The sequence below is a fragment of the Methanoculleus sp. UBA208 genome, assembly GCF_002498065.1.
Lineage (GTDB): Archaea > Halobacteriota > Methanomicrobia > Methanomicrobiales > Methanoculleaceae > Methanoculleus.
Map to the genome: position 1 here is coordinate 8,146 of NZ_DAFZ01000118.1, position 45,587 is coordinate 53,732.

53 protein-coding genes and 1 pseudogene are annotated in these 45,587 nt (G+C 61.9%); 41 read left to right on the top strand and 13 right to left on the bottom strand.

The features are described 5' to 3' along the window. Nucleotides 1–140: 140 nt before the first annotated feature. Genes BRA62_RS12080 through BRA62_RS12090 form a run of 3 tightly spaced genes read right to left on the bottom strand, consistent with a single transcriptional unit; the run spans nucleotide 141 to nucleotide 4,318 of the window. Nucleotides 141–2,870, bottom strand: a complete 2,730-nt coding sequence (locus tag BRA62_RS12080; protein WP_292366958.1) for a DEAD/DEAH box helicase — start codon at nucleotides 2,868–2,870, stop codon at nucleotides 141–143. Then, complete coding sequence (locus BRA62_RS12085) at nucleotides 2,818–3,552, bottom strand: metallophosphoesterase (RefSeq protein WP_292366960.1); 735 nt, start codon at nucleotides 3,550–3,552, stop codon at nucleotides 2,818–2,820. The genes BRA62_RS12080 and BRA62_RS12085 overlap by 53 nt, the downstream gene beginning before the upstream one ends. A gap of 7 nt (nucleotides 3,553–3,559) precedes the next feature. Continuing rightward, on the bottom strand, nucleotides 3,560–4,318 hold the full coding sequence (locus BRA62_RS12090; protein ID WP_292366962.1) for a hypothetical protein: 759 nt from the start codon (nucleotides 4,316–4,318) through the stop codon (nucleotides 3,560–3,562). A 202-nt stretch (nucleotides 4,319–4,520) separates the two neighbouring features. Here BRA62_RS12090 and BRA62_RS12095 point away from each other — a divergent pair, with 202 nt between their 5' ends. The 3 genes from BRA62_RS12095 (at nucleotide 4,521) to BRA62_RS12105 (ending at nucleotide 9,952) form a co-directional block, all read left to right on the top strand. Further along, nucleotides 4,521–5,684: an RNA-guided endonuclease InsQ/TnpB family protein gene (locus tag BRA62_RS12095; RefSeq protein ID WP_292366964.1), complete on the top strand. Its 1,164-nt coding sequence runs from the start codon at nucleotides 4,521–4,523 to the stop codon at nucleotides 5,682–5,684. 109 nt (nucleotides 5,685–5,793) lie between these two features. After that, the gene (locus BRA62_RS12100) at nucleotides 5,794–6,762 is read left to right on the top strand and encodes a replication factor C small subunit (RefSeq protein WP_292366966.1); all 969 of its coding nucleotides are present in this window, start codon (nucleotides 5,794–5,796) and stop codon (nucleotides 6,760–6,762) included. Nucleotides 6,763–6,772: 10 nt separating this feature from the next. Continuing rightward, nucleotides 6,773–9,952, top strand: a complete 3,180-nt coding sequence (locus BRA62_RS12105; protein WP_292366968.1) for an LAGLIDADG family homing endonuclease — start codon at nucleotides 6,773–6,775, stop codon at nucleotides 9,950–9,952. Nucleotides 9,953–10,044: 92 nt separating this feature from the next. Here the strand turns inward: BRA62_RS12105 and BRA62_RS12110 are convergent, their stop codons facing one another. After that, nucleotides 10,045–10,473, bottom strand: a complete 429-nt coding sequence (locus BRA62_RS12110) for a HEPN domain-containing protein (RefSeq protein ID WP_292366970.1) — start codon at nucleotides 10,471–10,473, stop codon at nucleotides 10,045–10,047. Continuing rightward, nucleotides 10,439–11,035 carry a nucleotidyltransferase domain-containing protein gene (locus BRA62_RS12115; RefSeq protein WP_292366972.1) on the bottom strand — a complete coding sequence of 199 codons (597 nt, stop codon included), beginning with the start codon at nucleotides 11,033–11,035 and terminating at the stop codon, nucleotides 10,439–10,441. Before BRA62_RS12115 ends, BRA62_RS12110 begins: the two co-directional genes overlap by 35 nt. A gap of 600 nt (nucleotides 11,036–11,635) precedes the next feature. Here BRA62_RS12115 and BRA62_RS12120 point away from each other — a divergent pair. The 17 genes from BRA62_RS12120 (at nucleotide 11,636) to BRA62_RS12200 (ending at nucleotide 24,182) form a co-directional block, all read left to right on the top strand. After that, nucleotides 11,636–12,169 carry a DUF4367 domain-containing protein gene (locus tag BRA62_RS12120; protein WP_292366973.1) on the top strand — a complete coding sequence of 178 codons (534 nt, stop codon included), beginning with the start codon at nucleotides 11,636–11,638 and terminating at the stop codon, nucleotides 12,167–12,169. 189 nt (nucleotides 12,170–12,358) lie between these two features. After that, on the top strand, nucleotides 12,359–13,021 hold the full coding sequence (locus BRA62_RS12125; protein ID WP_292366974.1) for a hypothetical protein: 663 nt from the start codon (nucleotides 12,359–12,361) through the stop codon (nucleotides 13,019–13,021). Between the two features lie 82 nt (nucleotides 13,022–13,103). Continuing rightward, nucleotides 13,104–13,436, top strand: coding sequence for a hypothetical protein (locus BRA62_RS12130; RefSeq protein ID WP_292366975.1), 333 nt, complete (start codon nucleotides 13,104–13,106; stop codon nucleotides 13,434–13,436). 198 nt (nucleotides 13,437–13,634) lie between these two features. Continuing rightward, nucleotides 13,635–13,850: a type II toxin-antitoxin system HicB family antitoxin gene (locus BRA62_RS12135; protein WP_292366976.1), complete on the top strand. Its 216-nt coding sequence runs from the start codon at nucleotides 13,635–13,637 to the stop codon at nucleotides 13,848–13,850. Further along, entirely contained in the window at nucleotides 13,851–14,087 is a 237-nt protein-coding gene (locus BRA62_RS12140) for a type II toxin-antitoxin system HicA family toxin (RefSeq protein WP_292366977.1), read from the top strand. It abuts the gene before it with no gap. Between the two features lie 70 nt (nucleotides 14,088–14,157). Next, nucleotides 14,158–14,511, top strand: coding sequence for a dihydroneopterin aldolase family protein (locus tag BRA62_RS12145; protein ID WP_292366978.1), 354 nt, complete (start codon nucleotides 14,158–14,160; stop codon nucleotides 14,509–14,511). After that, nucleotides 14,483–15,313: a TatD family hydrolase gene (locus BRA62_RS12150; protein ID WP_292366979.1), complete on the top strand. Its 831-nt coding sequence runs from the start codon at nucleotides 14,483–14,485 to the stop codon at nucleotides 15,311–15,313. The genes BRA62_RS12145 and BRA62_RS12150 overlap by 29 nt, the downstream gene beginning before the upstream one ends. A gap of 44 nt (nucleotides 15,314–15,357) precedes the next feature. Next, complete coding sequence (locus tag BRA62_RS12155) at nucleotides 15,358–15,651, top strand: DUF424 domain-containing protein (protein ID WP_292366980.1); 294 nt, start codon at nucleotides 15,358–15,360, stop codon at nucleotides 15,649–15,651. Nucleotides 15,652–15,654: 3 nt separating this feature from the next. Continuing rightward, the gene (locus BRA62_RS12160; protein WP_292366981.1) at nucleotides 15,655–16,698 is read left to right on the top strand and encodes a 60S ribosomal export protein NMD3; all 1,044 of its coding nucleotides are present in this window, start codon (nucleotides 15,655–15,657) and stop codon (nucleotides 16,696–16,698) included. 5 nt (nucleotides 16,699–16,703) lie between these two features. Then, nucleotides 16,704–17,573, top strand: a complete 870-nt coding sequence (locus BRA62_RS12165; protein WP_292366982.1) for a class I SAM-dependent methyltransferase — start codon at nucleotides 16,704–16,706, stop codon at nucleotides 17,571–17,573. Continuing rightward, on the top strand, nucleotides 17,570–18,700 hold the full coding sequence (coaBC, locus tag BRA62_RS12170) for a bifunctional phosphopantothenoylcysteine decarboxylase/phosphopantothenate--cysteine ligase CoaBC (RefSeq protein WP_292366984.1): 1,131 nt from the start codon (nucleotides 17,570–17,572) through the stop codon (nucleotides 18,698–18,700). Before BRA62_RS12165 ends, coaBC begins: the two co-directional genes overlap by 4 nt. Next, nucleotides 18,682–19,524: a pantoate kinase gene (locus BRA62_RS12175; protein WP_292366986.1), complete on the top strand. Its 843-nt coding sequence runs from the start codon at nucleotides 18,682–18,684 to the stop codon at nucleotides 19,522–19,524. The genes coaBC and BRA62_RS12175 overlap by 19 nt, the downstream gene beginning before the upstream one ends. Beyond that, nucleotides 19,521–20,252: a 4-phosphopantoate--beta-alanine ligase gene (locus BRA62_RS12180; protein ID WP_292366988.1), complete on the top strand. Its 732-nt coding sequence runs from the start codon at nucleotides 19,521–19,523 to the stop codon at nucleotides 20,250–20,252. The genes BRA62_RS12175 and BRA62_RS12180 overlap by 4 nt, the downstream gene beginning before the upstream one ends. Then, nucleotides 20,239–21,249: an AAA family ATPase gene (locus BRA62_RS12185; RefSeq protein WP_292366990.1), complete on the top strand. Its 1,011-nt coding sequence runs from the start codon at nucleotides 20,239–20,241 to the stop codon at nucleotides 21,247–21,249. The genes BRA62_RS12180 and BRA62_RS12185 overlap by 14 nt, the downstream gene beginning before the upstream one ends. Next, nucleotides 21,224–21,940 (top strand): class I SAM-dependent methyltransferase, encoded by a 717-nt coding sequence (locus BRA62_RS12190; RefSeq protein WP_292366992.1) that lies wholly within the window; start codon nucleotides 21,224–21,226, stop codon nucleotides 21,938–21,940. Before BRA62_RS12185 ends, BRA62_RS12190 begins: the two co-directional genes overlap by 26 nt. 129 nt (nucleotides 21,941–22,069) lie before the next feature. Continuing rightward, complete coding sequence (locus BRA62_RS12195; RefSeq protein ID WP_292366994.1) at nucleotides 22,070–22,615, top strand: winged helix-turn-helix domain-containing protein; 546 nt, start codon at nucleotides 22,070–22,072, stop codon at nucleotides 22,613–22,615. 235 nt (nucleotides 22,616–22,850) lie between these two features. After that, complete coding sequence (locus BRA62_RS12200) at nucleotides 22,851–24,182, top strand: hypothetical protein (protein ID WP_292366996.1); 1,332 nt, start codon at nucleotides 22,851–22,853, stop codon at nucleotides 24,180–24,182. A gap of 96 nt (nucleotides 24,183–24,278) precedes the next feature. On the opposite strand, the gene BRA62_RS12205 is transcribed toward BRA62_RS12200, so the two are convergent. Next, nucleotides 24,279–25,607: an AIR synthase-related protein gene (locus BRA62_RS12205; protein WP_292366998.1), complete on the bottom strand. Its 1,329-nt coding sequence runs from the start codon at nucleotides 25,605–25,607 to the stop codon at nucleotides 24,279–24,281. A gap of 86 nt (nucleotides 25,608–25,693) precedes the next feature. Between BRA62_RS12205 and thiD the strand changes: the two genes are divergently transcribed. The 8 genes from thiD (at nucleotide 25,694) to BRA62_RS12245 (ending at nucleotide 29,595) form a co-directional block, all read left to right on the top strand. Further along, the gene (thiD, locus tag BRA62_RS12210) at nucleotides 25,694–26,494 is read left to right on the top strand and encodes a bifunctional hydroxymethylpyrimidine kinase/phosphomethylpyrimidine kinase (RefSeq protein ID WP_292367000.1); all 801 of its coding nucleotides are present in this window, start codon (nucleotides 25,694–25,696) and stop codon (nucleotides 26,492–26,494) included. Between the two features lie 200 nt (nucleotides 26,495–26,694). Next, a complete protein-coding gene (locus tag BRA62_RS12215; protein ID WP_292367002.1) occupies nucleotides 26,695–27,126 on the top strand; it encodes an Lrp/AsnC family transcriptional regulator in 432 nt (143 codons plus the stop codon). Continuing rightward, on the top strand, nucleotides 27,123–27,410 hold the full coding sequence (locus BRA62_RS12220; RefSeq protein ID WP_292367004.1) for a hypothetical protein: 288 nt from the start codon (nucleotides 27,123–27,125) through the stop codon (nucleotides 27,408–27,410). Before BRA62_RS12215 ends, BRA62_RS12220 begins: the two co-directional genes overlap by 4 nt. 1 nt (nucleotide 27,411) lies before the next feature. Then, nucleotides 27,412–27,867 (top strand): hypothetical protein, encoded by a 456-nt coding sequence (locus BRA62_RS12225; RefSeq protein WP_292367006.1) that lies wholly within the window; start codon nucleotides 27,412–27,414, stop codon nucleotides 27,865–27,867. A gap of 126 nt (nucleotides 27,868–27,993) precedes the next feature. After that, complete coding sequence (locus BRA62_RS12230) at nucleotides 27,994–28,521, top strand: zinc ribbon domain-containing protein (protein WP_292367008.1); 528 nt, start codon at nucleotides 27,994–27,996, stop codon at nucleotides 28,519–28,521. Between the two features lie 79 nt (nucleotides 28,522–28,600). Then, nucleotides 28,601–28,891 carry a nucleotidyltransferase family protein gene (locus BRA62_RS12235; protein WP_292367010.1) on the top strand — a complete coding sequence of 97 codons (291 nt, stop codon included), beginning with the start codon at nucleotides 28,601–28,603 and terminating at the stop codon, nucleotides 28,889–28,891. Between the two features lie 75 nt (nucleotides 28,892–28,966). Continuing rightward, complete coding sequence (locus BRA62_RS12240; RefSeq protein WP_292367012.1) at nucleotides 28,967–29,269, top strand: nucleotidyltransferase family protein; 303 nt, start codon at nucleotides 28,967–28,969, stop codon at nucleotides 29,267–29,269. Then, nucleotides 29,266–29,595, top strand: a complete 330-nt coding sequence (locus BRA62_RS12245) for a DUF86 domain-containing protein (protein ID WP_292367015.1) — start codon at nucleotides 29,266–29,268, stop codon at nucleotides 29,593–29,595. The genes BRA62_RS12240 and BRA62_RS12245 overlap by 4 nt, the downstream gene beginning before the upstream one ends. Nucleotides 29,596–29,778: 183 nt before the next feature. On the opposite strand, the gene BRA62_RS12855 is transcribed toward BRA62_RS12245, so the two are convergent. The 3 genes from BRA62_RS12855 to BRA62_RS12255 form a co-directional block, all read right to left on the bottom strand. Continuing rightward, complete coding sequence (locus BRA62_RS12855) at nucleotides 29,779–30,021, bottom strand: type II toxin-antitoxin system HicA family toxin (RefSeq protein WP_394340000.1); 243 nt, start codon at nucleotides 30,019–30,021, stop codon at nucleotides 29,779–29,781. Further along, nucleotides 29,999–30,223, bottom strand: coding sequence for a type II toxin-antitoxin system HicB family antitoxin (locus tag BRA62_RS12250; protein ID WP_292367017.1), 225 nt, complete (start codon nucleotides 30,221–30,223; stop codon nucleotides 29,999–30,001). The genes BRA62_RS12855 and BRA62_RS12250 overlap by 23 nt, the downstream gene beginning before the upstream one ends. A 171-nt stretch (nucleotides 30,224–30,394) precedes the next feature. Further along, nucleotides 30,395–30,607, bottom strand: coding sequence for a hypothetical protein (locus tag BRA62_RS12255; RefSeq protein ID WP_292367019.1), 213 nt, complete (start codon nucleotides 30,605–30,607; stop codon nucleotides 30,395–30,397). A 621-nt stretch (nucleotides 30,608–31,228) separates the two neighbouring features. On the opposite strand from BRA62_RS12255, the gene BRA62_RS12260 reads away from it, so the two are divergent. From BRA62_RS12260 to BRA62_RS12290, 7 genes are all read left to right on the top strand, one after another. Further along, complete coding sequence (locus BRA62_RS12260) at nucleotides 31,229–31,732, top strand: type IV pilin N-terminal domain-containing protein (RefSeq protein ID WP_292367021.1); 504 nt, start codon at nucleotides 31,229–31,231, stop codon at nucleotides 31,730–31,732. Between the two features lie 234 nt (nucleotides 31,733–31,966). Beyond that, nucleotides 31,967–32,497 (top strand): hypothetical protein, encoded by a 531-nt coding sequence (locus BRA62_RS12265; protein WP_292367023.1) that lies wholly within the window; start codon nucleotides 31,967–31,969, stop codon nucleotides 32,495–32,497. 796 nt (nucleotides 32,498–33,293) lie between these two features. After that, on the top strand, nucleotides 33,294–33,929 hold the full coding sequence (locus tag BRA62_RS12270) for a hypothetical protein (protein WP_292367025.1): 636 nt from the start codon (nucleotides 33,294–33,296) through the stop codon (nucleotides 33,927–33,929). A gap of 64 nt (nucleotides 33,930–33,993) precedes the next feature. After that, the gene (locus tag BRA62_RS12275; protein ID WP_292367027.1) at nucleotides 33,994–34,266 is read left to right on the top strand and encodes a hypothetical protein; all 273 of its coding nucleotides are present in this window, start codon (nucleotides 33,994–33,996) and stop codon (nucleotides 34,264–34,266) included. After that, nucleotides 34,263–34,595 carry a hypothetical protein gene (locus tag BRA62_RS12280; protein ID WP_292367029.1) on the top strand — a complete coding sequence of 111 codons (333 nt, stop codon included), beginning with the start codon at nucleotides 34,263–34,265 and terminating at the stop codon, nucleotides 34,593–34,595. The genes BRA62_RS12275 and BRA62_RS12280 overlap by 4 nt, the downstream gene beginning before the upstream one ends. Before the next feature lie 125 nt (nucleotides 34,596–34,720). Further along, nucleotides 34,721–34,924 (top strand): hypothetical protein, encoded by a 204-nt coding sequence (locus BRA62_RS12285; RefSeq protein ID WP_292367031.1) that lies wholly within the window; start codon nucleotides 34,721–34,723, stop codon nucleotides 34,922–34,924. A gap of 147 nt (nucleotides 34,925–35,071) precedes the next feature. Continuing rightward, nucleotides 35,072–35,335 (top strand): hypothetical protein, encoded by a 264-nt coding sequence (locus BRA62_RS12290; RefSeq protein ID WP_292367033.1) that lies wholly within the window; start codon nucleotides 35,072–35,074, stop codon nucleotides 35,333–35,335. A 128-nt stretch (nucleotides 35,336–35,463) separates the two neighbouring features. Here BRA62_RS12290 and BRA62_RS12295 read toward each other — a convergent pair whose 3' ends face one another. After that, nucleotides 35,464–35,739: a hypothetical protein gene (locus BRA62_RS12295; RefSeq protein WP_292367035.1), complete on the bottom strand. Its 276-nt coding sequence runs from the start codon at nucleotides 35,737–35,739 to the stop codon at nucleotides 35,464–35,466. Nucleotides 35,740–35,875: 136 nt separating this feature from the next. On the opposite strand from BRA62_RS12295, the gene BRA62_RS12300 reads away from it, so the two are divergent. Continuing rightward, on the top strand, nucleotides 35,876–36,007 hold the full coding sequence (locus BRA62_RS12300) for a hypothetical protein (protein WP_292367037.1): 132 nt from the start codon (nucleotides 35,876–35,878) through the stop codon (nucleotides 36,005–36,007). Nucleotides 36,008–36,308: 301 nt separating this feature from the next. On the opposite strand, the gene BRA62_RS12305 is transcribed toward BRA62_RS12300, so the two are convergent. From BRA62_RS12305 to BRA62_RS12315, 3 genes are all read right to left on the bottom strand, one after another. Continuing rightward, a complete protein-coding gene (locus tag BRA62_RS12305) occupies nucleotides 36,309–36,638 on the bottom strand; it encodes a type II toxin-antitoxin system PemK/MazF family toxin (protein ID WP_292367039.1) in 330 nt (109 codons plus the stop codon). Next, on the bottom strand, nucleotides 36,635–36,826 hold the full coding sequence (locus tag BRA62_RS12310; RefSeq protein WP_292367041.1) for a hypothetical protein: 192 nt from the start codon (nucleotides 36,824–36,826) through the stop codon (nucleotides 36,635–36,637). Before BRA62_RS12310 ends, BRA62_RS12305 begins: the two co-directional genes overlap by 4 nt. A 1,049-nt stretch (nucleotides 36,827–37,875) precedes the next feature. After that, the gene (locus tag BRA62_RS12315; RefSeq protein WP_292367042.1) at nucleotides 37,876–38,250 is read right to left on the bottom strand and encodes a type IV pilin N-terminal domain-containing protein; all 375 of its coding nucleotides are present in this window, start codon (nucleotides 38,248–38,250) and stop codon (nucleotides 37,876–37,878) included. Nucleotides 38,251–39,116: 866 nt separating this feature from the next. Here BRA62_RS12315 and BRA62_RS12320 point away from each other — a divergent pair. The 5 genes and pseudogenes from BRA62_RS12320 to BRA62_RS12340 all read left to right on the top strand — a co-directional run bounded on the left by BRA62_RS12320 (nucleotide 39,117) and on the right by BRA62_RS12340 (nucleotide 45,276). Then, a complete protein-coding gene (locus BRA62_RS12320; protein ID WP_292367044.1) occupies nucleotides 39,117–39,356 on the top strand; it encodes a hypothetical protein in 240 nt (79 codons plus the stop codon). Then, on the top strand, nucleotides 39,353–39,616 hold the full coding sequence (locus BRA62_RS12325) for a type II toxin-antitoxin system RelE family toxin (RefSeq protein ID WP_292367046.1): 264 nt from the start codon (nucleotides 39,353–39,355) through the stop codon (nucleotides 39,614–39,616). Before BRA62_RS12320 ends, BRA62_RS12325 begins: the two co-directional genes overlap by 4 nt. A 156-nt stretch (nucleotides 39,617–39,772) precedes the next feature. Further along, nucleotides 39,773–40,018, top strand: a pseudogene (locus tag BRA62_RS12330) (flavodoxin family protein); the annotation flags it as partial. A 107-nt stretch (nucleotides 40,019–40,125) separates the two neighbouring features. Next, nucleotides 40,126–40,542: a hypothetical protein gene (locus BRA62_RS12335; protein ID WP_292367056.1), complete on the top strand. Its 417-nt coding sequence runs from the start codon at nucleotides 40,126–40,128 to the stop codon at nucleotides 40,540–40,542. Nucleotides 40,543–41,004: 462 nt separating this feature from the next. Beyond that, nucleotides 41,005–45,276 carry an Ig-like domain-containing protein gene (locus tag BRA62_RS12340; RefSeq protein WP_292367048.1) on the top strand — a complete coding sequence of 1,424 codons (4,272 nt, stop codon included), beginning with the start codon at nucleotides 41,005–41,007 and terminating at the stop codon, nucleotides 45,274–45,276. The last annotated feature ends 311 nt before the right edge of the window (nucleotides 45,277–45,587 follow it).

Below are 45,587 nucleotides of genomic sequence, written 5' to 3' on the forward strand. Positions count from 1 at the left end.
GGGGGGGGGGGGCGGGGGGGGGGGGGGGTGGGGGTTGTAGACATCAGCGTACGAGTGGAGGCAGGGGAGAGGGGAGCATCCCCCCCTGTCCTCTCGAAGAACTTTGTTCTTCTCAAGCTCCGTTCCTAGCGGAACGTCGCTTACCAATACCTATGCGTCTTCACGTAGTTCCGCTCGGCCTTCAAAATCTCCCGGTAGAAGGCGTCCCCTTCGGCCAGGGTCGCGAGGATCCGGGACGCCGCCTCCGGGCCGACGCCCTTTGCCGCGAGGGCGGTCACCGCCTTCTTCCCGCTCGAGAGGACGATGTTTGCGTTCCGGAGGAACCGGACCTCGATCGCCCGCTCCTCCTCGGACTTGTCCTTCTTCTTCACCGCCGGGATGAGCTGCTCGTCCCAGGGTTTCAGCGCCGCGATGAGCCGGGCGCTGCAGAGCGGGCATTGCGGCTTATCAGGGACCCGCTCGACAACCGTCCGGCTCTTCCACTTCCGGCAGTGCATGCAGAAGAGGACGACGTCCTCCTTCTCGAGGCGGCGCATCAGCGTCCCGATCACCGCCTGGTCGACCAACGGCGGCGGGATCATGTCCCGCGAGGACGAGAGCCCTTCGCTCCCGAGCGGGCTCAATCTCCCGACTGTGACGGCAAGTCGGCCGTCGCGAAGGCCTGAGAGGATCTCCTGCGCCGCGTCCACGTCCATGTAGTTGCTGAAGAGCTCGCGGTAGGCCTCGCCCGCGATGACGGTCTCGTTGAAGAGGTCGATGAGCCGGTGGATGCTGAACCGCTCGTAGTCGGCGTCCGCGTCGATGGCGCCGAACTTCTTGGCCACCTGTACGAGTTTCCACTTGAAGAGCGCCGTCCGCTTGAGGGCGAGTTTCAGGATCCCCGGGAGGTGTTCGGGTTCGAGCGCGGCAAGGGTCTCCTGCACCTCAAGCGTCCGGACGTTCTCGGGCAGGCGCAGGAGGAACCGGTAGGCACCGACCTCGATCCCGACGGTCGTCCCGTAGCGGGCCGAGAGGAGGACCGAGAGCGCCCTGGCCAGCGCCTCGTTCGCCTTGTGCCCGCCGCAGACGTTGCAGACCACGCCTTCGTCCGCGTTCTCGAGGGTGACGAGGCGGTCCGAGGGGACGGGGTAGTGCCCCTCGTCCATTCGCGCAATGAACCGCTCCGCGTAACAGACCGCTTCCGGGATATCGGAGTAGCGGGAGAACGCCCGGGTCCGCCGGAGCGCCCCGACCTCGCGGGCGACGGCGAACGGCACCGGGATCTGCTCGCCCTCCCACGACGGGACCTCTCCTTTCGCCCGGGTGGCCGGCTCGACAGTGATCCGCGCCCCCTCGATCTCGAGAACCCGCCAGAGCTGGCCCTTGGTGATGAAGACCGCGCCGGTGTGCATCCACCCGAGGACGAACGACTCGTCGAGCGTCCCGACCGTCCGGCGCGAGACCATGTCGAAGATCTCCATCTTCTTCTCGTCGTGGATCATCGAGAGGTTCTCGACGAGGTAGCGCCGCGCCCGGCCCGTCCGGATGAGGCGGGAGCCGTCGAGCCGGATCAGCCGGTGCTCCGCCATCTGGCGGCAGACGTCGTCGAGGAGCGGCCCGCACCCGGCAAAGACACTCGACCGCTCGATCATCTCCCGGACGCGGGAGACCTCGATCTCACCGTATTCGACCGCGATCGCCGCCACCTGGTTCGCGAGCACGTCGGCGGCACCGGCGGGCGGGACGATCCGCTCGCACTCGTTCGCCTTCGCCCGGCGGGCGATCACGACGGACTCAAGGAGGTCGTCAAACCCCGTCGCGAGAACGGTGCCGCGCGAGACGGCGTCGAGCCGGTGGCCGGCGCGGCCGACCCGCTGCACCAGGCGCGAGACCTGCCGGGGGGAGCCGAACTGGACGACGTGCTCGATGTGCCCGATATCGATACCGAGTTCCATCGACGACGTGGCAATCAGCGTCCGGACCTCGCCTTTCCTGAACCGCTCCTCGGCATCGACCCTGACGTCCCGTGAGAGCGAGCCGTGGTGAACCTCGACGTCCCCGCGGGGATAGAGGTGGTGCCCGAGCGCTTCGGCGGTCACCCGGGTGTTGACGAAGACGAGGGTGGAGCCGGGGGCATCGAGACACCTCCCGACGGCGCGCGCCTGAGCGCCGAAGTCTTCCCCGGCGAACCGGACGCCGATATCGAGGCTGCTTGCCACCGGCACTTCCACGAGCGAGAACGGACGGGGGCCGCAGAGGAACCGGCCGATATCGTCCGGGTTTCCGACGGTCGCCGAGAGGCCGATCCGCTGGAACCCTCCCGCGTATTCGGCCAGGCGCTCGAACGCCACCGCGAGCTGTGCTCCCCGCTTGCTGTCGGCGAGTTCGTGGATCTCGTCTATGACGACGTATTTCACGTTCTTCAGGTGCTCGCGGAGGCGCTTGCCCATGAAGAGCGCCTGCAGGGACTCGGGGGTGGTGATGAGCAGGTCGGGCGCGTTCAGCGCCTGTTTCCGCCGCTCGCTCTGCGGGGTGTCCCCGTGCCGGACGCCGACCGAGAGACCGAGTTCGCGGCACCACCACTCCATCCGCGCGAGGATATCCCGGTTCAGGGAACGGAGGGGCGTGATGTAGAGCGCCTTGAACCCTGCGCCGGCTGTCTCGAGGAGCCGGTCGAAGACCGGAAGCATCGCGCTCTCGGTCTTTCCCGTGCCGGTCGGCGCTACCAGGACCAGGTTCTCTCCCGCAAGAAGCCGCGGGATGGCCTGCTCCTGCGCCTCCGAGAACCCGGTGAACCCGCGCCTCCTGACGACCTCCCGCACCCGCGGGTCGAGGAGGTCAGGTGTCGTCTGCGGGGCAGAGCGTGGCCGGGGAGCCGACGTACGTGCCATCTGCGAGATACACCTCCGCGGAATTTTCGTCTATGCACCGGGAGAGGGGGCCGAGCCCGCTCGCCCGCAGCCGCCCGACGTCTATCCCGCCCGCGAACTCGTTGAAGGCCGGGACGAAGAGGAGCCGGGTGCGCTCCCCCGACGGCTCCTCGACCACCGAGTAGAGGTAGGCCGGTCGGGCGCGTGCGGCGCACCCGACGGTGTCCACAAGCGAGACGACCGGGTGGTGGTGGCCGATGACAACAAGGTGGCCGGGGAGCCCCGGGGCGGGGTGGGTGTGGCCGTGCAGGTAGCCGACGCCGTCGATGAGCGTGCCCTCGGCGGGCAGGAGCTCGCCGGGCTCGAGAAACCGCCCGATGCCCCCGTCGTGGTTTCCGGGGGCGACGGCGATCGGCACGCGGTCCCGGAACGACCGGAGGACGCCGGGAAGTTCCCGGTACTCCTGCCTGCTTGTCACCAGGACATTGTGCTTGACGTCCCCGAGGAGGAGGAGGAGGTCGGGCTGTGTCTCCTCGATGCAGGCGATCACCCGGTCGGTCCGGACGGCGCTCCGGCTCGCGATGTGGACGCCGTGACGTTCGAGGCCCGATTCAATGCCCATGTGCAGGTCGGCGACGACCAGCACCCGCCGGTCCTGCTCGACCAGGAGGGCCGGGCCGTTCTCGATGAAATGAAGGCGCATTATCGTGTCAGATCAGTTTAATCATACCAGATGAGGGCTGGTAACATTCCCCTGCGGCGAGGAGCTCTTCGAGCGCGGTGCGTGCTTCCCGGGCGGAGAGGCCCGATCGCACCCCGGCGGCGACGGCGTCTTCAAAGCCGATGCCCCGTGCTCCGCCCTCCCCCTCGAGGGCATCGAGGAGGAGGTCGCGGCCGGCGAGGGGCGCGATCTCGCCGACAGCGGTGTCCGGGCGGACAGTTGCAAGCGCTGTGCGCACCATCGCGGCCATCCCGCGGATACCCCCATCCGTGATCCCGTAGAGGCGGCGAGCGGCCGCGGCCCGTTCGTCCCTGCCGTCCTGGAGCGCTTCGAGCCGGTCCAGCGTCGCGCCTGCGGTCGAAAGCACCCAGAGGTCGCGGGCGGTGCGGTTCACCACGTTGATTGCTTCGGCCTCTACGTTCGCGCACGCTCGCTCTCCGGAGCCGGTCAGCGCCGCCCGGCCGGTGACGGCGACGAACGCGGGCGGTTCGATGTAGCCGAGCGTCTCGACCGCGTCCGGGCTTTGCCAGTCCGCCGAGACCTGGAACGCGCCGGTGGGGTCGGCAATCCGGGCCTGCACGATCTCGCCGCTCCCCCTGCGCTCGGTAAGGGCGCCTACAATGAAGAGGCGGCGGCACCAGGCGGCCCCCGGCGTCACCACGTACGAGCCGCCCCGGCCGTCGCCGGAGTCCGCCGTGTGCCGCGCGGCGGAGAAGTCCTGCGCAAATACCCGTTCTGCAGGTTCCATGAATCCGTCCGTTAGAGGAAGGGGGTGCGGATATGCCGAGGCGGGAGAACCTGCCGGATCTCCCGGCCCGGCATTTCCGTGAAACCCTGTACCTATCTTTTCGTCTTCAGCTGATTCCGCAAGGAGTTCCCGGTCTTCAGGCCGAGCGGGAATTGCGATTCACTGATCTAACTTTATACACTTTTGAGTGAAATAGATACCTGTGCTCACCACAAAGACCGTCATCCTCAAGATGGACTGTTCCGACCCCGATCTTCTCGACCGGACGGTACGGACCTACACCGAGGGGATGAACTACGTCTCTGCGATCGTGTACAACCTCGGGAAACCCAAGGGTTCTGCTGCCCTCCAGAAGATTGTCTATCCCGCTCTTCGGGGGCAGATCGGTCTCAAGTCCCAGATGTCCTGCAATGTCGTCCGGCAGGTCACGGGAACCTACCGGACACTCCAGGCACAGGTTCGGGCGAAAAAGACCGGGTGGAAGCAGATCACCTACGCCCCCACCTCCATGACCTTCTCCTTTGGGCGAGACTTCTCCCTTGATGGAGACAAGATCGGTCTTACGACCCTCGAAGGGAGAAAGAAGTACCGGTTCTTCCGGTACCCCCACATGGAGCGGTATCTCGACGGAACCTGGAAGTTTGGCGCGTCGAAACTGGTGAAACACAAGGACGGGACATACTACTTCCACCTCTGTTGCGAGAGGGAGACAGAGACCCGTGAGGTCGCGGAGTCTTCGACCTTTATGGGAGTGGATGTGGGGCAGAACTTCCTTGCGGTTGCCTCGACGACCGACAAAAAGTGTCGGTTCTTCTGTGGCGGGAAAGCCAAGGATCTCCGCAACATCTATTCTACTATGCGGAAACGGTTGCAGTCAAAGGGCACCCGGTCGGCAAAGAAAATGCTGAAGCACCTCTCCGGCCGGGAGAGACGGTTGATGACTGATATGAACCACCGCGTCTCGAAGGAGATCGTTTCTTTTGCTGTTCAGAACAGGGTCGATGTGATCGGGTTGGAGGATCTGTCCGGGATCAGGGATCGGCCAGATACCCCCAAGAAGCGGAGATACACCCATCATTCCTGGGCGTTCTTTGAACTTCAGTCCTTCATCGAGTATAAGGCGCGGGAGAAGGGTATATCGACGGTCTATGTCGATCCTGCCTATACCTCCCAGACCTGCCCTCGATGCAACCATATCAGCAAGAATAATCGGAATGGAAAGTCGTTTGTCTGCGAATGCTGCGGGCACTCCCTCCATGCCGATCTGATCGGTGCTCGGAACATCGAGTCCAGAGCACGCACCTACAGGTATACCTTGGAGGTGCAGGGGTGCAGTCAACCACCCGGACGAGAACTATCGACATGATAGAGTCTCAAGCCCCGCCCTTCAGGGCGGGGTAGTTGACCCCTCTAAAAAGGATCACCGGAACGGATGACGATCCTTTTACGATGGACGAGCACCAACACCTATGCAAATGGACGGCAACCACACCATCTGGATAGAGAAGTATCGGCCCAGAAGACTCGATGAGATGGTCGGACAGAAGGATATCGTGGTGCGCCTCCAGTCCTACGTGAAGACCGGCAACCTGCCGCATCTCCTCTTCACGGGCAGCGCGGGGATCGGAAAGACGACTGCCGCCGTGGCGCTCGCCCGGGAGTTCTTCGGCGACTCCTGGCAGACGAACTTTCGGGAGATGAACGCCTCCGACGAGCGGGGGATCGACGTCGTTAGAAACCAGATCAAGGAGTTCGCCCGGACGTCGCCGCTTGCCGGGGCGACGTTCAAGATCCTCTTCCTCGACGAGGCGGACGCGCTCACGACGGACGCGCAGGCGGCTCTCCGGCGGACGATGGAGACCTACGCCCGCACCTGCCGGTTCATCCTCTCGTGCAACTACTCCTCGAAGATCATCGACCCCATCCAGAGCCGGTGCGCCATCTACCGGTTCAGGCCGCTGGATAAGGAGGCGGTCGTCGAGGAGGTCCGGAGGATTGCCGCGGCCGAAGGGCTCACGGTCACGGAGGGTGCGCTCGACGCCATCGTCTACGTCGCCTCGGGGGACATGAGGAAGGCGATCAACGCCCTGCAGGGCGCCGCCATCCTCCGGACGGAGATCGACGAGGAGACGGTCTACGAGATCACCGCGACCGCCCGCCCGGAGGAGATTGACGAACTCCTTGACCTCTCGATCGCAGGGAGGTTTGACGAGGCGGAGCAGGCGCTCATCGAACTGACCCGCGGCCGGGGCATCGCCCCGAACGAGCTGATCAACCAGTGCTACCGGGCACTGGTCCAGCGCGATATCGACCGGACGCTCAAAGTGAGACTGATCGACGCCCTCGGCGAGACCGATTTCCGCCTTTCGGAAGGAGCAAGCAGCGATATCCAGATGGAGGCGCTGCTCGCACGGTTCGTCCTCGCCGCAGGGCAGCACCGCTGAGGATTCTGCCGTGACCGAAGAGATAACCGTCGAAGTCACCGACAACGTCGGTGAGTGGACGAAGTTCCTGAAGAAGCAGTACAAGCGCGAGCTCGCCGAGCTCTCCCGCGAGTACCCCCACAACCGGTCGCTCATCATCGATTACCGCAAGATCTTAAACAACAAGCTCGCGTTCGAGCTCCTGAGGAGCCCGGGAAAGGTCCTCGGGGATATCCGGGACGCGATCGTCCAGAACAAGCTCCTCAAACTGAAAGAAGGCCAGGACCCGGACCTGATCAACATCAGGTTCACGAACCTGCCGCAGAAGACCGACGTCCGGGCTATCCGGGCAGACCAGATCAACACCTTCGTCAGCATCGAGGGGATCCTCAGAAAGACGACCGAGGTGCGCCCCAGGATCGTCAGCGCGGTCTTCCGGTGCCGCACCTGCGGCAAAAACACCGACCCGGTTCCGCAGGGCTACGGGCGGTTCGACGAGCCCGATTTCTGCCCGAATTGTGAGAGGAAGACCCGTCTCGATCTCGTCATGAACCGGTGCCGGTTCGTCGACGCCCAGAAACTCCGGATCCAGGAGTCGCCCGAAGGCCTCCGGGGCGGCGAACAGCCCCAGACCCTCGATATCGACGTCACCGACGACCTCACCGGCATGGTCGCGCCGGGCGACCGGGTGGTGGTGAACGGCATCCTTCGGTCGGTGCAGAGGGTCAACTACGGCCAGAAGAGCACGCTCTTTGACATCTACCTCGAGTGCAACTCCATCGAGGTCGCCGAGAAGGAGTTCGAGGAGGTCTCGATCTCCGAGGAGGACGAGGCGAAGATCATGGCGCTCGCCCGCGACCCCATGGTCTACAAGAAGATCGCCCGGTCGATCGCGCCGACGATCTACGGTACCGACGACGTGAAGGAGGCGATCGCGCTCCAGCTCTTCGGCGGCATCGCGAAGGACATGCCGGACGGCTCCCGCCTCCGTGGCGACGTCCACGTCCTTCTGGTCGGCGACCCGGGTATCGCAAAGAGCCAGATATTGCGCTACGTCGTGAAACTCTCGCCCCGCGGGATCTACACGAGCGGCAAGTCGTCGACGTCCGCCGGGTTGACGGCGACGGCGGTCAAGGACGAGTTCGGCGACGGGCGCTGGACGCTCGAGGCCGGTGCGCTGGTCCTCGCGGATATGGGGATCGCCGCCGTCGATGAGATGGACAAGATGCAGAAAGAAGACCGGAGCGCGCTGCACGAGGCGATGGAGCAGCAGTGCTACGACGACGAGACCGAGGTCCTCACGGAGAGCGGGTGGAAGCTCTTCCGGGACGTCAACGCGGACGATCGTGTCGCGACACTCTCTCCCGAAGGCAGGCTCGAGTACGCATCCCCGTCCAATTTCGTGGCATCGGAGTATGACGGGGAGATGTACTACGTCAAATCGCGCCAGGTCGACCTCGCGGTCACGCCGAACCACTGGATGTACGTCAACCTGAACCGGCGTGCCGACGAGTGGGAAGGGTTCCGGCTCGTCCGCATGGACGAACTCCCCATCCACAAGCGGATGCGGTTCAAGAAGAACGCCGCATGGACGGGGGAGCGGCAGGAGACCTACGAGATTCCGCCCGTCGTCAAGTTCGCGAACCAGAACGCCGAAGGGAAACTCACCGAGCCCATCACGGTCGGGATGGACGACTGGCTTGAGTTCCTGGGCTACTTCCTCTCCGAGGGGTCCGTCCAGCGGCACTACCAGACGGGGGTTCCCTACCGCGTCATCATATCTCAGACGAACCCGGAGTCTGCCGAAACGATCCGGCGGTGCCTCGAACGACTGCCGTTCCGCTTCTCCTATGACGGCAAGAACTTCGCGATCAACGCAAAGCAGCTCGCGGAACACCTCGCGCCGTTCGGGAAATGCCACGAGAAGTACGTCCCAGACTACGCCAAACGCCTCTCCCCGGAGCAGATCGAGATACTCCTCGACGCGCTCATGCTCGGGGACGGCTACATCAACAAGAAGACCGGGGTCTCGATATATACCACCTCGTCGAGGAGACTGGCCGACGACGTCACCGAGCTCCTGCTGAAGAAGGGGTGGTCGGGGAACGTCCACCTCATGCGGGAGGCAGGGGCGGTCGCGCCCAACCCGCGAGGCGGGACCTCGACCGCGACCCACGACATCTACCAGGTGACGTTCATCCGCGACGGCCAGAACGAGCCGAACGTCAACTCGAACGGGCAACGGCAGATCGAGAAGCGGCCGTATAAGGGCACGGTCTACTGCCTCGAGGTCCAAAACCACATCCTCTACGTCCGGCGAAACGGCATCCCGGTCTGGTGCGGCAACTCGATCTCGGTCGCAAAAGCCGGCATCACCGCGACCCTGAAGTCCCGGTGCGCCCTCCTCGGCGCCGCGAACCCGAAACTCGGGCGGTTCGACCAGTTCGTCCCGATCGGCGAGCAGATCAATATGCCGCCCTCGCTCCTCTCCCGGTTCGACCTCATCTTCGTGATGACCGACCAGCCCGAGGTCGAGCGCGACGGGGCGATTGCGCAACACATCATCAAGACTCATTCCGTCGGCGAGCTGATCAAGCAGCACGCGTACGAGCCCCTGCCCGAGGTCGACGACGAGTACATCGAGCGGGCGCTTGCGCCGGTCATCCCCGACATCGACCCGACGCTTCTCCGGAAGTACATCGCCTACGCAAAACGGACCTGTTACCCCATCCTCTCCGACGGGGCGAAGGAGGCGTTGATCGCCTACTACATGCGCCTGCGCAACCTCGCGAGCGGGAACAAGCCCGTCCCGGTCACCGCCCGGCAGCTCGAGGCGCTGGTCCGGCTTGCGGAGGCGAGCGCCAGGATGCGGCTCTCGAACACCGTCGATACGGAGGATACCGACCGGATCCTGAAGATCGTGGACGCCTGTCTCCGGCAGGTCGCCTACGACGCCGAGAGCGGGAGTTTCGATATCGATAAGCTCGTGACCGGGGTCACGAAGTCGCAGCGCGACATCATCCGGTCGGTGAAGGAGGCGATCCGGAACGTCTCGGGCGACTCCGGCGGCCAGGCGCGGGTCGACGAGGTGATCGAAATCCTGGTGCAGCAGGGATTCTCCCGCGACAAGATCGAGCACACCCTCGAGCAGCTGAAACGCGGCGGGGAGTTGCTGGAACCCCGGCACGGGCTGGTGAAGCTGATCGGGTGAGGGACTGTTACCGGTCGGGATCAATCGAACTTTTTTTTCCGGGCAGCCAGCTCCGGGTGAGGTCAGGAGTCCCTCGACCCACGATCCCGAAGTCAGGGAATAAACCCGTCGTCCGTAAGGATCTTCTTTATCGTGTTCACCAGGGCTTTTGCTGTGGCAAGGGCGCCTTCTGCATCGGTATGGGTGGCGACAGAACTGAGATCATACGTGGCCGCATGCCGTTTTCTCCGCATCCGGTCAAAGGCGGCAACCTCATCCGGGGTGAGGTAGAACTTCAGGAACTCCTTTACTGAAACGTGCCCTTCACCACCCTTCGGCCGATAGCCCCTGGAGAAGATCAGTGCCCTCCCTGCCGAGAGGGCAGCGTTGTAGGAGATGTTATACGCCCATTCGTTGCTGAACTCAAGGTTCATCTCGGCGGCATGGAGATCCCGTTCCGCAATACCGATTGCTTCCCTGACCGTGTTCGGATCGATGGGTATCCTCTCAATCTTCCCTTCCATCTCCAGGCGTTTCACCATAGCAACCCTCACCCAGGATCATAACTTTTGGTCTGTTCAGAACATTGGTGACGAACGGATCGGCCCTTTCGATGCGCTCCCGTAATTCTTCTCTCTTCACCAGCGTATAATTAATCTCCCGCTGCAGAGTCCTCTCGCTCTCGTTTATCAGAGGGATCAGGCGATTTTCGTCGGCCTCCCCGACGATGAAGAGATCGATGTCGCTCTTTGCGCCTGCCGTTCCGGAGGCAAATGAACCGTAGATGAATATGCACTCGAGATTGCCGAGTTCGTCAAGTCGCTCTTTGAGAACCCGGGCGACGCCCTCCGTCTTGAGAACCAGTCTCTGCAACTCGGGGTAGAGGAAGAAATTTTGGTCGACGGTGTAGTATGTCTGGTTCCCCTTTGTTTCCGACCTCAACAGGCCGAATGTTTCGAGGTGCGCGAGTTCCTTCCGGACAAGGGCGTAGTTCTTCCCGACCAGCCTCTCGACCTGGCGGATGTAATACTCCTTATCGGGATTCAGGAGGAACAGGGTGAGGATCTTCACTCTCGTCTCTGAGGATATGAGAGCCTCAAGCATGCAGGAAGAGTGTCACCGGTTGATTATAAAAAGTAATCGATTGATTACTAAATGTGTTCAAACGGTTGTATAATATAATCAATACGCAATGGCAATTGCCCGCGCAGGAAGAACGGGTCCGGCAGCCAGCCGCAGATAATCCTTACGGCACATCGCGGGCGGCAGGCCATAGGCTTCCGGGCAGATGTTGATGAACCGCTTCCGGCGATTCGGATCGTCTGCCGAAGACTATCATACCCCGCATAGCCTGTCTCGCCGTGAGAACGATCCGTCTCCTCTACTCTCCGCCCCAGGGGGGATCCGCCGGCTCACTTTCACGAACAGCCTCCGGACGTGTAGATGATTGTGAGAGAAATGCTATATAGACCCGGGTCTATCCCCTTATGCGGATGCTCAAACAACGTTCGCAAAACCGCGCAGACTCACCCCATCCATCCAAGACCGGGTGAGCCCCCCTACTGCCCGAAGGCAAGAGAGTGGTTCGCATTCCACGTACTTAAGGCTGCGCCTCTTTTGCCTCCGGGGATGTTACTGGAGGAAAAATCACGTGAAGCCCCACTATATCATAGTAATACTCTCGTTTCTTCTCCTCACCGCGGGGTGCATCGAGCCCGCGGCCACCGATCCCGCAGAGGTTACGCCGTCACCCATAACCGAACTCCCCCCGACAATGCACCGTCACTCCGGGATCTCTTCTCCTTCAGATTCTATTATGGGTGGGAGAACCCCGCCGAATACACGAGTTTCCCCCCGCCGTCATACACTCCTGAGGGGTATATCCTCTACGACCTCCAAATAACCACTGTCTGGAACGAGACGGAACCTCACGACCGCCGCACGACGATCGGCGAGACCCTGCGCTACGCACGCAACGACACGATGCAGAATGCGTCAACTACCGATATGACGCTTCTCGACGTCACCTGGAGCAAATACGGGTACAACCCCTATGCAAAAGATCAGATCGTTAACAGCGAGCCAAAACCCGTTGACATAAACGGGTATGCAGGGTTGATCTACGAGACCGAATCGGACCGGTTGATCGCCTGGACGGCCGGAAACGCTACGTATCAGGTGCGTGGGTCGCTTGACCGCGACGAATTGATCCGGGTAGCGCAGTCGATCGCCTGTTAATCGGCGGATACCATGGAGGAGAGATGAACCATCTCTGCAAGCCGTTATTACGGTTTTGAGAACCGTTATAGTCAAAAATTTACGAAAATTACTTAATTCCACACGGGGACATACCAATACTGATTAAAATAAAGCCGATGCATGCCTGGAGCGGAGCCGGAGACCCGTAATAATCCCAGGATAATAAAAATGACAGAAGAAATGAAGAGAAAGTCCCTGATGAAACTCATGAAGGTTGATACTATTGCCAAAGAAGAGTTGTGGCGTTCAGTTGCAACCTTTGGAGTCTCGCTTATCGTCACCGCTTTCGTCATCACAACAGACTACCTCCCATTGCCAGCTTTTTTGTTCTTACCCCTGCCATTGATGATCGCTGCAGTAGTCGCCTGCGTTATGGTGTGGTATAGACGAAAAGAAGGCCTGATCGACCCCAATCCAGCGAATATCTTTCGCCATGCGCTTCGACTGGGGAAGCGCGGAGAAAGGAAGACAGCACGGAGAAGAGGCATCGTCGAGAAGGTGATCGATACTGTCCTTCTCGTCACAGTCTTCCTGATCTATCTCTATGCGTCCCTTACGTATTCCATCAACCAGGCATCCTGGCTCCCCGTCCTTGTCGTCATCGGCCTGCTCCTGACACGAATCGTCTTCACCGATGGCGGCGAGCGCCGCGTCACTTTGGTGCGATCGGTTGTCTTCTACCTTATAGCAGCCGGGATCGTCCTTCTGCGCTACGCGGTGCTGGAATACCCCGTTACCCCCCTCCTCCAGGGAATCGCGCTTGTCGGCATCATTACTTTTCCCATCCTCTACATCTGGGACCGGAGACGCACGTCGAAAGGAACAGGCTGATGAAACCATGTGATGGAAATGACCACAGAAACAGAGAAAAAAACCCGATAAGATTGCGGGCGTTCTGGGCGCGCTCTTCGGCGTGTTCCTGTATTACCTCTGGGTCGCCGTGCTCATGGCGATCCTCTTCGCGTTCTTCGCGGAACCGAACGCCATGGGAGCATTCATAGTCAAATTCCCACAGATGGTACAGATCTGGCTCAACACCGGAATGCTGCCGGTCTTCATCATCTCCGGCTACTACCTGTTTACCCGCGATACGATGCCTGAAGCGGAACGCCTTCCGGGTAGAGCAGGGCTTGCGGCCTCGGCCTCGGGTTCCTCCTCTGGCTCCTCGTGCTGGCGGCTCTGGAAGTTCCGGGGACTACCGTGGAATACCCCTATTACGTCGCCGGAGGCTACGTCGTCATGCTGATCCTGGGTGTGATCATCTGGAAAACCTGGAGCCGGGGAGCATGAACCCGGCAACAGGAAGAAGCACCATCAATACCGAAAACGAAAGATGAATCAACAACCTTCGCCGGCAGAGAAACCGGGCTAAAGTATATCGCCAGATGAGTTGAATATCAGACTGATCGCCTCTACTCAAATCAAATGCAGGAGAGATAAGCCCATGAAAACCTTGAAAATCATCGTCGAGAAGCATCCTGACGGCTATGTCGCCTACCCTCTGGGTCTGAAGGGTGTCGTCGTTGCAGAGGGGGACACCTACGAAGAAGCACTTACCGGGGTGAAATCCGCCATACAGTTTCACATAGAGACCTTCGGAAATGATGCGTTCGAGAACAACGACATCATGGAGACCTTCGTCGCCGAAGTTGCCGTATAGATGAAGTTCCCGCACGATGCGCCCCAGCGGAAGGTGCTGAAAACGCTGGAAGCGCTCGGTTTTCAGGTCGTCAGGACGGGCAACCATATCGCGCTTATCCGCAGCAATCCGGACGGCACAACGACGCCGCTCACGATGCCGAACCACCCCAGACTCAAAGGCCCGACCCTCCGAACCATCTGCACGCAGGCAGGTATCTCTCGAGAAGAGTTCCTGCGTGTTTATGAGCGCGTGTAAAACAGACCCCCTTCTTTCTCACCTCCTCCGGGGCGCACCTTCTTACTCCCACACCCCTAACCTACTAACCATGATCACCGACCGCGAAAAAGCGGCCTTCGAAGCCGGTATCAAACTCGGCGCCCTCTACCACCAGTTCGTCGGGACGCCCATCGCCCGCGAGACCGCGGCGGCAGTCGAGGCCGCCATCGAGCAGGCCGTCGGGCTGCAGCCCTACGTGACGGGGATCCGCGTCCGGCTGAACCGCGATATGATGGTCTCGAACCGGTTCGGCTACTCGGAGCTCGCCGGGCGGATGTTCGACGCCGAGATCACGACCGAGGTCGGGGCGGCCGTCTGCCGGGCCCGGCTGCGCCTCGAGGACGACTACCCCATGATGGAGATCGTCGAGTTGCATGAAACTCCCCGCGATACCGATCACTGACGACCATATCCATATCGACCCGGGAAACGGCCGGGGGATCGAGGCCGCGAAGGACTTTCGCCGCAGCGGGGGGACGCACATCTTCCTGGTCTCAAAACCCTCCTGGTCGCTTTCGGTCGAACCCTCGTCGGGTGAGGACTACCGCGAGGTCTTCGATACGACGCTCCGGGTGGCCGAGATGGTCCGGGAGACCGGGCTCGTCGTCTACCCGGTCCTCGGCGTCCATCCGGCGGAGATGAACCGCCTCGCGGCACGGATGAGCCTTGACGAAGCCGCCGCCGTGATGACGGCCGGCCTCGACCTTGCCGCCCGCTACGTCGAGGATGGACGTGCCGTCGCCCTCAAAAGCGGCCGGCCCCACTACGAGGTCGCACCGGAGGTGCTTGCGGCTTCAAACGCGGTCCTTTCCCACGCCCTCGAACTCGGGGCCGACTGCGGCTGCGCCGTCCAGCTCCACGCCGAGAGCGGGCCCTGCGCCGACGTCGTCGATATGGCCGCTCAAGCAGGTATCCCGGTCGAGCGGGTCGTCAAACACTTCGCGACGCCCGACACCCCGCTCACGCCCTCCTTCATCGCGCGGCACGAGGATATCCCGGCGCTCGCCCGGGCGGGCCGGCGGTTCACCATGGAGAGCGACTACATGGACGAGAACGCGAGGCCCGGCGCGGTCATCGGACCGAAGTCGGTGCCGCGGTTCACGCGCCGGTACCTCGAAGAAGGGCTCATCACCGAAGAGGACGCCTGGCGCATCCATGCAGAGACCCCGTCAAGCACCTACGGCGTGGATATCGCGCTTCCTTAACGGAACTGCGCACCTTTTTGACGACTCCCGTCAAACGATATGTGATGTACTTAAAAGTGCACCGCATACCGGGCGCCGGTGAGGTGGTGGCCGCCTGCGACGCCGAGCTCCTGGACGTCACCCTGATGCACGGAGACGTTGAGGTCTGCATCAGCGGAGGTTTCTACGGCACCGAACGTGCCGACGAAGAGGACGTCCGGAGGGCTCTCGCAGGCGCGGAAAACGTCAACATCATCGGCAAACGCGTCGTATCCCTCGCCGTCGCAATGGGACTGATCGCCGAGAAAGACTGTATCATGATCGGCGACGTGCCCCACGCCCAGATATTCAGGATCTAACCCATGACCATCCAGACGAGCATCTGCCCCCGCTGCGGGAAGCCGAGCGAGGAGGGACTCTGCCCGGAATGCCGGGCCGCGGATGTGCGGCTGCTGACCTGCGAGCCGTACGTGACCGCCGTCTACTGTCCGGTCTGCGAGTCGCAGAAACGCGGCAAAACCTGGTCGGACCTGCAGATGCCGCGCGAGGACCTCGTCGCCGAGATGGCGGTATCCGCGGTCAGCATCCACGAGGACGCGAAGGATATCCAGGTCACCGTCCGCGCCGAAGAGATCGCGTCGAACAGGACGGCCTGCACCGTCGAGGTGGAGGCAAACCTGTATGGGGTCCCGGTCCGGGAGACCTGCAGTACCGAGATCCGCTGGCAGAAGGAGTCCTGCGACCGGTGCAGCCGCATCTCCGGAGGCTACTACGAGGGGATCGTCCAGGTGCGGGCGACCGGCAGGAAGATCAACGCCTACGAGCGCGAGGTCGCCGCGACGATCGCACAGCAGGCCGAAGAGTCGCTCCAGCAGTCGGGCGACCGTTTCTCCTTCATATCGGATCTCGAGGACACAAAGGACGGCGTCGATATCACGGTCGGGACGCAGCACCTCGGTCAGGAGATCTCCCGTACGATCACCGGGGCGCTCGGGGGGCGGTTTACGACCCACCCGAAGCTGGTCGGCGAGAAGGACGGAAAAGCACTCTACCGGATCACCTACTCCATCCGGCTGCCGTTCTACCAGAAAGGGGACGTGGTGGTCTCCCGGGGCAATTACTTCGAGGTGCGCGATATCGACGGGCAGCGCCTACGGGTCTTCGATCTCGCTGCCGGCGTTGCCCGGACCATCGCCGAGGGCGAGGTCGAACGCCTCATCGGGAACGTCCGCGAGGCCGAGTCCGCGCTCGTCGTCTTCACGCAGCCGAACCTGGTGGGGCTGATGGACCCGAAGACCTACCGGACGCGTGAGGTTAACCCGGTGCCCTGGACGTTCCCGGTGGAGGGGCAGCCGATCCGGGTGCTCCGCGACGAGGAGCAGGACCGGCTGGTCATCGTCGGGTGACTGCCATGCGTGCGCGGAAGGTGCCGGCGGCCGACCTCGCCGATATTGCGAACGCGGAGTGGGTGGACACCTCCCGCCGTCCGTATGTCGAGGGCGGCATCGCCTGGGTTCCGGTCAGGAAGGGCTATTTTGCCGACGCAGACCTCCCCGAGCGGGAGACTTACCGGGGCCGGGGGTACCATCTCGTCGGCGATGTCGCGGTCGTCCACGGCGATGCGCCGACGGATGAAGAACTCGCCGCGATCGTGGAGCACTGCCGTCCCCGGGGCGTCGTCCGGGTGAAGGGGTTTTTGAGCGAGATGCGCATCCCCCAGGTCGAGATCCTCTACGGCACCGCCGGCGAGGTGCGGCACCGCGAACAGGGCTGCACCTTCTTCCTCGACCCGACACGGGTGATGTTCGCACAGGGCAACCGGACGGAGAAGGCGAGGATTGCCGCTCTCGTCCGGCCCGGCGAGCGGGTTGCCGATATGTTCGCCGGGATCGGTTACTTCACCATACCGGCGGCCATGAGCGGTACACGGGTCCATGCGATGGAGATAAACCCAATAGCCTTTGAATACCTGAAACGTAACATTATGGCAAACCGCGTTCGAGGCCGGGTCGCGGCAGAGTCAGGGGACTGCCGGGACCTCCTCTCCGGGGTCTACGACCGGGTCCTGATGGGCCACTTCGACGCACCGTCGATGCTCGCCGACGCCCTCGCCCATGTCCGGGACGGGAGCGTGCTCCACGTCCACAGCATCGGGGACGCGAGCGAGACGATCCAGAAAGAGGTTGCGGCCGCCGGGTTTTCGGCGGTGGTAGCCTCCCGCAGGGTGAAGAAGTACGGCCCGCACGCGTGGCATATGGTGCAGGATGTGACGATATCGTGAAGACGCTTTCGGGAAAGACGGTGGTGCTTGCCGTGACAGGGAGCATCGCGGCCGTCGAGACGGTGAAACTCGCCCACGCCCTGCGCCGCCGGGGTGCGACGGTGCAGGCGGTGATGACGGAGGCAGCAGCCGGGATCGTCCACCCCGACGCCCTGACCTACGCGACGGGGCGGCCGGCGATCACCCGGATCACCGGCCTGGTGGAGCACGTCCTCTACTGCGGGGAAGGTGGGGAGGCGGACCTCCTGCTGGTCGCGCCCTGCACGGCGAATACGATAGGGAAGATCGCCTGCGGGATCGACGACACCCCGGTGACCACCTTCGCCACGACGGCGCTCGGGCGGGGGATGCCGGTGGTGGTGGTCCCGGCGATGCACGAGAGCATGTACCGCCACCCGGGGGTCATGGAGAATCTCCGACGGCTCCGCTCCTGGGATATCGACGTCGTCGACCCCCGGATCGAGGAGGAGAAGGCGAAGATCGCCGATACCGATACGATCGTCCTCCACGCCGAGCGGGCGGTCTCGGGCCACCCGCTCGCGGGCAAACGCGTCCTGATCACGAGCGGGGCGTGCGCGGAGCCCCTCGACGACGTCCGGGTTCTCACCACCCGGTCGACCGGGAGGATGGGGAGAGCGCTCGCGCTCGAGGCCTTCCGGCTCGGGGCCGAGGTGACGGTGGTGCACAGCGGCTCATGCCCGTGCGTGAGAAACATCCATGCGACGACCGCGACCGGGATGCGGGACGCGGTCCTCCGGGTCTGCCGCGACGAGGGGGTCGATGTCTACGTCAGCGCGGCCGCGATATCGGACTTTGCCCCCGAACGGCACGAGGGGAAGATCCCGAGCGGTTCACCCCTGACCGTCCGGCTCGACCCCCTCCCGAAGGTGATCGGCGAGGTGGCGGCGGCATGCAGTCCCGTCACGGTGGCGTTCAAACTGGGGTGGGACGAGGAGGAGCGGGCGAGAGCGATGCTTGATGCGGGTGTGCGGATGGTCGTCGTGAACGCTCCCCCGACGATGGGCGCGGCGGAGGGATCGTTTCGTATTATGACCGCCGGCGGGACGACCGACGTCTCCGGGAGCAAAGAGGAGGTCGCCAGGGCGATATGGTCCGGACTGCCGTAGCCTTCTCCCCCGGACACATATCCGGCTACTTCAGGCGCGTCGAGGGGATCGGCTTGGAAGACACCGGGAGCGTCGGGGCCGGCGTGGTCATCAATGATGGGGTGCGCTCGACGGTCGAGGAGGCACGGGAGACGAGCGTCCGGGTGGTCCGGCAGGATCACGCGAGCGCCGGGTCGCCGCCGGTCGAGTACGCCCTCGAACGGCTGGGAGTCGCCGCCCGCGTCACGACGGAGTGCCGGCTCCCCATCGGCGCCGGGTTCGGCCTCTCGGCGGCGGCACTGCTTGCGACGCTCACGGCTGCAAACCACCTCTTCGACCTCGGCCTCTCCCCCGACGAGGTGGCCGCACGCGCCCACGAGGCCGAGGTTCTCCACCGCACCGGGCTCGGGGACGTCGCCGCGAGCATGTCCGGCGGGGTCGTCTGCCGGACGGGGTCGGGAATCCACGCGGATATCACCCGTATCTACCCGGAGGAACCACTCTACGCCGTGAGCCTCGGGGCGCTCCCGACCGCCTCGGTCCTCTCGTCCCCGGGGGCGATGGCGCGGATAGCCGCTGCTTACCCCGATCGCTGCCCCCGTGACCTCGCCGACTTCTGCGGGCTCTCGCGGGGGTTCGCCGAGAAGAGCGGGCTCGTCGCGCCGGAGGTGCGCCGGGTGCTCGAAGCCTGCGACGCCGGCGCCGTCCCGGCGAGCATGACGATGCTTGGCAACGGCGTCTTTGCCTGCGGCGATGAGGCGGAGCAGGTGCTCTCCCGGTTCGGGGAGGTCTACACCCTCCGGGTCGCACGCCGCGGCGCATACCTGATCGAGGTGAAATCATGATCCCGAAAGACCATCCACGCTACCGCTCCCTTGTCGCCCGCGAACGGCTGGCCCGGTGCGCACGCGAGGGCGTCGTCGCGCTGGAGGGGCTCGCCGCCCACGGGCGCGGGGAGGCGTTCGACTACCTGATCGGCGAGAAAACGACCGCAAGCGCCGCTCTCGCCGGGCGGACAGCCGCGGCGATGCTTCTATCCGCCCGGCACGCGGTGATATCGGTGAACGGCAACACGGCGGCGCTTGCGGCGGCGGAGATCGCGGCGCTCCAGCGGGCGAGCGGCGCCGACGTCGAGGTGAACCTCTTCCACCGGACGGAGGAGCGGATCGAGCGGATCTCCCGGCTTCTTACGGAGCACGGGGTCAGGGTTCTTACAGGAACACCGGAACGGCTCGTCCCGCTCTCCCACGACCGGGCGCTCTGCCTCCCACAGGGCATCGGGGACGCCGACGTGGTGCTCGTGCCGCTCGAGGACGGGGACCGCTGCGCCGCGCTCCGGGCGATGGGCAAGGCGGTCATCACCGTCGACTTAAACCCGCTCTCCCGGACCGCCCGCACGGCGACCCTGACGATCGTCGACGAGGTGACGCGCGCCGTCCCCGCGATCGCCGCGGCGTGCGCCTCCCTTGAGCCCGGCGAAGGCGAACGCCTGATCGCCACACTTGACAATACCTATCTTCTCCGGGCGGCAATAGATGAGATGAGAGAGAACTTGAGCCATGCTCTGGAGTGAGTTGTACCGCCCGAAGGGGTGCGACGATATCATCGGACAGGACGAGGTCGTCCGCCACCTCACATCGTTTGCGGACGCGCAGAGCGTGCCCCACATGCTCATCTCCGGCCCGCACGGGACCGGGAAGACCGCGGCCGTCGAGTGTCTGGCAAAAAGGCTCTACGGAGAGAACTGGGAGGCGAACACGACCGTCTTCAGCGCCGCCGACCTTCTCGGCAGGGGAAGAAGCGCGCTCGAGACGGACGAGCGGTTCAGCATGGTCTACCGCAAGGACCGGAGCCTGATCGTCAACTTCAAGCAGATCGTGAAGTGGTACGCCTCGATGCGCCCGCTCGACGCCGACTTCAAACTGATGGTCTTTGAGGACGCCCACGGCCTGACGTTCGAGGCGCAGCAGGCCCTGCGCCGGACGATGGAGCGATACAGCGCCACCTGCAGGTTCGTCTTCGTCACCGTCCGGCCCTCAGCCATCATTCCGGCCATCGCGTCGCGCTGCCTGCCGCTCTTCTTCGCCCCGATTGAGAGCGGCCTCATCCGGGCCCGGCTCGAGGAGATCCTGGCCGCGCAGGGGGGCGCGGTTCCGGCCGACGATCTCGATCTGATCGTTTATGCCGCGCAGGGCGACCTGCGGCGGGCGATCATGTACCTCCAGATCGCCGCACGATCGGAGAAGGATTTCGATCTCGCGGAGGTGTCGCGCTCCGAGACCGCGAACGTCGCCGCGTCGGCGTTCGTCGCTCTCCGGGACGGCAACTTCGATGCCGCCCGCCGGATCGCCGAGTCGCTGATGATCGAGTACGGACTCTCGGCGCGGGAGGTCGTCGGCGAACTCCGGGAGGTGGCCCGGCGCGAGTACAACCACCCGGCCCTTGCAATCGCGCTCGCCGACGCGGACCACCGGCTCTGCCAGAATGCAAACGATTTCGTGCAGATCAATGCACTTCTTGCCCGGATTGCCCGGGAGGTGTTCAGTGAAGAAAGTACAGCAACACTATGACGAGGTCGCGGATATCTACGACGACCGCTACGACGGCAGCCGCGGGAAGTATTACCACGGGCACATCTCCGACCACGTGATGAGCATGCTCCTGAAGGGAGGTTTCCTTCTCGACCTCGGTTGCGGGACCGGGCTCTTCGTGCAGCGCTACGTCGAGGAAGGGGGCCGGGCCTTCGGGCTCGATATCAGCCCCGGGATGGTCCGGCACGGGCGGCGGCGCTGTCCGGAGTGCGGGTTCTGCGTCGGTACGGCCGACGTCCTGCCGTTCAAGGACGCCACCTTCGACGCCCTCGCGAGCCTGCTCGCCTTCAGTTACGTCCCCGATCCGGAGGGGATGCTCCGGGAGTGCTACCGGGTCTTAAAGCCCGGCGGCCGGATCGCCGTCTGCACCCTCTCGCGGACGGTCTTTACGAGCATCGTGCCGCTCGTCTACCAGATGGGGGAGAAGGTCGGCCTGAAGAAAGTGGGCGTCGGGGACTTCGACGAACATTACTACACCAACGCCGAGATCACGGGGCTCTTCCGCGAGGCCGGATTTACGGATATATCGGTCGGCCGCTGCTCGTTTGCGCACTTAAACCTTGCAGACCCGGTCTTTAAACTCGCCCGGAAGGTGGAGCCGTTCGTCGAGGAGAACCTGCCCTACCTCGCCTACAACGTCTGTGCGGCCGGGAAAAAACCGGAGGATTAGGTCACGTCTGTGAGGGGGACGCACGTGCCGTCCCCTACTCTCACTCGACCCGGCCGCATGAGAAGGCTTCTTTTTTGCGATGCGGGGATAACGGAATAGTTATATCCCGTCTTTCCGAACTACTCCCCTATGGAGCCGGTCGATATCGTCCTGACGAAGGATACGTTCGAGGTCCTCGCATCAGGAACCCGGCTTGATATTTTAAAGGCCCTATATGCACGCAGGATGACGATCACGGAGCTCGCGACCGATCTCGGCCTGGCAAAGTCCACGGTCCATCACCACCTGCAGAGACTGGCGGACTCCGGTTTTGTCGCCGCAGGAGACGACGGGCACGCCTGGGTGTACCACGCGCTCACGCCGGAGGGGCGCGCCCTCCTGCAGCCGCACGGCGGTGCCCGGATCCGGATCATCCTGGCTGCGGGACTGGCGAGCCTAGCCGGCGGGGTCTGTGCCCTCGCGGCCTTCCTGACCGCGCCGATCCGGGAAGGACCAGTGCCCTCGCTCCCGGGAGGAGGAGTCCCGATCCCGGAGGGAACTCCTATGGAACTGCTCGTTGCCGGGATCGCGCTCGCGGTGATCGGGGGGGTCCTCATGGCGTATGCCTGCGCCCGGTGGCAGAACACACGTGCGGTGACGCAGCTCGCCGATCTTACGAGTGAGGAGATCACGTAGCCTCTATATATGGTTTTTGAATCCGTTCGACCGGGATCGAACGTTTTCAGCGATTTTATCGCACGAAGGGGCTGAAGGACTACTGTAGATGCCGCACACGGCACCCGTAGCCGTAAACCGGCGCGGTGTTCACCCATCAACGGTTTTGGACCGGATGTGCGCTCTGCGTGCCCGGAGGCATCGATTTCGCCGCAACTCATGACTGATACCGTTGTGGCTCCCTGCCTCAATGGCTATGGAGGTTAGAACGATGAAGACATATCTTTTCTCGAAGGCCGGCATCCTGCTGGTGATGCTGCTCGTTATAGGGACAGTCATCGCTCCCGTCACGGCGGGAGAAGTGACCAAACAGCTTTCCGTACCCTACTACGAGCAGGAGACGACCTACTACTGTGGCCCGGCGGTCGCACAGATGTGGATAGACTTCCACAACGGTTACGTCTCGCAGGATACGTTATGGAACTGTATTCAGAATAATAACATAGAGTTATGGTACACGGACCCGTACGGGCTCGCGGCTTGCGTGAGCAACTACCTCAACAACTTCGTCACCGAGGATCGCAGGTGGAGTTATTTCAACACGGCAAACATCGCCATGGCGATGGATATCGCTGACCTGGATATTCCATCGCCTGCACTGATCTATTCCGGGGATCACTGGGTCCTAGTGAAGGGAGCTTCGTACGAGGATTACTACGGGAGCGTGTACGCTGTATACGGCTTCTGGGTTCATGATCCTTGGGAGGACGATATCAACCACTACTATTCTACAGATGACTGGAGCAACGTATTCACCCCGGTGGACGTAGATGGAAGTTACTGGGACGGATACTGGACTCATGTGCGGGGCTACTGGAGCACTGACGCTGCCTGTACCGCACCTCAGGACACTACTCCGACTTTTGGTGAAACCACGATCGGAGATGCCGATGCCACCCGTCCCGCGGTCTGGAGCGAGACCCTTGTCCGGCCTACGCCGACCGCGGGTGTCGATCGGGAGACTTACTATGGCCAGATGACGGAGTACTACGAGGCTGTGGCTAGGAACGTCACTCTGATGGCCGATGAGGAAGACGACATCCCCCTGACCGAAGATACCGACCTTGCTGCGTTTGCCCGACAGGAGATGAACAGAATCAAGATCTTCCAGAAGGAACTTGAAGGTACGACTCCGGGGGAGCCGGTCTTCGTACACTCCTTGGACGATAAATGGCATGACTACTATCTGATCCCCTTCGAGCGGGACGGCTACATCACCGTCGTCACACAGGTCTCCATCAAGGGAGATGTTGCGGATTTCAGTAGCGCATTTACCCCAACTCCAAAGACACAGAATGTCGTTCGTCCGACGCTGAAGGAAGCACGGACAGTCCTCGCGGAAGGTGGCTATGACGATACCATGCCTGCTCGGCTGGTCTGGAAGCCCTGTGAGCAGACCCTGTCATCGGCTGTTCCAATATGGGAATTCACCGGGGATGATGGAGATACGGTCTACGTCGGCTACATCCCCTGGAAGGATCAGGTCGAGATCTATGAAAAACTGACGAGGAAGAAGATCCCAGGATGATAGAAGGACTCCATCTGACCTTCTTTTTTGGCCGAAGCGCAGTTTAAAGGAGACACTATTTCCAGTGCATCGTAAGGCCGTTCTTGCCCGAAATAGTTAGGATGACCGGAGCCGGGAGAGGATCCGGAGTTTCTTTGCAAGCGCCGCCTCCGCCGCCCGCTCGACCCCGGCCTTCATCTCCTCGAAGTCCCGTTTCTCCTCGTCCACGACCTTCTTGACCGGGGTGTAGGCCGACTCACGGAACCGGGGGTTGAAATCGCGGATCTCGCCGCCGACCGAGAGGACCGATTCGGGCTCACCTTCCTCGACGTAGCCAATCTCTTTCATCGCGACGCCCACGGACTCCACGACCCGCCGGATCTCCGGCGCAACCTCCGGCGGTGCGACGACCAGGAGGGCGTCGAGCGATACGCCGAGGTAGTCGATCTCGAGCGCGTCGAGCATCTCGAGGACTTTGGGCTGGACGAGGGTGCGGAGTTCGTCCTCGACGACGACGATCCGGCAGCCGGCGGTCTCGGCCATCTCGTAGGCGTCGCCCCTGAGGCCGCCGTTCGTGACGTCGGTCATGGCGTGGATGCCGTTGAGGACGTCGCTCGCGAGGAGCGCCTCGCAGGCTTTGAGGAAGTGGAGGTTGATCGTCTCCTCGACGACGTCGGGGAACCCGGAGTAGATCGCGGCGGTGGCGATCGTCCCGCCGCCCGCCCCCTCGGTCATGAGGAGGACGTCGCCGGGGGCGATCTGTTTTCTGGCCGTGAGGTGCCGGGCGACGCCGACGGCACCGACGCAGCCGGTCATCCGGGAGCCGAACACCATGTCCCCGCCGATGCGGAGGGTCGAGCCGGTGACGAGCGGGACGGCCATGGCCTCGCCGACGGCAGAGACGCCCGCCGTGTAGTCGAAAATCTTTGCGACGTCACCGTCGTCGGCGACGTGGATGTCGGAGAGGAGCGCGACGGGTTTTGCCCCCATGACGTAGACGTCCCGGAGCGTCGCCCGGGTGACGTGGAACCCGGCGAGGAAGGGGAAGTCGGAGAGGCGCGAGTGCATCCCGTCGACGGTGGTGATGATGTAGTCCCCGCCGGCACGGACGGCGCCGGCGTCGTCCATCTCGTCGACGCCAACCGCGGCTTCTGTCCGGCCGATGATCCGGGCGAGCTGCCGGTGGGCGAAGAAGTCGCCCGAACCCCTTGAGCCGACGCCGAACTCGCCCATGGTCGAACCGGAGGGCTCGAACGTGAAGAAGTCGCCGGACAGCCCGGTCGAGTTCTTCGCCTCGGCGAGGACCGCCCGGGCGAACGCTTCGGCGTAGGCGGGGGTCACGCGGGGGTGCTTGATCGAGAGGATATCCCGGGAGAGAAGGCGCACGATCTCGTCGTCAGGGGTGCCGGCGGCGAGGTGCCGGCGGCTGATCTCTTCTACATCCATTGTAAGAATGGTCGGTGCAGAACGACATAAAGGAAATGGCGAAAAAGAGGCAAAGATTCAAGCAGATCCCGGGCGACACCTGATGGATGAGGGATGGAGAGATGATCGCCGCCTGCTCCGTCGCGGGTTCCGACTCGGGGGGAGGGGCGGGCATCCAGGCGGACCTGAAGACTTTTGTAGCGCTCGGGATCTGGGGGCTGACGGTCGTTACGGCGGTCACGGCCCAGAACACCCGCGAGGTGCGGGGGACCTGGATGCTCCCCGCCGAGGCGGTGCGGACCCAGATAGCGACGGTCGCCGACGACTTTTCGATCGGGGCGTGGAAGACCGGGATGCTCGGCAACGCCGAAAACGTCCGGGCCGTCGCGGAGGCCCTGCCGGAGGGGGCCGCGCTCGTCATCGACCCGGTGATGGTCTCGACGTCGGGCCACCGGCTGCTTGCGGAGGATGCGGCAAGGGATCTCGCGGAACTACTCATCCCCCGGGCGGCGGTCGTCACCCCGAACATCCCGGAGGCCGAGGTGCTCGCCGGTATGCGGGTCGCGACCGTCGAGGATATGGCCGAGGCCGGCCGGCGGATCCTCGATCTCGGCGCCCGTGCCGTGGTGGTGAAGGGCGGGCACCTCCCCGGCGGCGCGGCGGTCGACCTCCTGGTCGACCGGGAGGGCGAGATGCGGCTATCCGGCGAGCGCTATCCCTATTCGGTGCACGGATCGGGGTGCTGCTTCTCCGCGGCGCTCGCGGCATGCCTTGCCCGGGGAATGCCCGCGCGGGAAGGGTTCGCCGCAGCAAGGGAGTTCATCGATACGGCCATCCGGGAAGCGGCCGGAGGGCCCGGGCCGGTGAGGATCGTCAATCCCCGGGGAACAATCCTTCACCGCCGCTGAAATAATAGTTCCTTATTCCGGCGACGCTATGACGATCATTTCCAGTTTTCCCGGGATATTTCCGTTTGTTCATAGTCAGACAAAATCCCGATAAATTTCCAATAAAGCTGGCAATATTCACCAGAAATGAAAAAAGACCAATTCGTGATATAAAACAAATACGCAATTTTAATATCCAAGTGTTTGTAATTATTGTTAGAATGGATGAGATCGACGATGCGATCCTGCGGGAGCTGCAGAGGGACGGGCGAATGTCTATGGCAGAGCTCGGCTCAATGCTGGGCATCGCACCGTCGACGGTTTTTAAGAGGATCGAGAAGCTGAAGAACGCCGGCATCCTCGAGCGGTTTACGATCGTCATCAACCAGAAGTGCTTCGAGCATACCCTGGTCGCTTTCCTGAATGTCAGGGTCCACCCGGACGGGAAGCCGGAGATCGAAGAGTTCATGCGCGACCTCCCGTGCATCCTCGAACTCTACGAGGTGCTCGAGCCGGGGGACTTCTTCGTCAAGGTCCGGGTGCAGAACATATCCGAGCTGAAGCGGAGCGTGCTCGTCCCGCTCTCCGGCCTTCCCGGAGTGAGGGATATCCAGACGATCATCTCGGTGAAGAAGATCAAGGAACAGACATGAACGGATTGCAGATTGAAACCATGCAGCAGATGCTTGCAATTGTGACGCTATTTCTCGGGGCGCTCCTCATCGGCGTCATCTACAACGCCTACCGGATCGTGCGGCAGCCGACCCTGCTCCTCTTCGTCTACGGGCTTTTTACGCTGGTCGTGGGGATCACGTTTGCCGATCTCGTGAGCATCTTCACGCCCGAAGCGTTTATCATCGCCTGGTCGGCGGTCTTTTCCCGTATTGTGGTGATCCTCGGCCTCTGCGTGATGGCCTACGGCATCCTGAGAGGATAACATGCGCACCGGTACGTCGTTTGCCCGGGACTGGCAGTTGATCAAGGTAGCCCGGTCCCTGCGGCGGCACGATGTCGCCGGACCTCTCGTGCGAAGACTTCTTGCGGACGCCCCTCCCGGCCTCACGGAGGGGATCACCGCCATCGCCGGGCGGCTCGGCGAAGAGAACGGAACGACGCTTCTCGCCCACACCGAGGAGCGGTTCGACCCGCCGACCCTGATGGAGGGGCTCCTCCTGACGTGGGGGATCCCCTGCCAGTCCGTGGACGACGCCGATGACGGGGCCGTGACCATCACGATCGACGGCGCTGCGGCGGCGCTCCGGGAGACCTTCGCAGACGTCCGGGTGGCCGTGCCCTACCTCACCGGCTACGTCCGGGCGCTCCAGCCCGACGCGGTGCTCGAGGCCGGCGACGGCGGCAGCATGACGATCCGGTTCCCGTCCCGCGGGGAGTAGGGCGGGCTTTTTTTCTGTCGGCCGCCGGAGATGCGGCCGCGTCCCATGGGGGCCTTTTTAGGAACGTTTATCCCAGGTGCCGTCCGTTCATTCTTTTAAAGCACTTCACCGTGCGGAGGAGATCGTATGGACGCGAACGGGATACGGACATGCCAGAGCTGCGGGATGCCGATGAGCGCGGAGGAGCATTTCGGGACGGAAGCGGACGGCGGGTTTTCGAGGGACTACTGCACCTACTGCTACCAGAAAGGCGCTTTCACCGAGTCGAACATCACCATCGACGAGATGGCAAAGATCAGCGGGGCGATGATGTCGCAGCTGTACGCGATTCCCCTCGAGAAGGCGGAGAGTTTCTCGAAGGAGCAGCTCTCGTGCCTGAAGAGGTGGGCAGGGAGGGAGATTGCCCTCTGCGGGAGCTGCGGGATGCCCCTCGCACGGGACGAGGATGCCGGGACGGAGGCGGACGGGTCGCGGAGCACGGCGTACTGCACCTACTGCTACCGGGACGGGAGGTTCACCGAGCCCGATCTTACCCGGGAGCAGGCGGTCGAGAAGTACGTGCCGATGATGGCCTCGCACCTCGGGATACCGGCCGAGAAGGCAACGGAGATGGTGCGGCAGTACCTCTCGACGCTGCCGAGGTGGCGGGAGTAGGCGGTCTTCTCGCCCCACCGGATTTCGGGCGAACTCTTATATTCCCCGGTCCATAAGATCGATACAGGAGAGGGATGGATTGAGCCTCTGTGCCGATGTGCTCGATAAGCGGGAAGAGATCCTCGCGGTCGCAGCCAGACATGGTGCCCGCAGAGTCAGGGTCTTCGGATCGGTGGTCCGGGACGAGGAGACCCCGGAGAGCGACCTCGATCTCCTCGTCGAGTTCGAGCCGGGGAGGAGCCTCCTCGACCACATCGCTCTCGCTCAGGACTTAAAAGACCTGCTCGGCCGCGAGGTCGACGTGGTGACTGAGGGAGGACTGCACTGGTACATCCGGGACCGCGTCTGCCGGGAGGCCGTGCCGCTGTGAGTTCCCCGGCGGCCTCCGCCGTAACTCCGGGGATAACATCTATATGCCCCGGACCAATGAAAGTATTATAGGACGATGAACCCGGAAACCGATATCTACACCCTCCTCATCCAGAAACGGGACGAGATCCTCTCTCTCGCCAAGGGAAGGGGGGCAAAAAACGTCCGGGTCTTCGGGTCCGTAGCACGAAACGAAGCCCGGGTGGACAGCGATGTCGATATCCTGGTCGACCTCGACCCCGACCGAAGCCTCCTCGATCTGGGGGGCCTTGCCCAGGACTTAGAGGACCTGCTCGGCCGTCCGGTCGACGTTGTGACCGAAGCGGGACTCCGGGAGCGGATACGCTCAAGGGTCTTACGTGAGGCACGGGTCTTATGAGAGACGATCGCGAACGGGTGCTGGATATCCTGGAAGCCATCGAGCGGATCGAAAAAGTAGCTGCCCGGGGCCGCGATCACTTCTATGAGGATGAAATGATCCAGGTCTGGGTTATTCACCACCTCCAGATCATCGGGGAGGCCGTACGGGGGATCTCCCCCGAGTTCAGGACCGCAAACCCGGGTATCCCATGGTCGGATATCGTCGGGATGAGGAACGTCCTCGTCCACCACTATTTCGGCATCGACCGGGATGCCGTCTGGAACGTGGTCGAACGTGACCTGCCGGCACTGAAGCGGCAACTCTCGGCCCGGATCCGGGAATAGCGGCTCATAGATTGGGGGGTCAGCGACTCCACAATCTCATGTTACAGAAATGATACTCATTTCAAAACTGTTCTTTACCCCGAAGTCGTCTTCAAAGGATTCAGAAGTTGAAGATCTGCACGACCCGACCGGCATACGCTGTGCAGGTCAGGAAAGTTTTGCAGTGAGTTTGAAACCCCGAAGTTAGCGGAACAGAGCAATGAGGTCTTCCTTTGTGATATCGTTATGGTCCGCTATATCATTCAAGATGTTGTTAAGCGTTGGTCGTTTTTGCTCCTTTCGAAGGGGGATGATGACCATGTGTCTTCCGTTGCCGGTCTCTTTGACCATTTTGATGTGGCTTCCACGTTGATGAACAAAAGAATAGCCGAGTTTTTCAAGAACCCTGACAATATCCGAGCTACTAACAACCGGAAGCTTTGGCAACGGAATGCACCTGTAGTTCTGTCTGCGTCAGGATTGTGATCTGTTCTTCCGGTTCGAGTTCATCTTCGAAATACAGGAGCACGGCTTCCTCGATATTCTTGAGGAGTTCTTCAAAATCTCTCCCATCGGTGAAGATGCTATGCCCGATTGCGTGAGCAGACCAGCATCCGTCTTCATAGACTGTTTCAAATCGGATAATCATGGTGTGAACTCCCGGAACGAGTATGGAACTCGAAAAATAAAAATTTTTGTGGTATCCATCCATCGTGTGAGGCGAAGGGGGGGGCAGGAAGTTCCCGTCATGGGGTTCCATGCCTGCATTGTGAGAGCCAGGCAGTTTGGTCCCAATATCTGCTGTGACCCCATCAAAGTGTCATCTGAGGGCGTTATAGAGGAGATTCTCGATGTCGTATCTTTTCACGCCGAGGCCGTTCCCGGCCCTATCCGTCATGCCGCTCAAGGCCGCTACCACTCTCAGTCTCACCCCGGCCTTCTTCTCGACGCAGGCATCCACATCCTCGGTGGATTTCAGCCCGTTGATGCTGACCCCGTACCGCTCTTCGAAATCTACCGTCCGTCGCATCATGACATAACCCCTGCAGCAAGCATCGATCCTTGCGTTGCACCTACCGATCTCACGACGAGTCCGGGTTCAGGTTATATCACCGTATAATCGCTCATGCCATATACTTTTCGACATACATCGAGTTTAACCGGGTCGAGCGGGCATGACCTCCCCGACCGACAGCCGGATGCTCCGAAACTCCCGTTACCCCTCATTGCGAGACCGCATCGTTGCCGGGTGCCAGCATTGACGAAGTACCGACCCCGGACATCTCCTCGCTTCTTACCGATGTACATCATCGTCCTGCAACGCCCGGCGGCCCGGGGCGACCGACCGACCCACGGCACCGTTCCGCACACCCGCACCGCGGCCCGCAGGCACCTCTCCGGCCTCCGGGGCAACAACCCGGGGATACCGCGCACGCTCCCCCCGCCACCACCCACCTGCCGCACCCCCGGAGCGCCGTCGGCCCCCTGTTTTTATATACAGGGAGCGATGAGCCCGCATTATCCCCGGAACGGCATTTCCAGTCCGTCCGTTATCTTCGGCAACTCGTTTATGCTATGAAAGATCCTTTCGAACAGGCGTGTCTGACGATATTAAATCATTCCGGAACGAATCACTACGATATATTTATATCTTATGACAAATCAGTTTGTTTCATCGACCCTTAGCCCCATCGGGGGCTGGAGTCAAGAGGTGTGTATGATGAAATTCAGAGAGAATGAAGAAGCAGTATCGCCGGTCATCGGCGTTATTCTGATGGTCGCCATCACGGTGATCCTCGCTGCGGTGATTGCGGCGTTTGTGTTCGGAATGCCCGGGAATGTGCAGACGACGAAGACGGTTTCGATGCAGGCGGCACTTAGTGGGAACAATATCACCCTTACCATCAGCGGCGGCCCCGACCTCAACACAGTGCAGACGTTGACGATTACATTAGATGGAGACGCGCCCGGTGAGCTCTTTGCGGCTAATGGTACCACCCTCGGTGCGGATAAATCAGTTCTCGAGCCTGCTGATCTTGGCGGAGAAACTTTCAAGGCCGGAGATAACATCAAGATTGAAGGGAATTCGGGCAGACTCCTTGTAGTCGGACAGTGGCCGGATGGTGCAGAGCAGATCATCCTTGACAGGACCTTCTAATCCTAACTTTTTTGTCTAGTTTTACACTACGTGCAACTTCAGGTAAGTTACTCCAGATCATGACTTATCTCCGGGCACCACACCGGAGATCTATCTGAGTAAAATCTGCGCTTACATCTTTGTCAGGGCCTGGCCAGTGCCTCGATCTGTCATAGAATTGCATCAACATCATTTTCAGGGCACTAGCCATATCAATAGACTACAAAAACAGCCATCCCAACACCCGGAGACAAAATGCCCATACCCACAAGATCCCTCCTGCCCGCTCTCCTCGCCGCCGTCCTCCTTCTCCCGGTGAACGTCTACGCCATCGGCGGTGCCGTCGGTGCCGGCCTCCGCTCCCCCCTGTTCCTGTATCAGGAAACTGTCTATGGCACCTCCCTGATCCCGGTCTGGCGGGAGATCTCCTACGTCACCTCCGGCACCATCGGCGGCCGGTCGGCCCTCTCGATCCTCCTCTGGGCCCTCGGCACCGCCCTCCTCCTCGCGGCCGCCGGGTACGCCGTCTACCGCCGGCACGACGGGATTACGGGCATCAGAAAACCCCTCGCCCTCCTCACCGCCGGGGGCGCCGTCGCCTACCTCCTCTCCTGCGTCGCCCAGTACGGCCCCACGCTGTACGGCCCGGCAGGGTTTGCCGTCCCCGTCGGGGTGCCGCTCCTTCTTGGCGTCGCGGGGTACGTCATGACGGTGGAGGAGGACGATGAACCGGGATGTGAGGAGGAAGAGGAGGAATACGGGGAAGAGATGGAAGGGGAACAGTAATCATCCCTTTTTGTGGGTTGAATCTCCTTTTTGTTCGTTCTCCCTGTTTGCCCGTGTTGGAAAGCGCTCAAAATCACGGTGTTCGCTCAGTCACGCAGACCCGGACACGGCTTTCCATTGGCTTCGCACCTTCGGTGCTCTAGCTCCGGTTCTCCGAACCATCACTTATCGCCACGCACTGCCCCCGCCCCGAGATGTGGGGTGCGACTGCCGGAACGGCAGGAGTTCGAGCACCACAGGTGCGAGTTGCGACGGGCCGTAGGGTGCGACTGCCAGAACGGTGCGACGGACAATGTCCGGAGCTTGGGAAGCCGTTAGGCTTCGAGCAGGAGCATGAGAAAACGCGAAGCGTTTTCGGGGCCGGAGCATGAGCACCGCAGGTGCGTCTGAGGAGGCCGGAGGCCGGGTGGGGTGCGACGGGCCATGGGGCCGGAGCTTGAGAAGACCGAAGGTCTTCGAGTGGGGGTTGCAGGCTTCCTTTATGAGATATAGACAGGGGAGGGGGGATGCTCCCCCCTCCCCGTCAGCCCCTCCCCAATGGCGATAGCCACCACGGCCCACTGCACCGGGTTTTTCCTCGTTTAAAATGCCTGAGTGATTTCGCCAATGGAACAGAATCCCACATGCAACAGCATAGCCACACTCAAAAACCAAAATCTTCCAGGTATCGCCGCTCTCGTTCTTCGCCCTCCTCTTCGCCGGGGCTGCCGGGTACGCCCTCATCCGCCACAGATCGACCGGGATCGACTCGCGGGACGCACGGCTCCTCGCCTTCTTCGCTCTCGCCGCCGTCCTCGTGGTGCTCACCTACGCCCGTTCTATTCCGGGAATGCCGGCAAGCCCCGGGATCATCCCCGACATGCGCTACCTCTCCCCGGCCTATCTTCCCATGCTCGTCATCGGGGTCTACGCCCTCAAGCACGCCGGTCTCGACGCCGACGGGGTGCGGGAAGCGCTCAAGACCCTCTTCTGGCTCGCGGTCATCGACCTCCCGCTCATCTTCGTCGTCCTCCAGGTCACCGCAGGCAGGAACCTCGGCGGGCAGGTCACGTTCCTCATGTACCTCACCTACCTCTTCCTCGCCGGGACCGCGGTGCTCTATGTCGCCGTCTTCGCACCTGGCGGTGCTCAAGCTCCTGCCCCGCACCTTCGGTGCTCATGCTCCGGCCCTCGAAGACATCCGGTCTTCTCAAACTCCTGTCCTATGGACAGTCGTTCTCCGGAACATCGCACCCTGCGGCCAGTCGCACTCGCCAAACGCGCCTCCCCCCGCCTCCTCGCCTACGCGGTCCCGGTGCTGATGTTCTTCCCGCTCGCCTGGGAAGTCATTGTCGACTTCCGGTTCGCCACCGGCTGCTGGGAGGGCTACCACTTCTGGATACCGGTGGTGGAGTATATCTGGTACATCCAGTACGCGATCTTCCCGCTGTGAGGGGGGACGGGACCCTGTCGCCGGACCCTGTAGTTATATCAACTTATACAACAAATGGTCACTCATGCCAGCGTGTAGCCGTAACACACACAGCCCCCAGCTCGACACGATCCGGATGGTCGAAGAGTTCATTCGGGAGCACAGCGGCGAATACAAACGGCGGGCCTTGTGGGAGAACCTGCCGAAGAGAGTGATGTACCAGACGTTCAAGACGATCATCGAGTATCTCGATGAATCAGGGAAGATAGCAAGCGATTCACAGGGGAAGATCTGCTGGATTCACAACCCGGACCTCGTCCGGAAGTATACACTGCGTGAAGACCTGCGGATCCGATGAAGTGCCAGATCTATTTTGCAGACGAGCAGGTGCGAGAGGCCTTCGTGGCTCTCAAGGCTTCCCGGGATCCCGGGGATCGTCGGTTAGCCGGGCTGCTGGATCAGGCCCTCGACAGAATCGCTGCAAATGCCTTCTGCGGGATCCAGGTGCCGAAGAAGCTGATCCCAAAAGACTACCACAAGAAATACGGGCCGCTGGATAACCTCTGGAAGTATAATCTCACCCGATCATGGCGGCTTATGTATACTGTAGCCCGCGACAGCGATACGATCGCAGTCATCATCGAGTGGCTGGATCACACCAGCTACGATCGTCGGTTCGGCTACTGAGTGTAACCTCCCGACGGGGTCCTGGCGTGCCGGGGCACAGATCACCCCGATAAACACACCCTCTTCAGACAGAGATATGTAGATTGAAGCACCAGAAGATCGATATACCCAGAGGTGAGACAACCATGACCCAGGTGAAAGAGGAGATCATCAGTGAACTGAACGACCTCCCGCCCCGGACGTACGGTGAGGTGCTCGATTTCATCCGGTTCCTCAAGTTCCGGCGCCGGAAGGCCGCCCCGGACACCGCCCTCGCGAGCGAGCCTGTGCTCCGGAAGGACTGGCTCCGGCCCGAGGAGGAAGAGGCATGGAGCGCACGGGAACTGTGAACAGTTCCCTGTCAGGCAAATTTCCAATTTGCCGTGATTTGTAAAGGGCGATGTTGTCGTTGTGCCGTTTCCCTTCTCGGACCTGTCGACGGTGAAGCGGCGACCGGCCCTTGTTGTTGCGGCACCCGGAGGAGACGATGTCATTCTTTGCCAGACGCGATGGTTCATCAGAACCTGAGCGGGAGCACCACAAGGTGCGACTTCACGAGCCAGCAGATCCGGGATCGCTACGCCGTCGGTATTACCGAACTTGACTTTACAGAGGGAACACTCCACAAGCCGAGCAATATCCGGCCAAACCGGCTTTTTTCGGCCAGTGTCGACCTGATTCTTTATCGCGCCGGCCATCTCAACGACCAGACCGTCATGTCGGTTATCGATGGGATCATCGAGATCCTGGAGGCAGAGTAACTTCCTGTCCCAATGTTCTGCCGGGATCTCATCGTTTTTGCCTTCGCACCCCCGTCACGTTCAGCTCGCGCACGGCCCGCCTTTATCAATTCCTTCTTCTCCAGACTCATCCATGATACGCTCCCTCTTCACCGCGACAAGACCCTTTTTAGCGCTCCTGACGTCTTCGAGCTCACGTTCGTTCCCAGAATTACGCCGGTCTCGACGCCGACGGGGTGCGGGAGGCCTTGCGGACGCTCTTCTGGCTCGCGGTCATCGACCTCCCGCTCATCTTCGTCGTCCTCCAGGTCATCGCCGGCCGGAACCTCGGCGGGCAGGTCACGTTCGTCACGACCCTCACCTGCATCTTCCTCGCCGGGACCGCAGTGCTCTACATCGCCGCCTTCACACCTAACGGTGCTCACGCTCCTGCCCGAAAGCGCTTCGCGTTTTCTCAAGCTCCGTTCCGCTGGAACGTCGCACCCTCCGGCCAGTCGCTCCTCGCCAAACGCGCCTCCCCCCGCCTCCCCCCGCCTCCTCGCCTACGCGGTCCCGGTGCTGATGTTCTTCCCGCTTGCATGGGAACTCGTCGTCGACTTCCGGTTCGCCACTTTCGGTTGGGAGGGCTACCACTTCTGGATACCGGTGGTGCAGTACATCTGGTACATCCAGTACGCGATCTTTCCGCTCTAAGGGCGGGGGTCCCGGCGGCTCCCTTCGTCATCATCAGGATGGACGAGAGATGTTTACGGTTCTGCATGCCCCGGGCGACAACGCGGCTCCTCCGCGATCCGTCGTCCCGGGGCGGCCTCTCTCTCCCGGAGAAGTCTCCTGTCGTCAGTGTGGTGGAACAGGCGATCTCCAGCACATGGACTCATATACTGAGATGAGGCCGGTGCCATGCAAACAGAGAACCGTTCGCGATGGATTTCCCTGCTGGCTCAAGGATTCTGTTGATCAACGGAAACTATGAAGGGCCGGCATTCGCCCCGGATTAGAGCCTGAACAGTTTGACGAGTTTTGCATTGACCTCTGCCCGGAGGTCGTCATCAAGTTCTCCAAGTTCGCCGACCATCAGGTCTTTCAAGACCGTTGCGATCTTATCCAGTCGGATCACCGAATCAACTTTAAGACCGCTCTTTGAGAAACCTGCGTGGGAGGTGGCCACCATAACCCCTGCCGGACCCGTTCCGGCATGGATCTTCGACGAGATGAAGGCAAGGACAACGTCGCGATCACCCTCATAGAGGACAAGTGCAGGGCGCAGCTTGGTTGCCGTGAGGTCGGTGAAAGGAAACGGTATCAGAACGATCTTCCCTTTCATCGGTACACAGCCCTGACATCCCTGATGGTATAGAGGTCGGGCTCCTCGGAGAGAAAGGCAGAGAGCGACCGCTCGGAGAGTTTCATTATCGCCATGCTCTCCCGCTCATCGAGGAGAAGATCGATCTTCTCAGTGAGCTCCCTGATGTTCTCCTTGATCTCCCTGACGTCTGCTTCGATGCCGGTCATGAGTATCCTCACAGGTATTATACAGGTGATCAGTGGGATATCCCATCAATCTTTGCGTCTGGAGATCGCCGATACAATCCGCCCAATTCCAGACCCATTCCTCCTCATGAAGGTGCTACCTGGGGCTATCCGCGATCTCTGCCAGGGCAAAGGTGAGCACGGTCGCGGTGCCCAAAAGAATACACGGGATGTTGTTCTTTCCTTGTATGCCGCCCATCGGGAGCGACGAAGATGCTATAGAGGCTGATCGCAGAGCACTTCGCGAGCAGATCGGAGCAGGGCGTCAGCCGGGGGCGCCGTCGCCTACCTCCTCTCCTGCATCGCCCAGTACGGCCCTTGCCTCCATGGGCCGGCGGGGTTTTCCGTCCCGGTGGGGGTGCCGCTCATCCTCGCTGTGGCGGGGTATATCGTGACGGTGGAGGATGACGATGAATCGGGATATGAGGGGGAAGAGGAAAATTACGAGGAAGAAGGGGTAGAGGAACAGTAATCATCCTTTTTCTGATTGAATCTGTTTTTTTCGCCCTCGCTGTTTGCCCGTATTGGAAAGCGCTCAAAATCACGGCGTTGGCTCAGTCACACAGACCCGGGCAAGGTTTTCGAGGGAATATCGCGATTGGGGGAACGACGCTCCGCAGGAGCGGAGTTCGAGCACCGAAGGTGCGAGGTGGGGCCGACGGGGAGGGGGGAGCATCCCCCCTCCCCTGTCTCTCCAACTAGACTTTCGATGCTCAGGCTTGAGATGCTTGTACTCCTTGTGACCCCCACCCCGCCCGGCCTCCGGCCTCCTCCTCTGCGCCTCGCACCTAACGGTGCTCACGCTCACTACGTTCGCGCCTCGCACCTGCGGTGCTCGAACTCCGTTCCTGATGGAACATCGTTCTTCGGTGCTCATGCTCCGCTCTTTCAGAGCATCGCACCCCACACCTAGGGGCGGGGGCAGTGCGTGACGATGCCCCCACGGTCCACTGTACGGGGCCAGTCTAAATTCAAACCATTCACGCACCGCACTCATGTAGCAGTTACCTCTCACCCCGCCCCAAAAAAGGTCAAACCACCCTATCAACCAAAACCCACGACTCTTTATCCTCAAACCTCCCCACGACCACGACCCGCGCCGCGCCCGGGACGACACGCGTCCCGGTCGCCCCGGCCCGGGTATCGAGCGTGAAGTTCTCGTCCCCCGGGCCCGTCCCGCCGATCCAGCACCGGATCTCCGTGACCCGGTCCATGTTCATCCCGCCGTGGTTCGTGAACGCGATCGCCTCCCCCGACCGGGTCGCCGTCACCACGACGCGCTTCGGCTCTTCGGGCATCTGCGCCCTGAGGACCGTCGATGCCGTGATCGCCGCGAGGGCGACGACGATTGCTACCATCAGGAGTACGCTCACCACCTCCGAGATCCCGCCGTCCGTATCCGCCATAGAGGGGACTATCTCCGGCGTTCTCATAAAAAACTGCCTATATCGCGCCGGAAAGCACGGATCGTTTCCGTCCCGGGAGAACAGGGGGAAATGTTGTTGCCGGGAACGGGGCCGGGGGGGCGGAGTGTGCCGTCCGGGAGGGCATCGGGGGCTCCCGGCAGGGCGAACGGCCCGTAGTTCTCCGTTCCGGTTTGCGGCGCGGATTCGGTGCCGTGCCGCACGGTAAAATCGGAAAACATATCGTTGCCGTGACGAAACAGACATGTATCGTCAGGTGGTGGAATTGCCGAATTTCTGTCCGGAATGTGGAAACGAGCTGATTAGCAAAAACGCGGAGATCTGCCCCCGGTGCGGGGTAAGGCTGAAGACGAACCCCGAGAAGAGCCCCGTTATCGCGGCACTCTGCTCCATCATCTTCACGGGCCTCGGGCAGGTGTACAACGGATATATCGGCCGGGGCTTCGTTATCCTTCTCGGGACCTTCATCGGCTCACTGCTCTTCGTCATCCCGGGCCTGCTTGTGGCAATCTACGGCATCTACGACGCATATAAAACGGCAAAACGGATGAACGCAAGAGATCCCGTACCGGGCGACAAGCGTCCTCCACATGATCCTCTTCGTGGTCCTCTGGGTCTTCGGCGTCGCTGCGCTCTTCTTCCTGGCCGCAATCGTGGCCGCGCTCGCCTCCGGGGCGACCGGAGCGGTTTACTAACCGCGACCCTCACTTTTTTTACCGGCCTCCAGGCCGGAGGAATTCTTACCTCGCTCCTACGGAGAATATACAGGTGCAGGCTCCACGACCACTCTGCGGATGCTCTTTCGGCATGGCCATGCTTTTATATCTCATAGACTGCTATAACCTATTATGGCAGAGGAGACGACTACGATTGAGATCGCCAGATCCGACCGGGACCGGCTGAACCGTCTGCGCCGCTATCCCAAAGAGCCGTACCGATCCATAATACGCCGGTTGCTGGAGCAGAGCGAGGATCGTGAACCGTTGAGTCCCGAGACGATTGCCGATATCCAGGCATCGCTGGATGAGATCCAGCGGGGCGAGTTCGTAACACATGAAGCGTTGAAGCGGGATCTGGGGATCGAGTGAAATATTCGCTCATCTACTCAAAAAGAGTCCAGTACAAATTAAAGCACCTTCCAAAGGAGGTTACCGCCCGGATTATCCAGGCGCTTGAACTGCTGGCAGAAGAAGAATACCCCCACCTGCAGGTGAAGCGTCTGACGAACTCACCTCTGTTCTCCCTGCGAGTAGGGACGTACCGGGTCATCCTGGCATTTGAGCACCGCCAACTCGTCATCATGGCGGTCGACGTCGGCCATCGAAAGAACGCCTACAACAACCTGTGAGATGCCACGTGAGCCTCCCCTTCCGGCGGAACTTACTGACAAACCGGTGCTGAGCGACCGCCCCGGCAACCCTTATCGTATTGCGCAACAGAATCTCCGCCAGCACCCTGCACCGGAGAACGCACGGAGGCCTTGAGCATGAAGATTCTGGTTATCATGGGAAGCCCCCGGAAGGGCAACACCTACCGGGCGGCGAAGAGGATCGAGGACGTGATGCGGTCCCTCGGCGACGTCGAGTTCGAATACCTCATGCTCAGGGACGTCAAACTTGAACCCTGCCGGGGGTGCCATGCGTGCTTCGAATGGGGCGAGGAGCGCTGTCCCGTCCGGGACGACGCCCCCGACGTCGAGGAGAAGATGCACGACGCCGACGGTGTGATCTTCGCCTCCCCGGTCTACGGCCTCGCCGTCACCGCTCTCATGAAGAACTTCATCGACCGGTTCTCCTACATCTTCCACCGCCCCGGTTCTTCGACAAGAAGGCCCTCCTCCTCGCCACCGCCGGCGCGGTGGGCGAGAAAGACGTCCTCGACTACCTCGAGGACGTCGCCGGCATATGGGGATTCGATGTCGTCTCCCGCGCCGGCCAGGTCACACCGCCGAGAATGCCGGAGCAGCAGGCGCGCGCAAACGACCGGGACCTCGAAAGGGCCGCACGGGAGTTCTTCCGGGCCCTGGCGGAAGGGCAGGAGCGGCAGCCGGGGCTCCGGAGCGTCATCATCTTCCACGGCCAGCGGGCGACGTTCGACGAGCTCGCCGACGACTTCCCGGCCGACCATGCCTACTGGAAAGAACAGGGCTGGCTCGATCCGTCCGCCCGCTACTACACGAGCGTTCCGATAAACCCGCTCTACAACGCCGCAGGGAAAATCGTGGAATGGGTCGCCAGGCGGAGGCTCCGGCGGGACCTTGCCGCGATGCGCTGACCGGCCCGGCACCCGGCCGATGAGCAGCGGTTTCGCTCAAAAACCCGCGGCCGCACCGTTCCCCGGGAGAACATACGCGGCCAGCGGACTCCTCTTCTCCCGGCAGAGGACCGTCCGCGGAGTGCCTCTCAGGATCTCCCTGCGGCCGTACAGGCATATAAGCGATCCCTGTTTTTATTATAAAATTTTGAGAATAAATCACCGTAAAAGATATATATTTATACCGCCATCCACCCATTCACCGGCTACCCTATGACCGGGTCTTAAATCGACATTCGCTATCCGCCTGCCGGATGCCCCGGTGAGCATCTGCGCTAGTCAGCCTGTTTGTGCTACCGGCAGGTATGCACCGGCAATCTCGCAGGCGGAGAGCGATCAACAAGGGGGGAAGAAATGAGAAAACACGCATATTTGGTACTATTGTGTGCCATCGTCATCATCGGGTTACTGATTCCGCCGGCTATGGCGGTAGAAGTTGCGCCCGGGAGCCTGGCGCCCTTTATAGTCCACCTCGGCTCGCAGGAGCACCCTGATGTCGACGGGAACATGGTCGTCTGGGAAGACGGCCGGAACGGTAACAAGGAGATCTATTTCTCGGATAGTGCTGGCTACATCGGCGACAGGATAACCGAAAATGCCGCTTCTCAAGAGAGGCCATCCATCTCGGGAGACTACATCATCTGGCAGGACTACCGGAACGGGAACTGGGACATCTACCTTTACAACCGCGTTACAAAGGAAGAGACACAACTCACCAGCGATACAGGCAAGCAATGGCTGCCCGCAATCAGCGGGAACTACGCCGCCTGGTACGATGACAGCAGTGGCGAGACAAACGTTGTCCTCTACGACATCGCTGACGAGACGGTAAAAGACGTCATCGAGTGCGACGCGAAGACAACGATTCCCTACGGTTCAACCGATTTCAAGCCCGCACTCTCGGAGAAGTACGTCGCCTGGGTAGAAGAGGCGGATGGACGGATTCAGTATTATGACATCGCGACCGAAACGACAGTAGGCCGGGTATCCACGAGCACGGCAATTCAATCCTGGCCTTCGATATTCGGCGACATCATCGTCTGGGAGGACTATCGGCATGGATTTCCCGAAGTCTATATGTCCAATCTCATCACTAAAGATGAAACCCGACTCACAACATCCGGTGTTACCGATACAGGCGATAGTATCGAGCAGGTCTCGCCGGCGATCAGCGGTGACATTGTAATCTGGGAAGACAAGTGGGGCACGCAACGAACCATCCACATGCGCGACCTCTCCACCGGAAAAGAGTTCTCTGTGCCCACTGCCGGCGGTGAACAGCTCTACCCTGCTGTCAGTGGCAATACGATCGTCTGGCAGAAAAGCCGGGACATCTCCTCGGACATCTACGTCTTCGTATACAACTCCGAAGGAGTTGTACACGAACTCACGAGGATCGAGGTTGAGCCATCTACGGTCACCGTGAAGGTTGGTGATGAGATACGGTTCAACGCCACCTGCTACGACGAGAACGACAACGCCATGCACGACCTGAAGGTCTCCTGGACCTGCGATAACGGCACGGTCGGATTCATCGACCCGGGAGGCTACTTCAATGCTTCCGCAGCGGGCACGGCGACCATCACTGCATCGATAGACGATATCTTTGCAAAGGCGACCGTCACCGTCAACGCCGACGAACCGGTCGAGTCGGTTGTAACAAGCATCGAGGTCACGCCGACCGCGGCCACCCTGGAGATCGACGGCACCGAGCAGTTCGCGGCAACTGCCCTTGATCAGTTCGGAGAAGAGATGACCGTTGAGTTCGACTGGGCGAGCGACAACGAGACCGTCGGAACCGTCGATAACTCCAGCGGCCTCTTCACCGCGAAAGCCGCAGGCACCGCGACCGTCACCGCAACCGCCGAAGGCGTCACCGGAACCGCGATCGTCACCGTCACAGATGAAGAACCGGTCGCAACCAGCATCACGGTCGCACCGGCCGCGATCACCCTGGAGATCGACGACACGGTGACGTTCTCCGCAGCCGTCCTCGACCAGTTCGGCGGCGAGATGTCCGGTGTCGACGTCGCCTGGGAGAGCAGCGATCCGACAGTCGGGACCATCGACGCGGACGGGCTCTTCACCGCGCTCGCGACGGGCAACACGACCGTCACCGCAACCGCCGGAGACGCCTCCGGGACTGCGGCCGTCACCGTCAGCGCCGAAGGGCCGGTCCTCGAGAGCATCGAGGTCGCACCTGCTGCAGTCACCCTGGAGATCGACGGCACCGAGCAGTTTACCGCGACCGCCTTCGACCAGTTCGGGAACGAGATGTCCGGTGTTGAGATCGCCTGGACCGGCGACAACGAGACCGTCGGAACCGTCGATAACTCCAGCGGCCTCTTCACCGCCCTTGCAGCGGGCACGGCGACCGTCACCGCGTCTGCGGGTGATGTCTCCGGGACCGCAACCGTCACCGTTGAAGAAACAGCCGCGCCGGTTGTAGCAAGCATCGAGGTCACACCGGTCACGGCCACCATCATGATCGGCGACACTCAGGAGTTCGACGCCGTCTGCTCCGATGAGTCCGGAAACACCATGCCAGGCGTTCCGGTCACCTGGTCGTGCAGCGATCCGACCGTCGGGACCGTCGACGATACCGGCCTCTTCACCGCCCTTGCAGCGGGCACGGCGACCGTCACCGCGTCTGCGGGTGACGTATCCAGGACCGCAACCGTCACCGTCTGCGCAGAAGAGCCTGCGCTCGCGAAGATCGCGGTCGTGCCGTCCGCGGCCACGCTCGAGATCGGCGACAGCCTGCAGTTTGACGCCGTCGCGTTCGACCGGTTCGGCAACATCGTTGAGGACGCCGGGATAACCTGGGAGTGCAGCGATTCGTGCGTCGGCGAGATCGATGAGTGCGGCGTCTTCACCGCCCTTGACGACGGCACGGCGACCGTCACCGCGTGCGGAGACGGTGCTGAAGGAACCGCAACCGTCACCGTGAACTGTGACGACCCGGTCCTCTCCAGCATCGTCGTCACCCCGTCGGTAATCACGCTCGCCAAAAACGACACCGCTGCGTTCACCGCGACCGCCCTCGACCAGGACGGCTGCGAGATGTCGGGCGTCATGATCGACTGGGAGTGCAGCGACCCGTGCGTCGGCACCATCGATCTCTGCAGCGGCGTCTTCACCGCTGAAGACTGCGGCACCACGACCGTCACCGCATCGGCAGACGGCGTCACCGCGAAGGCGGACGTGAAGGTCATCGACTGCTCGGGGATCGGGATATCCCCGTCGGCGATCATCCTGGACCCCGAAGACAAATGGCAGTTCACCGTGTACGGCCTGCAGGACAATGCAGGCTCTATCATGGACTGGTCGGCCGACCCGTGTGTCGGCACGATCACCCAGAACGGCCTCTTCACCGCAGTCTGCGAGGGAACAACGAGCGTCACCGCAACGGTCGACGGGGTCGACGAGGTCGAACCTGCGACGGTGACCGTTCGGTCGACGGCGGCGCCCGAACTTGCGCGGATCGAGGTCAGCCCGTCCGACTTCTGCATCCCCGCAGGCCACAGCCTGACGCTCACTGCCAGGGGATTCGACCAGTACGGTTACGAAATGCCCGATGTCGAGGTGACCTGGGACAGCAGTGACAAGACTGTCGGCACCATCGACGACTGCGGCGTATTCACCGCTCTCAGCGACGGCGAGGTTAGCCTCACCGCATCTGCGGACGGGATCTCCGGCTCCGCCTGCGTGACCGTTCTGCCCTCGCTCCCGGTTCCGGCCTGCATCGAGGTCGAACCGGCCACGGCCACGCTCGCGCCCGGAGCAACCCGGGAGTTCACGGCCACGGTATTCGACCAGTGCGAGAACGTGATGGACTGGGTCAGGGTCAGGTGGTCGTGCACCGATGAGAACGTCGGCACGATCGACCGGGCCGGCCTCTTTGCAGCGTTCGCAGGGGGATCTGCGGACGTGACGGCTTGTGCCGGCGGTGTGGAGGGATCGGCGGCGGTCACCGTCACGGCGGCGCCCACGACCGAACCCACGACCGAACCCACACCGACCCCGACCAACCCCGGATCGACCAAACGCGCCTCAAGCGATGGCGGCGGCTGGAGCCCCCCCACTATCTCCGCGGGGATCTGCGAGGGGTTGAAGAGCGGCGAGACGTTCACGTTCTCGGATATCACCGTCTCATCGGTCGGCAGCGTCGCCATCACGGCAGCCAACAACATCCCGAAGATGCTGGTGACCGTGAAGGAGACGGGGTGCCCCACCCTGGCAGAACCTCCCGGCGGCACCTACGAGTACGTCGAGATCGCCCTCTCGTGGGTGAACCAGAACGACATCAGCAACGGGACGTTGACCTTCACCGTCCCGGCGAAGTGGCTCGAGGAGCACGACATGCTCCCGGAGGACGTCAGGCTCATGCGCTACGTCGACGGCGGCTGGCAGATTCTGGAGACCGAAGTCATCGGTGAAGAGAACGGAAATTACCGCTTCCGGGCAACCACCCCCGGATTCTCCACCTTTGCCATCGCTGCGATGCCGGATAACTTGACCGTAACCACGAACGCCACGAACGAGGAGGGGAACGTCACGGCCACGGTAACCGCGACCGAAGAGATGACGACGGAGGCGACCGCCGTGCCGACGACGACACCTGCGGCACCGCTCGTCTACGCGCCCTTCCTCGCACCGCTGGCCTTCCTCCTCTGGCGGAGAAGGAAGAACTGACCCTACCTTTTTTTTTGCTGCTGTATCGCGGATGTGTTCGCGAGAACCCGCCCGCGATTCCGGGAGAAGCAGAAATCACGGCAGTCCCCCGTCCGGTCGGAGGGGACCCGAACCGGGGTAAGATAGACACGGAGGTGCCGCGCTCGATGCAAATACCTCCGCGCTCTTTCCACGGAGTTCTGCAAGAAGAGGAGGAGAGGAGGGGGCGCACCCCTCATGCAGCCTGTTCGACGGTCTTTTCGTGTCAGTACCCTGTCTGGCCGCCCGCTGCGGTCGTCACCGCGCCGAGCGGGGTCCCGGTCTCCATCGGG

Coding starts and splice junctions, on each gene's coding strand:
- BRA62_RS12110 (WP_292366970.1), bottom strand. CDS start 10,473: ATGGTGAAACGCCTGGAGATGGAAGGGAAGATTGAGAGGATACCCATC.
- BRA62_RS12195 (WP_292366994.1), top strand. CDS start 22,070: ATGGAGCCGGTCGATATCGTCCTGACGAAGGATACGTTCGAGGTCCTC.
- BRA62_RS12250 (WP_292367017.1), bottom strand. CDS start 30,223: ATGATTATCCGATTTGAAACAGTCTATGAAGACGGATGCTGGTCTGCT.
- BRA62_RS12180 (WP_292366988.1), top strand. CDS start 19,521: ATGATCCCGAAAGACCATCCACGCTACCGCTCCCTTGTCGCCCGCGAA.
- BRA62_RS12305 (WP_292367039.1), bottom strand. CDS start 36,638: ATGAAAGGGAAGATCGTTCTGATACCGTTTCCTTTCACCGACCTCACG.
- BRA62_RS12155 (WP_292366980.1), top strand. CDS start 15,358: ATGTACTTAAAAGTGCACCGCATACCGGGCGCCGGTGAGGTGGTGGCC.
- BRA62_RS12100 (WP_292366966.1), top strand. CDS start 5,794: ATGGACGGCAACCACACCATCTGGATAGAGAAGTATCGGCCCAGAAGA.
- BRA62_RS12135 (WP_292366976.1), top strand. CDS start 13,635: ATGAAAACCTTGAAAATCATCGTCGAGAAGCATCCTGACGGCTATGTC.
- BRA62_RS12315 (WP_292367042.1), bottom strand. CDS start 38,250: ATGGCGGATACGGACGGCGGGATCTCGGAGGTGGTGAGCGTACTCCTG.
- BRA62_RS12200 (WP_292366996.1), top strand. CDS start 22,851: ATGGAGGTTAGAACGATGAAGACATATCTTTTCTCGAAGGCCGGCATC.
- BRA62_RS12085 (WP_292366960.1), bottom strand. CDS start 3,552: ATGCGCCTTCATTTCATCGAGAACGGCCCGGCCCTCCTGGTCGAGCAG.
- BRA62_RS12320 (WP_292367044.1), top strand. CDS start 39,117: ATGGCAGAGGAGACGACTACGATTGAGATCGCCAGATCCGACCGGGAC.
- BRA62_RS12145 (WP_292366978.1), top strand. CDS start 14,158: ATGATCACCGACCGCGAAAAAGCGGCCTTCGAAGCCGGTATCAAACTC.
- BRA62_RS12285 (WP_292367031.1), top strand. CDS start 34,721: ATGACCCAGGTGAAAGAGGAGATCATCAGTGAACTGAACGACCTCCCG.
- BRA62_RS12115 (WP_292366972.1), bottom strand. CDS start 11,035: ATGCTTGAGGCTCTCATATCCTCAGAGACGAGAGTGAAGATCCTCACC.
- BRA62_RS12300 (WP_292367037.1), top strand. CDS start 35,876: ATGTTCTTCCCGCTTGCATGGGAACTCGTCGTCGACTTCCGGTTCGCC.
- BRA62_RS12340 (WP_292367048.1), top strand. CDS start 41,005: ATGGCGGTAGAAGTTGCGCCCGGGAGCCTGGCGCCCTTTATAGTCCAC.
- BRA62_RS12140 (WP_292366977.1), top strand. CDS start 13,851: ATGAAGTTCCCGCACGATGCGCCCCAGCGGAAGGTGCTGAAAACGCTG.
- BRA62_RS12205 (WP_292366998.1), bottom strand. CDS start 25,607: ATGGATGTAGAAGAGATCAGCCGCCGGCACCTCGCCGCCGGCACCCCT.
- BRA62_RS12165 (WP_292366982.1), top strand. CDS start 16,704: ATGCGTGCGCGGAAGGTGCCGGCGGCCGACCTCGCCGATATTGCGAAC.
- BRA62_RS12265 (WP_292367023.1), top strand. CDS start 31,967: ATGCCCATACCCACAAGATCCCTCCTGCCCGCTCTCCTCGCCGCCGTC.
- BRA62_RS12245 (WP_292367015.1), top strand. CDS start 29,266: ATGAGAGACGATCGCGAACGGGTGCTGGATATCCTGGAAGCCATCGAG.
- BRA62_RS12240 (WP_292367012.1), top strand. CDS start 28,967: ATGAACCCGGAAACCGATATCTACACCCTCCTCATCCAGAAACGGGAC.
- BRA62_RS12150 (WP_292366979.1), top strand. CDS start 14,483: ATGAAACTCCCCGCGATACCGATCACTGACGACCATATCCATATCGAC.
- BRA62_RS12280 (WP_292367029.1), top strand. CDS start 34,263: ATGAAGTGCCAGATCTATTTTGCAGACGAGCAGGTGCGAGAGGCCTTC.
- BRA62_RS12275 (WP_292367027.1), top strand. CDS start 33,994: ATGCCAGCGTGTAGCCGTAACACACACAGCCCCCAGCTCGACACGATC.
- BRA62_RS12160 (WP_292366981.1), top strand. CDS start 15,655: ATGACCATCCAGACGAGCATCTGCCCCCGCTGCGGGAAGCCGAGCGAG.
- BRA62_RS12255 (WP_292367019.1), bottom strand. CDS start 30,607: ATGATGCGACGGACGGTAGATTTCGAAGAGCGGTACGGGGTCAGCATC.
- thiD (WP_292367000.1), top strand. CDS start 25,694: ATGAGGGATGGAGAGATGATCGCCGCCTGCTCCGTCGCGGGTTCCGAC.
- BRA62_RS12215 (WP_292367002.1), top strand. CDS start 26,695: ATGGATGAGATCGACGATGCGATCCTGCGGGAGCTGCAGAGGGACGGG.
- BRA62_RS12260 (WP_292367021.1), top strand. CDS start 31,229: ATGACAAATCAGTTTGTTTCATCGACCCTTAGCCCCATCGGGGGCTGG.
- BRA62_RS12175 (WP_292366986.1), top strand. CDS start 18,682: ATGGTCCGGACTGCCGTAGCCTTCTCCCCCGGACACATATCCGGCTAC.
- BRA62_RS12125 (WP_292366974.1), top strand. CDS start 12,359: ATGACAGAAGAAATGAAGAGAAAGTCCCTGATGAAACTCATGAAGGTT.
- BRA62_RS12225 (WP_292367006.1), top strand. CDS start 27,412: ATGCGCACCGGTACGTCGTTTGCCCGGGACTGGCAGTTGATCAAGGTA.
- BRA62_RS12220 (WP_292367004.1), top strand. CDS start 27,123: ATGAACGGATTGCAGATTGAAACCATGCAGCAGATGCTTGCAATTGTG.
- BRA62_RS12185 (WP_292366990.1), top strand. CDS start 20,239: ATGCTCTGGAGTGAGTTGTACCGCCCGAAGGGGTGCGACGATATCATC.
- BRA62_RS12090 (WP_292366962.1), bottom strand. CDS start 4,318: ATGGAACCTGCAGAACGGGTATTTGCGCAGGACTTCTCCGCCGCGCGG.
- BRA62_RS12080 (WP_292366958.1), bottom strand. CDS start 2,870: ATGGCACGTACGTCGGCTCCCCGGCCACGCTCTGCCCCGCAGACGACA.
- BRA62_RS12230 (WP_292367008.1), top strand. CDS start 27,994: ATGGACGCGAACGGGATACGGACATGCCAGAGCTGCGGGATGCCGATG.
- BRA62_RS12310 (WP_292367041.1), bottom strand. CDS start 36,826: ATGACCGGCATCGAAGCAGACGTCAGGGAGATCAAGGAGAACATCAGG.